The organism is Actinosynnema sp. NPDC050801 (assembly GCF_040673975.1).
Lineage (GTDB): Bacteria > Actinomycetota > Actinomycetes > Mycobacteriales > Pseudonocardiaceae > Actinosynnema.
In genome coordinates this window covers 57672-115342 of record NZ_JBFAQZ010000008.1, presented here as the reverse complement: position 1 = coordinate 115342, position 57671 = coordinate 57672, and the positions used below count along the sequence as shown (strand labels likewise).

At 72.8% G+C, this 57671-nt stretch carries 45 protein-coding genes (2 of these 45 cut by a window edge); 25 read left to right on the top strand and 20 right to left on the bottom strand.

Annotated elements, in window-relative coordinates; all coding sequences use genetic code 11:
• Together AB0K14_RS19805 and AB0K14_RS19800 are read left to right on the top strand one after the other, a co-directional pair.
• Positions 1-31 carry the final stretch of a beta-N-acetylhexosaminidase gene (locus AB0K14_RS19805; RefSeq protein ID WP_360459904.1) on the top strand. 1448 nt of this gene lie to the left of the window's left edge, so the window shows 31 of its 1479 coding nt (coding positions 1449-1479); its start codon lies beyond the left edge, outside the window; the stop codon is at positions 29-31.
• 18 nt (positions 32-49) lie between these two features.
• Positions 50-1432, top strand: coding sequence for a cellulose binding domain-containing protein (locus AB0K14_RS19800; protein ID WP_360459905.1), 1383 nt, complete (start codon positions 50-52; stop codon positions 1430-1432).
• A gap of 48 nt (positions 1433-1480) precedes the next feature.
• On the opposite strand, the gene AB0K14_RS19795 is transcribed toward AB0K14_RS19800, so the two are convergent.
• Positions 1481-2392 carry an NmrA family NAD(P)-binding protein gene (locus AB0K14_RS19795; protein WP_360459907.1) on the bottom strand — a complete coding sequence of 304 codons (912 nt, stop codon included), beginning with the start codon at positions 2390-2392 and terminating at the stop codon, positions 1481-1483.
• A 132-nt stretch (positions 2393-2524) separates the two neighbouring features.
• On the opposite strand from AB0K14_RS19795, the gene AB0K14_RS19790 reads away from it, so the two are divergent.
• From AB0K14_RS19790 to AB0K14_RS19780, 3 genes are all read left to right on the top strand, one after another.
• A complete protein-coding gene (locus tag AB0K14_RS19790) occupies positions 2525-3118 on the top strand; it encodes a TetR/AcrR family transcriptional regulator (RefSeq protein WP_360459909.1) in 594 nt (197 codons plus the stop codon).
• 62 nt (positions 3119-3180) lie between these two features.
• The gene (locus AB0K14_RS19785) at positions 3181-4443 is read left to right on the top strand and encodes an MFS transporter (RefSeq protein WP_360459911.1); all 1263 of its coding nucleotides are present in this window, start codon (positions 3181-3183) and stop codon (positions 4441-4443) included.
• Entirely contained in the window at positions 4440-5840 is a 1401-nt protein-coding gene (locus tag AB0K14_RS19780; protein WP_360459913.1) for an aminotransferase class V-fold PLP-dependent enzyme, read from the top strand. Before AB0K14_RS19785 ends, AB0K14_RS19780 begins: the two co-directional genes overlap by 4 nt.
• A 135-nt stretch (positions 5841-5975) precedes the next feature.
• On the opposite strand, the gene AB0K14_RS19775 is transcribed toward AB0K14_RS19780, so the two are convergent.
• Positions 5976-6521, bottom strand: a complete 546-nt coding sequence (locus tag AB0K14_RS19775; protein ID WP_360459915.1) for an EF-hand domain-containing protein — start codon at positions 6519-6521, stop codon at positions 5976-5978.
• A gap of 250 nt (positions 6522-6771) precedes the next feature.
• On the opposite strand from AB0K14_RS19775, the gene AB0K14_RS19770 reads away from it, so the two are divergent.
• On the top strand, positions 6772-7566 hold the full coding sequence (locus AB0K14_RS19770) for an SDR family oxidoreductase (RefSeq protein WP_360459917.1): 795 nt from the start codon (positions 6772-6774) through the stop codon (positions 7564-7566).
• 7 nt (positions 7567-7573) lie between these two features.
• Here AB0K14_RS19770 and AB0K14_RS19765 read toward each other — a convergent pair whose 3' ends face one another.
• From AB0K14_RS19765 to AB0K14_RS19755, 3 genes are all read right to left on the bottom strand, one after another.
• A complete protein-coding gene (locus AB0K14_RS19765; protein ID WP_360459919.1) occupies positions 7574-8140 on the bottom strand; it encodes a hypothetical protein in 567 nt (188 codons plus the stop codon).
• Between the two features lie 354 nt (positions 8141-8494).
• The gene (locus AB0K14_RS19760; protein WP_360459921.1) at positions 8495-9862 is read right to left on the bottom strand and encodes a glycoside hydrolase family 43 protein; all 1368 of its coding nucleotides are present in this window, start codon (positions 9860-9862) and stop codon (positions 8495-8497) included.
• Between the two features lie 64 nt (positions 9863-9926).
• Complete coding sequence (locus tag AB0K14_RS19755; RefSeq protein ID WP_360459923.1) at positions 9927-11399, bottom strand: family 43 glycosylhydrolase; 1473 nt, start codon at positions 11397-11399, stop codon at positions 9927-9929.
• 496 nt (positions 11400-11895) lie between these two features.
• Here AB0K14_RS19755 and AB0K14_RS19750 point away from each other — a divergent pair, with 496 nt between their 5' ends.
• The 11 genes from AB0K14_RS19750 (at position 11896) to AB0K14_RS19700 (ending at position 36781) form a co-directional block, all read left to right on the top strand.
• Positions 11896-12111: an MbtH family NRPS accessory protein gene (locus AB0K14_RS19750; RefSeq protein WP_360459925.1), complete on the top strand. Its 216-nt coding sequence runs from the start codon at positions 11896-11898 to the stop codon at positions 12109-12111.
• A gap of 141 nt (positions 12112-12252) precedes the next feature.
• On the top strand, positions 12253-18135 hold the full coding sequence (locus tag AB0K14_RS19745) for an amino acid adenylation domain-containing protein (RefSeq protein ID WP_360459927.1): 5883 nt from the start codon (positions 12253-12255) through the stop codon (positions 18133-18135).
• Positions 18132-21302, top strand: a complete 3171-nt coding sequence (locus tag AB0K14_RS19740) for an amino acid adenylation domain-containing protein (RefSeq protein ID WP_360459929.1) — start codon at positions 18132-18134, stop codon at positions 21300-21302. Before AB0K14_RS19745 ends, AB0K14_RS19740 begins: the two co-directional genes overlap by 4 nt.
• On the top strand, positions 21299-22636 hold the full coding sequence (locus AB0K14_RS19735) for an NAD(P)/FAD-dependent oxidoreductase (RefSeq protein WP_360459931.1): 1338 nt from the start codon (positions 21299-21301) through the stop codon (positions 22634-22636). The genes AB0K14_RS19740 and AB0K14_RS19735 overlap by 4 nt, the downstream gene beginning before the upstream one ends.
• Positions 22636-23313: a DUF6875 domain-containing protein gene (locus AB0K14_RS19730; protein WP_360459933.1), complete on the top strand. Its 678-nt coding sequence runs from the start codon at positions 22636-22638 to the stop codon at positions 23311-23313. Before AB0K14_RS19735 ends, AB0K14_RS19730 begins: the two co-directional genes overlap by 1 nt.
• Entirely contained in the window at positions 23310-26558 is a 3249-nt protein-coding gene (locus AB0K14_RS19725; RefSeq protein ID WP_360459935.1) for an amino acid adenylation domain-containing protein, read from the top strand. The genes AB0K14_RS19730 and AB0K14_RS19725 overlap by 4 nt, the downstream gene beginning before the upstream one ends.
• Positions 26555-27895: an MFS transporter gene (locus AB0K14_RS19720; protein ID WP_360459937.1), complete on the top strand. Its 1341-nt coding sequence runs from the start codon at positions 26555-26557 to the stop codon at positions 27893-27895. Before AB0K14_RS19725 ends, AB0K14_RS19720 begins: the two co-directional genes overlap by 4 nt.
• A complete protein-coding gene (locus tag AB0K14_RS19715) occupies positions 27892-32325 on the top strand; it encodes an amino acid adenylation domain-containing protein (protein ID WP_364338424.1) in 4434 nt (1477 codons plus the stop codon). Before AB0K14_RS19720 ends, AB0K14_RS19715 begins: the two co-directional genes overlap by 4 nt.
• A 2-nt stretch (positions 32326-32327) precedes the next feature.
• A complete protein-coding gene (locus tag AB0K14_RS19710) occupies positions 32328-33323 on the top strand; it encodes a class I SAM-dependent methyltransferase (protein WP_360466598.1) in 996 nt (331 codons plus the stop codon).
• Between the two features lie 109 nt (positions 33324-33432).
• The gene (locus AB0K14_RS19705; RefSeq protein ID WP_360466601.1) at positions 33433-34311 is read left to right on the top strand and encodes a bile acid:sodium symporter family protein; all 879 of its coding nucleotides are present in this window, start codon (positions 33433-33435) and stop codon (positions 34309-34311) included.
• A 229-nt stretch (positions 34312-34540) separates the two neighbouring features.
• Positions 34541-36781, top strand: a complete 2241-nt coding sequence (locus AB0K14_RS19700; protein WP_364338422.1) for a PQQ-dependent sugar dehydrogenase — start codon at positions 34541-34543, stop codon at positions 36779-36781.
• A 53-nt stretch (positions 36782-36834) separates the two neighbouring features.
• Here the strand turns inward: AB0K14_RS19700 and AB0K14_RS19695 are convergent, their stop codons facing one another.
• On the bottom strand, positions 36835-39105 hold the full coding sequence (locus tag AB0K14_RS19695; RefSeq protein WP_360459510.1) for a catalase: 2271 nt from the start codon (positions 39103-39105) through the stop codon (positions 36835-36837).
• Positions 39106-39175: 70 nt separating this feature from the next.
• Positions 39176-39568: a GNAT family N-acetyltransferase gene (locus tag AB0K14_RS19690; RefSeq protein WP_360459512.1), complete on the bottom strand. Its 393-nt coding sequence runs from the start codon at positions 39566-39568 to the stop codon at positions 39176-39178.
• Between the two features lie 148 nt (positions 39569-39716).
• Here AB0K14_RS19690 and AB0K14_RS19685 point away from each other — a divergent pair, with 148 nt between their 5' ends.
• Entirely contained in the window at positions 39717-40424 is a 708-nt protein-coding gene (locus AB0K14_RS19685) for a hypothetical protein (protein WP_360459514.1), read from the top strand.
• A 34-nt stretch (positions 40425-40458) separates the two neighbouring features.
• Here AB0K14_RS19685 and AB0K14_RS19680 read toward each other — a convergent pair whose 3' ends face one another.
• Both AB0K14_RS19680 and AB0K14_RS19675 read right to left on the bottom strand, forming a co-directional pair.
• Positions 40459-42732 (bottom strand): tetratricopeptide repeat protein, encoded by a 2274-nt coding sequence (locus AB0K14_RS19680; RefSeq protein ID WP_360459516.1) that lies wholly within the window; start codon positions 42730-42732, stop codon positions 40459-40461.
• Positions 42733-42917: 185 nt separating this feature from the next.
• On the bottom strand, positions 42918-43469 hold the full coding sequence (locus AB0K14_RS19675; RefSeq protein WP_360459518.1) for a TetR/AcrR family transcriptional regulator: 552 nt from the start codon (positions 43467-43469) through the stop codon (positions 42918-42920).
• A gap of 93 nt (positions 43470-43562) precedes the next feature.
• On the opposite strand from AB0K14_RS19675, the gene AB0K14_RS19670 reads away from it, so the two are divergent.
• Positions 43563-44057 (top strand): DoxX family protein, encoded by a 495-nt coding sequence (locus AB0K14_RS19670; protein ID WP_360459520.1) that lies wholly within the window; start codon positions 43563-43565, stop codon positions 44055-44057.
• An 8-nt stretch (positions 44058-44065) separates the two neighbouring features.
• Here AB0K14_RS19670 and AB0K14_RS19665 read toward each other — a convergent pair whose 3' ends face one another.
• Positions 44066-44437: an STAS domain-containing protein gene (locus AB0K14_RS19665; RefSeq protein ID WP_364338418.1), complete on the bottom strand. Its 372-nt coding sequence runs from the start codon at positions 44435-44437 to the stop codon at positions 44066-44068.
• Positions 44438-44579: 142 nt separating this feature from the next.
• A complete protein-coding gene (locus AB0K14_RS19660; RefSeq protein WP_360459524.1) occupies positions 44580-45146 on the bottom strand; it encodes a class I SAM-dependent methyltransferase in 567 nt (188 codons plus the stop codon).
• A gap of 54 nt (positions 45147-45200) precedes the next feature.
• On the opposite strand from AB0K14_RS19660, the gene AB0K14_RS19655 reads away from it, so the two are divergent.
• Both AB0K14_RS19655 and AB0K14_RS19650 read left to right on the top strand, forming a co-directional pair.
• The gene (locus AB0K14_RS19655; protein ID WP_360459526.1) at positions 45201-45602 is read left to right on the top strand and encodes a MerR family transcriptional regulator; all 402 of its coding nucleotides are present in this window, start codon (positions 45201-45203) and stop codon (positions 45600-45602) included.
• Between the two features lie 49 nt (positions 45603-45651).
• Positions 45652-45999: a VOC family protein gene (locus AB0K14_RS19650; protein WP_360459528.1), complete on the top strand. Its 348-nt coding sequence runs from the start codon at positions 45652-45654 to the stop codon at positions 45997-45999.
• A 4-nt stretch (positions 46000-46003) separates the two neighbouring features.
• Here AB0K14_RS19650 and AB0K14_RS19645 read toward each other — a convergent pair whose 3' ends face one another.
• The 4 genes from AB0K14_RS19645 to AB0K14_RS19630 are packed head-to-tail and all read right to left on the bottom strand — an operon-like array spanning position 46004 to position 49461.
• Positions 46004-46501, bottom strand: a complete 498-nt coding sequence (locus AB0K14_RS19645) for an SRPBCC family protein (RefSeq protein ID WP_360459530.1) — start codon at positions 46499-46501, stop codon at positions 46004-46006.
• The gene (locus AB0K14_RS19640; protein ID WP_360459532.1) at positions 46498-46851 is read right to left on the bottom strand and encodes a metalloregulator ArsR/SmtB family transcription factor; all 354 of its coding nucleotides are present in this window, start codon (positions 46849-46851) and stop codon (positions 46498-46500) included. Before AB0K14_RS19640 ends, AB0K14_RS19645 begins: the two co-directional genes overlap by 4 nt.
• A gap of 29 nt (positions 46852-46880) precedes the next feature.
• Positions 46881-47966 (bottom strand): M20/M25/M40 family metallo-hydrolase, encoded by a 1086-nt coding sequence (locus tag AB0K14_RS19635; RefSeq protein WP_360459534.1) that lies wholly within the window; start codon positions 47964-47966, stop codon positions 46881-46883.
• Between the two features lie 37 nt (positions 47967-48003).
• On the bottom strand, positions 48004-49461 hold the full coding sequence (locus AB0K14_RS19630) for an MFS transporter (protein ID WP_360459536.1): 1458 nt from the start codon (positions 49459-49461) through the stop codon (positions 48004-48006).
• A gap of 78 nt (positions 49462-49539) precedes the next feature.
• On the opposite strand from AB0K14_RS19630, the gene AB0K14_RS19625 reads away from it, so the two are divergent.
• Together AB0K14_RS19625 and AB0K14_RS19620 are read left to right on the top strand one after the other, a co-directional pair.
• Entirely contained in the window at positions 49540-49881 is a 342-nt protein-coding gene (locus tag AB0K14_RS19625) for a hypothetical protein (protein WP_360459538.1), read from the top strand.
• The gene (locus AB0K14_RS19620) at positions 49869-50114 is read left to right on the top strand and encodes a DUF6343 family protein (protein ID WP_360459540.1); all 246 of its coding nucleotides are present in this window, start codon (positions 49869-49871) and stop codon (positions 50112-50114) included. The genes AB0K14_RS19625 and AB0K14_RS19620 overlap by 13 nt, the downstream gene beginning before the upstream one ends.
• Positions 50115-50255: 141 nt before the next feature.
• On the opposite strand, the gene AB0K14_RS19615 is transcribed toward AB0K14_RS19620, so the two are convergent.
• From AB0K14_RS19615 to AB0K14_RS19605, 3 genes are all read right to left on the bottom strand, one after another.
• Positions 50256-51125 (bottom strand): isocitrate lyase/PEP mutase family protein, encoded by an 870-nt coding sequence (locus AB0K14_RS19615; protein ID WP_360459542.1) that lies wholly within the window; start codon positions 51123-51125, stop codon positions 50256-50258.
• A gap of 83 nt (positions 51126-51208) precedes the next feature.
• A complete protein-coding gene (locus AB0K14_RS19610) occupies positions 51209-52657 on the bottom strand; it encodes an NAD(P)/FAD-dependent oxidoreductase (protein WP_360459544.1) in 1449 nt (482 codons plus the stop codon).
• A 39-nt stretch (positions 52658-52696) separates the two neighbouring features.
• A complete protein-coding gene (locus AB0K14_RS19605) occupies positions 52697-53287 on the bottom strand; it encodes an isochorismatase family cysteine hydrolase (RefSeq protein ID WP_360459546.1) in 591 nt (196 codons plus the stop codon).
• Between the two features lie 127 nt (positions 53288-53414).
• Here AB0K14_RS19605 and AB0K14_RS19600 point away from each other — a divergent pair, with 127 nt between their 5' ends.
• A complete protein-coding gene (locus tag AB0K14_RS19600; protein ID WP_360459547.1) occupies positions 53415-54047 on the top strand; it encodes a hypothetical protein in 633 nt (210 codons plus the stop codon).
• On the top strand, positions 54040-55962 hold the full coding sequence (locus tag AB0K14_RS19595) for a site-specific integrase (RefSeq protein ID WP_360459549.1): 1923 nt from the start codon (positions 54040-54042) through the stop codon (positions 55960-55962). The genes AB0K14_RS19600 and AB0K14_RS19595 overlap by 8 nt, the downstream gene beginning before the upstream one ends.
• 446 nt (positions 55963-56408) lie before the next feature.
• Here the strand turns inward: AB0K14_RS19595 and AB0K14_RS19590 are convergent, their stop codons facing one another.
• Together AB0K14_RS19590 and AB0K14_RS19585 are read right to left on the bottom strand one after the other, a co-directional pair.
• The gene (locus AB0K14_RS19590; RefSeq protein WP_360459551.1) at positions 56409-57047 is read right to left on the bottom strand and encodes a hypothetical protein; all 639 of its coding nucleotides are present in this window, start codon (positions 57045-57047) and stop codon (positions 56409-56411) included.
• 180 nt (positions 57048-57227) lie between these two features.
• A protein-coding gene (locus tag AB0K14_RS19585) for a DNRLRE domain-containing protein (RefSeq protein WP_360459553.1) crosses the window boundary here: on the bottom strand, positions 57228-57671 show its 3' end. It continues 8163 nt past the right edge of the window; 444 of the gene's 8607 nt are visible here — the last part of the coding sequence; the start codon falls outside the window, past its right edge — the gene reads right to left on this strand; it ends in the stop codon at positions 57228-57230.

Sequence of the window (57671 nt, the reverse complement as noted above, 5' to 3'; positions counted from 1 at the left end):
CGACACCCGCTCCCCTGTCCCACCCTGCTGACTTGAGGAGAGAACCGAAGTGCACGCACGCATGATCGCCGCGATCGGGGCCGCCGCGGTGTCGGTCGCCGCGCTGGTGGCCGCACCGATGGCGTTGGCCGCCGACTCGGTCACCGCCCAGTACCGGACCAGCGCGTCCGGTGCGACGACCGACCAGGTCGAACCGTGGTTCAAGCTCGTCAACACCGGCGGCACGACCGTGCCGCTGCCGGAGTTGAAGGTCCGCTACTACTTCAAGAGCGAGGCGCCCGACGTCGGCTACCGCTTCGCGTGCTCGTGGGCGGTGCGCGGGTGCGGCAACGTGACCGGCACGTTCGGCACGCTGACCGGCGGCGCCGCCGACCGCTACCTGGAGGTCGGGTTCACCGCGGGCGCGGGCTCGCTCGGCCCGGGCGCCGACACCGGTGACCTGCAACTGCGGTTCTACCGGTCGAACTGGGGTCCGATCACCCAGTCCGACGACTACTCGTTCCGCGCGGCCGGTACCTACTCGGCGTGGTCCCGGGTGACCGTGCACCGGGGCGCCACCCTGTTGTGGGGCACCACGCCCGGCGGGACCGGCCCCACCACCACGACCACCTCGTCGTCCCCGCCGAACCCGAACGGCCCGGCGTTGTTCGACGACTTCGGCTACACCAGCTCCGGCGACTCCCGGATCGCGCAGCGCGGTTGGACGGTCCGCTCGGGTGGCGGAGGCCCGGGCGTGCCGGGCGCGGTGTGGGATCCGGCGCTGGTGACGTTCCCGACCGTGGACGGTCAGAAGTCGATGCGGTTGGAGGCGTCCAACAACGGGTCGTCGGCGCGCCAGACCGAGCTGTACCACCAGCGGAAGTTCTTCGAGGGCACGTACGCGGCGCGGGTGAAGTTCTCCGACGCGCCGGTCTTCGGGCCCGACGGCGACCACGTGGTGCAGACGTTCTTCACCATCACGCCGCTCAACAGCAACATGGACCCGGACTACGGCGAGATCGACTTCGAGTACCTGCCCAACGGCGGGTGGGGCGAGCCCGCCAACATCCTCTACGAGACCACCTGGGAGACCTACCAGAACGAGCCGTGGATCGCCGACAACATCCACACCGAGCAGCGGCGGAGCTACGCGGGGTGGCACGACCTGGTGATCCAGGTGTCCGGTGGCCGGGTGAAGTACTTCGTGGACGGCGCGCAGGTGGCCGACCACGGCGACAAGTACTACCCGGAGACCCCGATGTCGCTCAACTTCAACCTGTGGTTCATCTCCGGTGGCCTGGTCGGCACCCCCGGTGACCGCACCTACCAGCAGCACGTGGACTACGTGTACTTCGCCAAGGACCAGGTGCTGAGCCCGGCCCAGGTCCAGTCCCGCGTGAACGGCTACCGCTCCGCGGGCGTCGGGCACGTCGACACGGTGCCCGCGAGCTGAGCCGACCCGGGCCAGGCGGCGTCGTCGCCTGGCCCGGGTGCCCGCGGTTCAGGAGGCCGCCGGCTCGAAGTGCCTGCGGTGGCGCTCGACGAAGTCCCGCAGCGAGGTGCCCGGCCGGCCGGTGATCCGCTGGACCGTGTCGAACGTGGCCGCCGCCTCCGGCAACGAACCCTCCCCGGTCCGTTCGAAGACCGTGCGGACGCAGTCCATGTAGAGCGGGTCCGCTCCCGCCGCCGTCATCGCCGCGAAGAACTCCGCCGGCTCCCTCGGCTCGTACGCCCAGGCCCGTCCGGTGACGTCCGTGAGCAGGGCGGCGATCCCGCCGATGGTGGCGGTCTCCGTACCCAGCCCGTAGCTCTGCCCGTGGTGACCCGCAGGCGACCTGAGCACGGCCGCCGCGACAGCGGCGATGTCCTCGGTGTCGACCCAGCTGGTCGCGGCGTCGCCGACGTAGTGGGTGAGCACGGCCGACTTCGCGTCGCTCATCACCGGCATCAGGAGGTTCTGCATGAAGGCCGTCGGGTGGAGGTTCGTGTGCCCGAGCCCGGACCGCTCCAGGTAGGCCTCCACCACCTGGTGCCAGCCGAAGTGCACGACCGTGGTGTCCGGCTCGGCGTGCACGCCGAGGTGGACGACGTGCTCGACGCCCACCAGTCGCGCCGCGTCGACCACGGCCTTCGTCTGGCTCAGCATCCGCACGTCGTACCCGGACACCAGGAACACCCGCCGCACGTCCCGCAGCGCCGCGACGACCGGGGCCAACCCGTGCCGCGCGGCCGAGTCGAGGTCGACCTGCCGCACCTCGATCCCGCGCGCCTCGAACGCCGCGGCGGCCTCGGCGCGGCGGACCGCCGCGATCAGCCGCAGCTCACCGCCCCGGTGCGCGTCGAGCAGTCGGTTCACCACGGCTCCACCGGTCCTGCCGGTGGAGCCGAACACGAGCACGGCGGGTGGCGACATCCTGCGGATCCCCCTCGTCGAACGGATCGACCGGTTCCGGACCGATCGGTCCGCCAATCCTGTGCCCGGTCCGGCCGCCGCGTCAAGTAGACCGGACCGAACGGTCCGCTAAGCTCGGGCCGGGAGGTGGTGATGGCACGCCGACCGGCACCGGACACCCGCGACCGCATCCTCGACACCGCGGCCAGGCTCTTCACCTCGCACGGGGTGCGGGCGGTCGGCATGCAGCGGATCGTCGACGAGTGCGGCTGCGGGAAGAACCTGCTCTACCGCGAGTTCCCGAGCAAGGACGACCTGGTGGTCGCCCACCTCGCCGGGCTGCGCGCCACCTGGTTGGCGCAGGTCGAGGAGGCCACGGCGCCGTTGGCCGGCGACCCGAGGGCCCAACTGGTGGCGATCACGGAGCTGGCGGCCCGTCAGGTGCGGCAGCCCGACTACCGCGGCTGCGCCTTCCGCAACTGCTTCACCGAGTTCCCGGACCACCGGGTGGGCGGGTTCGCCGCCGACCACCTGGCGGACGTGCGCGGGCACATCGCCGACCTGGCCGAGCAGACGGGCGCCGCCCGGCCGGACCTGCTGGCGGACCGGATCTGGCTCGTGATCGAGGGCATGTACGCGAGCGCGGCGCACCCCGGCGGCGAGCGGGCGGGTGAGGTCGCGGTGGCGCTGGTCGCCGAGCTCACGGGTGCCGTGCCGCCCGCCGGCCGCGCGGCACGTCCGGTGTGACCGGGACACCCCCGAAGTCGCCCTCGCGCGGGCAGGGGGTCGAATGCGAAACTCTTCCGCCTATGCCGCAGATCACTCGTGGGACGCGGGCGGGGTACGCGACCGGGTCGTTCGTCACCGGCGCGTTCGGCACGGTGCCCGGCCTGCTGTTGCTGCCGTACCTGACCGACAGCCTCGCCGTGCCCGCCGCCGTCGCCGGTCTGCTGGTGCTCGTGCCGAAGGCGTGGGACGTGCTGTTCAACCCGGTGGCCGGTCGGATCAGCGACCGTGCCGGGGTGCGGCGGCCCTTCCTGCTGCGCGGCGGCGTCGTGACCGCGGTGTTGTTCGCGCTGCTGTTCGCCGGGCCGTTCACCGGGGCGGGCGCGGCGGTGTACGTGGCGCTGGTGTTCCTGGCTTGCGCGACGGCGTACGCGTTCTTCCAGGTCCCGTACGTGGCGATGGCCGCGGAGATCACCGAGGACTACGACGAGCGCACTCGGCTGATGGCGTGGCGGATGGCGTTCCTGGCGCTGGCGATCCTGGTCAGCGGCGCGGGCGCGCCCGCGGTGCGCGACGCGATCGGCTACCCGGGCATGGGCGTGGCGGTCGCGGCGCTGATGGTGGTCGGCACGCTGGCCACGTTCGCGGGCACGCGCGGTGTGCCGGTGTCGCGGCGGGTCTCGACGGCGGCCGGTGCGGGCGAGCTGGTGGCGGCGGTCCGCGGGTCGCGGCCGTTCCGGCTGCTGTTGGTCGTGTTCGTGGTGCAGGCCGTCGGCCTGGGCACGATGCTCGCCGGCGTCGACTACTTCGCCCGCCTGGTGCTGGGCGAGCAGGGCTTGCAGACCGCGCTGTTCGCCGGGTTCGTCGGGCCCGCGCTGCTGGTGATGCCGCTGTGGCAACGCGTCGGGCGGCGGTACGGCAAGCGGGTCGGGTTGGTCGCGGCGTCGGTGCTGTTCGCGGCCGCGGTGGCCGGGCTGACCGCCGCACGGGTGCTGCCGGTCGCGGCGGTGCTGGTGCTGATGGCCGTGATCGGCGTGGGCTACGCGGGCATGCAGGTGTTCCCGCTGGCCATGCTGCCGGACGTGATCACCGCCGAGGAACGGCGGACCGGCGCCACCCGGGCGGGCTTGTTCTCCGGGGTGTGGACGGCCGGTGAGACGTTGGGGCTGGCGCTCGGCCCCGGCGTGTACGGGCTGGTCCTCGCCGCCGGCGGGTACGTCGCGAGCACCGACGGCTCGGTCGTGCAGTCCTCCGGCGCGGTGACCGCCGCGCTGCTCGGTTTCACCGTCATCCCGGCCGTGCTGGCGTTGGCGGCCCTGCCCCTGCTGCGCGAGGAGACCGCGTGACCGACGACCTCTTGGCCGAGCTGCGCGCCCTGCGTGCCGGCGACCTGCCCACGCACGGCGGGCGGACGTTGGCCTACGTGTACGACAGCGCGTTGCCCGGCCTGGACGAGTTGGCGGCGTCCGCGCACGCCCTGGCGGCGTCGGTGAACGGGCTCGACCCGACCGCGTTCCCGAGCTTGCTGCGGCTGGAGAACGACGTGGTGCGCACGGCGGCCCGGTTGCTGGGCGGTGACGACGCGACCGTCGGCACGGTCACGTCCGGCGGCACCGAGTCGTGCCTGCTCGCGGTGGTCGCGGCACGGGACTCGCGGCCCGACGTCGCGCGGCCCTCGATGGTGGTGCCGGAGACCGTGCACGCGGCGTTCCACAAGGCCGGGCACTACTTCGGGGTGCGGGTGGTCGCGGTGCCGGTGGACCCGGAGACGTTCCGGGCGGACCCGGTGGCGATGGCGGCGGCGATCGACCCGTCCACGGTGCTCGTGGTGGCCAGCGCGCCGTCGTACGCGCACGGGGTGGTCGACCCGATCGCCGAGATCGCGGCCGCCGCCCGTGAACGCGGCGTGCGCTGCCACGTGGACGCGTGCATCGGCGGGTGGGTGCTGCCGCACGCGTCGGACGTGCCGCCGTTCGACTTCTCCGTACCGGGTGTCACCAGCATCTCGGTCGACCTGCACAAGTACGCGTACTGCCCGAAGGGCACGTCCGTGCTGCTGCACGCGTCGGCCGACCTGCGCCGGTCGCAGTACTTCGCGTCGGCGGCGTGGCCCGGTTACACGATGTTGAACTCGACCACGCAGTCCACCCGGTCCGGTGGTCCCCTGGCCGCCGCCTGGGCGGTGCTGCGGCACATCGGTGACGACGGGTACCGCTCGCTCGCGCGCCAGGCGTTGGAGAGCACCCGGCTGTTGCGTGAGGGCATCGCGCGGATCGACGGGCTGCGGGTGCTCGGCACGCCGTCGGCGACGCTGCTGGCGGTGGCGGCCGCGCGGGACGACTTCGACGTGTTCACCGTGGCCGACGAGATGAAGGCGCGGAACTGGTACGTGCAGCCGCAGTTCGCCTACCGCTCCTCCCCCGCGAACCTGCACCTCACCGTCACGGCGGCGAACGCCGGGCACGAGTCGGAACTGGTGGACGACCTGCGGGCGTCGGTGGAGGCCGCGATCGAGGCAGGACCGGTGCGGGTGGCTCCCGAGGTCGTGGCGTTCATCGGCGGGCTCCAGCCGGACTCGCTCACGCCCGAGGAGTTCGCCGGGCTGCTCGCCGCGGCCGGGATGGGCGGGGGCGAGAGCGTGCTGCCGGAGCGGATGGCGACGGTGAACGCCCTGCTCGCGGCGGCGAGTCCGGCGTTGCGGGAGCGGCTGTTGGTGGAGTTCCTGGGCGCGCTGTACTCGTGAACCCCCGGGTGTCCGCACCACTCGACCGACCGCCGTCCGATCGGGAGTGCGCCGGTCACGCGGACGGTTCGAGCAACGATCCGGGTCACGCGGGATCCGACTCCGTCCCGCGGTGGTGAGCCGGGACCGTCGCCGTCAGTCGCCGCTGACCATGTGGGTGCCCTTCGCGGACTCGTCGGTCGCCGTGAACAGGCCTCGCGCGTGCGCGGACAGCTCGTTCCAGTCGAGGCGGCCGTCGGCGTCGACGTCCATCGCCCCGAACGCCGTCTCGGCCACCTTCCGGTCCGGGATCCCCGCTCCCCGGTAGATGGCGGCGAAGGCTTCCAGGTCGATGTAACCGTCACCGTCGCGGTCGGCCACCTCGAAGTTCCCGTGCGTCGCGGACAGCCACCTCTCGACCAGCACCTCGGTGGTCACCCTCCCGGAGGTGTGGGCCTCCCGGAATTCCGCCGCACCCACCACGCCGTCGACGTCGAGGTCCGCGCCGCGGAGGTGGTCCCAGATCCCCTCGTACTTCGTGATCAGGCTCCGGGCCTGCGGCGCGTTCTCGTCGAACCCGAACTCCCTCGCCACCCCGGCCCCCATCGCGGTGAAGTCGCCCTTGCTGATCCCACCGTCGCCGTCGACGTCGAGAATCGCGAAAACCCGGTCGATGTTGTCGAGCAGAACCCGGTCCGACATGGGGATCCCCCTTCCGATCGATGACGCGGCTTGCCCCAGGAACCGCAGCCTACGGACGGATCACCACCATCAGGCAGCGGCGAATCGGGTTCGGCTCTCACTCGATGGGGTTTCCTTCCGGATCTCGACAATGACCGAGAGTGGAGATCACCGCACGAATCGCGTCGGCAGAGCTGTGGCCACCGGGGCAGCGTGGTCGGCGGTCGTCGGCGAACGGCGGCGTTACCCCGTTTGCGCGATCATGGTCGCCATGCACCTGGATCTGAGCGGGAAGACGGCGCTGGTCACCGGTTCGACGCAGGGCATCGGCGAGGCGATCGCGGCGGCGTTGGCGCGGGCGGGCGCGCGGACGGTGGTGAACGGGCGCAAGCCCGACGCGGTGGACGAGGCGGTGGCGCGGCTGCGCGCGGTGGTGCCGGGGGCGGACGTGCTGGGCGTGGCGGCGGACGTGTCGACCGCCGACGGCGCGGCCGCGCTGGCCTCGGCGCTGCCCGAGGTGGACGTGCTGGTGAACAACGTCGGCATCTTCGGCGCGCGGCCCGCGTTGGAGATCAGCGACGACGAGTGGCGGCGGTACTTCGAGGTGAACGTGCTGGCGGCGGTCCGGCTGACCCGCACCTACCTGCCGGGGATGCGGGAGCGCGGCTGGGGGCGCGTGCAGTACATCGCCAGCGACTCGGCCGTCGTGATCCCGGCCGAGATGATCCACTACGGGGTGTCGAAGACGGCGCTGCTGGGCGTGTCGCGGGGGTTCGCCAAGGAGGCGGCGGGCAGCGGGGTGACGGTGAACTGCGTGATCGCGGGTCCGACGCACACCGGGGGCGTGGAGGACTTCGTCTACCAACTGGTGGACCGCTCGCTGCCGTGGGAGCAGGCGCAGCGGGAGTTCATGCGCGTGCACCGGCCGCAGTCGCTGCTGGGGCGGTTGATCGAGCCCGAGGAGATCGGCAACCTGGTGGTGTACCTGGCCTCGCCGCAGGCGTCCGCGACGACCGGAGCTGCGGTGCGCGTGGACGGTGGTTACGTCGACTCGATCCTGCCGTGACCCCGGCTCACCGGCCGGGGATCACCGCTCCGGTCGCGTCGAACGCCTCGTGGGTGAGGTCCTGGTAGTCGTACTCGGGCGTGCCGGGCAGCTCGAAGACGAAGACGCCGTTGCGCACCCGCGCGGGGATCACCCGACCGTCCGGCGTGCGGAAGTTCACCGCAGCCACGTCGTCACCCGCGTACCCGACGACGGTCGCCCCGGGCCGACCCTCGTAGCCGGTCAGGGAGAGGCCGCCGAACGGCACCTTCCGGCCCGAATGGTCGTCCGCTTCCGCGGTGACGACCGTGATCCCCCGTTCACCGACGCCGCACTCCAGCAGCGTGTCGTCGGAGACGGCGCCGATCACGAGCCGGCCGTCGTCGCGCAGGTGGGCGGGCCCCATCGTGAACGCCTCGTCGGTGCCCGCCTGCTCGACGCACCGCTCGAACGCCGCCGCCACCTCGGCCGGTGCCACGCCGCCCGACCACGGCCGGGCCTGGCCGGCCACCGACGCCGGTTGCGCCAACACGATCCACGCCGTGGCGACGACCACCGCGAACCCGACCGCGGACCACCTGACCACTCGTGACATCACCCACCCCCGGCGTAGATCATGCCTGGTGGCGGCCGCTCCGGGGCGGAAATCGCGGCAGAGCCGGCGATGTCGTCTCCGCTCCGCTGTGGACGGCACCGGGTGCGTACGCCAACGGCAGGTATCGGACCGACGCCGGGTTCCGACCCACCACGACATCGGCATCGATTACTGGGTCGACGTCGTCCCCACCACGAGCTGAAACCTTCCGCCCCTGACGTCGGGACCGGCATCGCACAGTGGTGTCGCCGGCGCGGCCGACCCCGACACCGCTCGGCGGACAGGAGAGGGCTCTGCGGGCGCGGCACGCCGCCGAGGTGCCGCGCCCGCAGCCCGATCGGTCCGACCTGTGGGTCAGGAACCGACCTGGAACGTGGCGTCGGCCCGATCCGTCGAGGTGCTGATCGGGTCGATGCGCAGCACGTATCCGGCGTGCCGGAGGTGCCGGTCGGGGAAGTTGTGGGAGCGGAAGGAGGTCCAGGCGCCGTCGGCCAGGCCGGCGACGCGGTGGAACGTGGCGTCGGCGGCGAAGGTCGCGCTGCCGTCGTCGGCCGCCAACGCCAGCGCGTAGTTCACGTGGCGCAGGTAGCGGTCGGGGTGGTTGACCGAGCGGAACGACACCCCGGAGGAGGACGCGAGGCCGGGCACGAGCTGCCACATCGAGTCCTGGTAGGGGTCGAACGGGTAGGGGTCGATGCGGGCGACGTTGCCCGCGTGCCGGACCAGGTGGTCGGGGAAGTTGTAGGACTTGATCCGGTTCCACCTCGGCGCGCCCCACCGGGACAGCAGGTTGGCGTGCTCGGTGGCGGTGATGCCGCAGATGGTGGGGTGCTTGGCGTTGAGCGGCTGGGTGTACTGCGCCTTGGTCAGCGGTGTCCACGAGTTGGCGTTGATGTCGCCGCTGCGCCACGCGTACAGCTCGCCGTTGACCGGGGAGAACGAGTCACCCCACAGCCACCACTCGTTGCGGTTGTGCGCCTTGACCACGATCGGTGCTTCGATGCCGCCGTTGACGACACCGCTGGTGTAGGTGCCGCGGTCGAAGCTGCGCGGGTTGAGCGTGCTGGACCGGGCGCCGTAGAGGCGGCCGTCGGCGAAGCTCTTGTAGTACAGGTAGTTCGTGCCGTTGCCGACGTGCACCGTGGCGTCGAGGACGTTGAAGCCGGGGTCGAAGAACAGCTGCGGCGCGCTGACGGTGACGAAGTCGGTGGTGTAGTTGACGTAGAAGGCGTCACGACCGCCGCTGTTGGCCGAGTAGAGGATGCCGTACTGGCCTCGCGCGGCGTCCCAGAACGCCTCGGGCGCCCACGTGTGGGTCGGCATCGAGTGCATCTTCAACCGGCGGTACCCCGTGAACGACCGCAGGTCCGCCGAGTCCCAGGCGTGGATGTACTGGTTCTGGCGGGTGAAGTCGGTGCCGGTGAGGTCCGTGGCCAGCACGACGAACCCGCCGTTCTGCTTGCGCATGATGAACGGGTCGCGCAGGCCGCCGGTGCCCGCCGTGGGCGTGGCGACGGGGTTGTTCTGGTTGAGCGGGGTCCACGTGAGCCCGTCGGTGCTGACCGCCAGGTGCAGGGCGTAGCGGTCGGCGACCTTGTTCGGTGACTCGGTGAAGTACCCCATCACGTAGGCGGAGTCGCCGGGGGCCGCGGCGGCGGTCCCGGTCCGGGCCAGGGCCAGTGAGGCGAGTCCTCCGGCCAGCAGCGTGCGTCGTTGCAACATCAGCCGTGTGTGCCTTTCACGGGGAGCCCCGGGGCGGGCGGGAGACACCCGCCCCGGGGGAGGTTCATTCGCCGGACGGTGCGGTGAGCGTCGTGCCGAGCCGGACCGGGGTGCCGAAGTTGGGCGTGCCGTCGGCGTTCCAGGTGAACTTCTGCGCGCGGGTCGACCGGTTCATGTCGCAGCCGCCGCCCGCGGAGTCGTTGGCGTGGTAGACGATCCAGTCCTCGGTGCCGTCGGGCGACTTGAAGAACCCGTTGTGGCCGGGCGCGAACACGCCGTTGCCGTCGTTGCGCTGGAACACCGGGTTGGGCGACTTCGTCCAGTGGGCGCGGTTCAGCGGGTCGGAGCCGGTCAGGGTGAGCAGGCCGAGCTTGTAGTCCGGGCCCCAGCACGCGCTGGCCGAGTACACGATCATCGTGCGCCCGTTGTGGTACAGCGGCTCCGCGCCCTCGTTGACCGGTGCCGTCTGCCGTTCCCAGGACAACGTCGGCTGGCTGATCGTGCGCCGCGCGCCGCTGATCGTGTACGGGTTGGACAGCGGGGTGATGGTCAGCGACTGGGTGCCGTCCATCGCGCTGCCCATCAGGTACAGCCGCCCGTTGTGCTGCAGGATGCTTGGGTCGAGTTCCCACGTGTTGCCGAGGTCGGCCTTGAAGCTGTACGGGCCCATCGGGTCGGAGCCGGAGGACTCCAGCACGTGCAACCGCTGCGTCGGGTTGTAGTCCGACACGTTCTGCCCGGCCACGTAGTACAGGTACCAGCGGCCGTTCAGCAGGAAGAACTCCGGCGCCCACATGTTGCAGCACCCGTTGGGCCGGGTCAGGTTGAAGACCACCTGGTCGGCCGCCGTGGACAGCCCGGCCAGCGTGCGCGACCGGCGCATCGTGATCGTGGAGTTCCACGTCGTCGTGGCCAGGTAGTAGTACCCGTTGTGGTACTGCAGCCACGGGTCGGGGCCGTTGCGCTTGATCGGGTTGGTGAACGTGCCCGGCGCGGGCGTGCCGAGCTTCACCAGCTGCCACTGCTGGTTCGTGCCGCCGGTGTCGGGCCACTGGATGAGCTGCGCGCCGTCGGCGGTGGAGAAGTCCAGCACGTCGACCGCCTTGCCGCTGGCGCGGTTGAGCAACCGCACGTACCCGCCGGCGGAGTCGGCGAGGCGGAACTGCTGGCCGGTGCGGTTGGCGTCGGTGTTCTGCACCAGGCCGGCGCGGTCGGCGGTGGAGGGGAAGTCCAGGACCTTGCCGCTGTGCCGCGACTTCAGCCGGTAGTAACCGCCGCCGGAGTCCACGAACTGCCACTGCTGCCAGGCGCCGTCGTTGCGGGTGTACTGCGAGATCCTGGCACCGTCGGCGGTGGCGAGGTCGTAGACGTCCAGCGCCTTGCCGCTGTTGCGGTTGACCAGCACGTACGAGGCGTTGGTGTCGACCACCGCCGCCGACGCGGCGGTCGGCACGGCCACCGTGACCGCACCGAGCAACGTGGTGACGGTGGCCAGAGCGAGGCCGCCGCGGCGCGCGCTCCGATAAGTCGATCTCATGGTTGCTCTCCCTGCGACGCTGCATGGACGAACGGTGGCCCGCGGGCGTCGAGCCTGGTGCGGGCCGGTGGGACGGCGTGGCGGCGGATCGCGGTGCGGGCGGACGGGGTCGCCGTCTACTCGGGTCGCGCCTGTTAACGCTAACAGCACGATCGGCGACGGTTCAATAGCCGCGTCACTTCGCCCGCCGGTCAACCCTCTGTAGTCGAAGATGTTCGACAGATTAGGCCGATCGGCCGCACCGCGCCGCTCTGTTAGCGATAACAGGTGCCCGGATTCCACGTCCGCCGGGAATTGACCCCGACCGGGCCGGGGAAAGCCTTCGGTGACCGGTCGGACACGCCGCGCAACGCGCCATAGGGAGATTCAATAAGTCACGCCACCCATAACCAATGGATGGTTCGACCATTCAGTGGATTCCACATTACGAGACGCGGCGCGTAACGTTGCGCGAACGGCAACCCGCCCGCATCCGCCCAGGGCTGGAGAACACTGCATGAGTGACGAGAACGCAGATAACAATGAATTCCTGGTCGTGGTGAACGACGAGGAGCAGTACTCGGTCTGGTTCGCCGACCGGGACCTCCCGCTGGGATGGCGGGCCGAGGGGACACGCGGCACCAGGGAAGACTGCCTGGCCCACATCGGCCGGGTGTGGACGGACATGCGCCCGCGCAGCGTCCGCGAGCACATCGCCGCGCACCGCGGCTGACGCTCCACCCGGATCCACCCTCGCGCATTACGCACACCTGCCCCAAAAGGGCGGTCAAGGCTGTCCGGAATTGGTCTCCGGGAATTCCCGGCGGCCGGTTCGGTCGTGCGCGCCCGAAACACATTCATCGGGGAGGCTTTGGTGCACACCGATTCGGTGCCGAGACTCGTGCCCGCGCTGCCGTTGCAGAGCGGAATGATCGCGGCCGGGTTGCGGGACCCGTCGGCCGGGACGGACGTCATCCAGTGCGTGCAACACTGGCCGCACGGCCTGGACGCGGGGGTCTACCTGGCGGCATGGCGGGCGGCCGTCGGACGGCACCCGGTGCTGCGGACCCGGTTCACCTGGCGCGCGGACGGCGGCATGGAGCAGTGGCCGGGACCGGTCGACGACGTCCCGCTGCTGGTGGACGACTCGGTGGCGGACCTGGACGCGTTCCTGGCGGCCGACCGGCGGGCGGGGGTCGACCCGGTGTCCGCGCCGCCGCTGCGGGTCGTGGCGCTGCCCGGGAACGTGGTGGCGCTGCCGGGTGACGTGGTGGTGGCGACGTTCCACCACGCGATCCTCGACGGCCGGTCGCTGGCCATGCTGCTGGCCGAGATCGACGACGACTACGCGGCCCGGCTCGCGGACGGCCCGCTGGAGTTCGTCCCGCGCCCGGACTTCACCGACTACGCCCGGTGGTACGACGCCCGTACCGCGCCCGAGCACCCCCGGTACCTGGCCGACGAGCGGTTCTGGGCGGCGGAACTGGCCGGGTCGGCCGAACCCGGTCCCCTGCCGCTGGAGCACGCCGGGCCGGACACGCCGGTCATGGCCACCGCCGCGCTCGCCCTGTCCGATGCCGAGACCGAGTCGGTGCGGGCGTTGGCGACGCAGACGGGCGTCACGGTGAACACGCTGGTGCTGGCCGCGTGGGGCTTGGTGCTGACCACGCACGCCCACGCCGACGAGGCCGTGTTCGGGGTGACCAGGGCGGCGCGGCACGACACCGTCGACGGCGCGGCGGACATGCTCGGACTGCTGCTGGCGACCGTGCCGCTGCGGCTGCCGGTGGACCGCACCGCGTCGGTGGCCGACTGGCTGCGGTCGGTGCGGGAGCGGTCGGTGCGTGCGCGCGACCACCAGTTGTGCCCGCTGCCGGTGATCCAGCGCGCGGCCGGGCACGACGTGCCGCTGATGCGGAGCCTGGTGTTGTTCGAGCACCGGGAGCTCGGCACGGTGCTGGCTGCGCGACCGTCCGCACCGCCCGGCAGGAGCGTGCGCATCCTGCGCACCCCCGGCTACGCCATGACGTTGTACGCCTTCGCCGAACCGCGCCTGAGCTTCCAGCTGATCCACGACACCGGCCGGTTCCCCCGGTGGGCCGCGGACGCGGTGCTGGCGCAGGTGCGGGACCTGCTCGCGGACATGGCCGGGGCGCCGGACCGCCCGGTGGGCGAGCTGGGCGGTCCGCGCGACCGGGCCGAGGTGTTGCGGCGGTGGAACGACACCGCGGTCGACTACCCGGCGGACGCGACCGTGCCGGACCTGTTCGCCGAGCAGGTGCGGCTGCGGCCGGAGGCGGACGCGGTCTTCGACGGCGACCGGTGGATCGGCTACGCCGAGCTGGACGAGCGGTCGAACCGGTTGGCGCACGTGCTGGTGGCGCGGGGCGCGCGGGTCGACCGGCCGGTGGCGCTGTCGCTGCCGCGCGGTGCGGACTTCGTGGTCGCGGTGCTGGCCGTGCTGAAGACCGGCGCGGCGTACCTGCCGCTGGACCCGGCGAACCCGGCGGCACGCGACGCGGTGGCGTTGCGCGAGTCCGGCACGCCGCTGGTGGTGTCCGACCGGCCGCGCGCGCTGCCCGGGGGCGTCGCGTCGGTGGTCTTGTCCGAAGTGGACCTGGCGGCGCAGTCACCGGTGTTCCCGGTGGTCGCCGCGCACCCGTTGGGCGTGGCGTACGTGAACTACACGTCCGGGTCGACCGGCAGGCCGAAGGGTGTCGCCGTGCCGCACCGGGGTGTGGTGCGGCTGGTGACGCGGCCGACGTTCGGGCGGTTCGGACCGGGGCGGACGTTCCTGCACCTGTCCGCGACCGCGTTCGACCTGACCACGCTGGAGGTGTGGGGGGCGCTGCTGACCGGCGGCCGGGTCGTGCCCGCGCCGCCGGGCCCACCGGACCCCGCAGTGCTGGCCCGGCTGCTACGCACGCACCGGGTGGACGTGCTGTGGCTGACCGCCGGGTTGTTCCACCAGCTCGACCCGTCGGTGGTGGCCGAGGTGGAGCAGTTGCTGGCCGGTGGTGACGTGCTGGCCCCGGACGCGGTGCGCGCGGCGTTGGCGGTGCGCGGCGGCAAGCCGGTGGTCAACGGGTACGGGCCGACCGAGAACACCACGTTCACCACCTGCCACGTGGTGCGGTCGGCCGCGGACGTGGGCGCCACCGTGCCGATCGGCACGCCGATCCAGCGGACCACGGCGTACGTGCTGGACGAGGCGATGCGGCCGGTGGCGGTGGGTGTGCCCGGCGAGCTGTACACCGGTGGCGACGGGTTGGCGCGCGGGTACTGGGACGCGCCGGCGTTGACGGCGGCGAAGTTCGTGCCGGACCCGTTCGGCTCGCCCGGCGGGCGGCTGTACCGGACCGGCGACCTGGCGCGGTGGCGGCCGGACGGGGTGCTGGAATTCCTGGGGCGCGCGGACCGCCAGGTCAAGGTGCGCGGGTTCCTGGTGGAGCCGGCCGAGGTCGAGGCCGTGTTGCGGGTCCACCCGGCGGTCGCCGCGGCGGCCGTGCTGCCCATCGGCGACGACGACGCGCGGCACCTGGTGGCCTACGTCGTGCCGAGCGGTGACCTGGACGTCGAAGACGTGCGTGCGCACGTCGCGGAACGGCTGCCCGCCTTCCTCTGCCCGGCGCGGTACGTGCCGCTGGCGGAACTGCCGCTGAACCGCAGCGGCAAGGTGGACCGGGCGGCGCTGCGGTCGGTCCGTGCCCCGGGCGCGCGGGGCACGGACCGAACCCTCCCGTCGACCGCCACGCAACGGCGGTTGGCCGGGTTGTGGCAGGACCTGCTCGGCGGGTCGGAGGTGTGCGCGGAGGACGACTTCTTCGCGGTGGGCGGCAACTCGCTGCTCGCGGTGCGGCTGGCGTTCCGGGTGCGCGAGGAGTTCGGGGTCGAGGTCCCGGTCGCCGTCCTGCACCGGACCCGGACGCTGGCGGCGTGCGCGGCGGCCGTGGACGCCGCGGCGGGCGCGGCCGTCGTCCTGCCCGCGGGGATCACCCGGCGCGACCGGTCGGCGTACGTGGTGCTCGAGCCGCGGACGCCCGCGCCGGTCGAGCCGGTGGCGGACCACCTGGTGCTGCCCGGCGGTGCCGGTGACTGGGCGGCGTGGCGGTGGGTCGAGCTGCGCGGCACGGGGTTCGGCATCGAGCCGCTGCTGGCCGTGGCGAGCCCGGACGCGGCCCGTGCGGCGGAGGCGGTGACGGCGGCCGAGGACGCGGTGGGCGAGGCCCGGTGGGCGGCGTTCCGGGTGCTGCGGGACGCCGAGGACCGCGCTCACGGTGAGCGGCGGTCGGCGTTGCGGCGGATCGGCAGGCTGGTGCGCAAGGGGCGGTTCGCCGAGGCGCGCGCCGCCGTGGCCGCGCTGCCGATCGCGGATCCGGTCGCCGTGGCCGGTGCGGACGCGGTCGCCGTGGCCGGTCCGGAGGCGGTCGACGCCGCGTTGGTCGCGGCGGAGGAGGCCGCCGCACGGCAGGAGACCCTGCTCGCCGAGTACACGACCCGGTTCGAGGCGGGCCGCGCGGCGGCCGCCGGGGTCCTGCGCGTGGTCAGCGGTGACCCCAGGTTCCGCGAGGCGGTGGCGTGGCAGAACCCGCGCGCCCTGCGGACCGCCGTCGACGCGTTGCACGCGGCGCTGTCCGGTGACCGGTCCGCGTCGCGCAACGTCGACTACCGCCGCTGGGAGCACACGGTCGTCAGCTACCTCCAGCGCTACTGCGCCAAGAACGACACCATCGGCTTCTTCGGGCCGGTCGGCTGGGCCAGGGTCTCCGACGACGCACCCGCCGCGATCACCGCGAGACCCGGGCCGAACCTCGTCGACTCGCGCACCACGTACCTGGAGAACTGGGCCGTCCAGCAGCTGGCCGAGGCGTTGACCACCGACGCCGTGCGGCCGTGGGCGGTGCCGCGGCGGATGCCGTTCGTGGACGTGGAGGGCGACACGCTGCACGTCCCGATGACCGGTCCGGTCCGGCTGCCCGCGTTGGACGCGGCGGTGCTGGCCGCCTGCGACGGGCTGCGCCGGGCGCCCGAGCTCGCGCACGACCTCGACCGGCCGGTGGAGGACGTGCTGGCGACCCTGGAAGGGCTGCGGCAGGCCAAGCGGATCGCGTGGACGTTGGAGGTGCCGCCGGAGGCGTTGGTGCCGGAAACGGCCCTGCGCGACCAGATCGAGGCCATCGGCGACCCCGAGGTCCGGGCCGGGGCCGAGCGCGCGCTCGGCGAGGTCGAGCAGGCGCGGGACGAGGTGGCCGCGGCCGTCGGCGACCCAGACCGGCTGGTGCGGGCGATCGACGAGCTGCACGAGAAGTTCACCGCGATCACCGGCACGGCCGCCGTGCGGCGACCCGGCCTGTTCTACGCCGGTCGCACGGTGGTGCACGAGGAGTGCCGACGCGACCTCGACGTCACCCTCTCCCCCGCCTTGGTGGACACGCTGTGGACGCCGTTGTCGCTGGTGCTGGAAGCCGCACGGTGGTTCACCTCCGCCGGCGCGGCCCTGTACGGGCGGGCGCTGCGCGAGGTGTACCGGGAACGGGTCGCGGCCACCGGCTCGGACCGGGTGCGGCTGGCCGACTTCTGGTTGTGGGCCAACGACACGATCTTCCGGCTCGACGAGCGGCTGATCGACCGGCTCGTCCGCAGCCTCCAGGACCGCTGGGCCAAGGCCCTGGGACCGGCCGCGTCGGACGGGCGCGAGGTCCACTACCGGGTGGGGGACGTGCGGGACGCCGTGCTCAAGGCGTTCGCCACGCCCCGACCGGGGTGGCGCGGCGCGGTCCAGCACAGCCCGGACGTCCTGATCGCGGCACGGGACGAGGACGCGATCCGGGCCGGTGACTACCGGTGGGTGCTGGGCGAGGTGCACCCCGGCGTGAACACCATGCGCTCGGCCTTGTTCGTCTCCCAGCACCCCGATCCGGCTCAGCTGCGCGCGGCGATGAAGCACGACATGGCGGGACCGCGGATCGTCCTGGCGACCACCCGCGAGGAGGGCGGCACGCCGCAGCGGCTCGCCGACGCGCTGGTCTCGCCGGACGACCTGAAGATCGTGTTCGGGCACGACGCGTGCGGGCCCGGGTTGCGCGACGCGGTGCCGGTCGGCGCGTGCGAGGTGACCGAGACCGGCGGACGGCTGGTAGCGCGCAGCCGTGACGGCCGGGTGTGCCACGACCTGGTGGAGCTGCTCAACGAACAGGTGATGGCGCAGCTGGTGCAGCACTTCCGGCTGGTGCCCGCGGGCGAGCACACACCCAGGACCAGCCTGGACCGGTTGGTGGTGGCCCGGGAGGGCTGGCGGTTGCCCGCCGCGCGGTCGGCGTTCGCGTTCGCCCCGGACGAGGCGACCCGCTTCCTGCGGGCGCAGGCCTGGCGGCGTGAGCACGGCGTGCCGAGGTTCGTGTTCGTGAAGAGCCCGGTGGAGCACAAGCCGTTCTACGTGGACCTGGAGAGCCAGCCGTCGGTCGAGTTGTTCGCGCACGCGGTGCGCGCGCTGGACCGCGAGAGACCGGACGCGCCGCTGGGCGTGGGCGAGATGCTGCCCGGCCCGGACCAGCTGTGGTTGACCGACGCCGCGGGCTCCCGGCACACGGCGGAGTTCCGGGTCGTGGCGGTCGACCGCCGGGGTTGGCCCGAGGGCGCCGGTTCGCGGGACGCCAGTGCACGACAAGCCAGTGCACGAGATGCCGGTGCACGAGCTGCCGGTTCGCGGGACACCGGTTCGACGGGTGTCGATCTGAGGGGGGAGGGATCGCGATGAGCGCGGTGATACCGGAAGGTCGGGCGGACGAGGTGTTCCGCTTCCCGGCTTCGTCCGGGCAGCGCAGGTTGTGGCTGGTCGACCAGCTGCTGCCCGAGAGCCCGGTCTACAACATCGGCTGGCGCGTCGGCATCGACGGGCCGTTGGACGCCGAGGCGTTGGGGACGGCGCTGGACGCGCTGGTCGCCCGGCACGAGGCGTTGCGGACGCGGTTCGCGGCCGAGGACGGCGTGCCGGTGCAGGTGGTGTCCGCGGCGGTGACCGTGCCGTTGGTGCGGCTGCCGTCCGGTGACGTGGACGCGGTGGTGCGCGAGGAGGTCTGCCGTCCGTTCGCGTTGCACGGCGGGCCGTTGCTGCGCGCGGGCCTCGTGCGGGTCGGACCGGACGAGCACGTGCTGGTCCTGGTGCTGCACCACACGATCGCGGACGGCTGGTCGTGCGCGGTGCTGTTCGACGAGCTGGCCCTGCTCTACGCGGCCGAGGTCGCCGGCGAGCCGCACGACCTGCCGGACCTGCCGGTGCAGTACCCCGACTACGCGGTGTGGCAACGGGAGCAGGTGGAGGCGGGCGCGTTCGCCGCCGACGCGGAGTTCTGGCGCGAGGCACTGCACGGCGTGCCGACCGTGCTGCCGCTGCCGACCGACCGGGCACGACCGTCGACGCCCACCGGGCGCGGCGCGGAGCTGCGGGCGGAGCTGACCGTGCCGGACGGGTCGTTCGCCCGGCTGCTGGCGGTGTTCCAGTGCGTGCTGCACCGCGTGACCGGGCAGGCGGACTTCCTGGTCGCCACGCCCGTCGCGGCACGCACCCTGCCGGAGACCGAGGGCCTGGTCGGGTTCGTGGCCAACACCCTGCCGCTGCGGGCCGGGTTCGACGCCGACACGACGTTCGGCGAGGTGGTCGCGGCGGCCGAGGAGGCGACCGTGGCCGCGCTGGCCCACCAGGACCTGCCGTTCGAGCAGCTGGTGGACATCGTCGCGCCGCAGCGGACGCTCGCCCACGCGCCGCTGGTGCAGGTGATGTTCGCGGTCGAGCCGGTGCCACCGGCGCGTGCGGCCGGTCCGATCACGTTGCGCCCCGAGGCGGTCGCGAACGGCGGGGCGAAGTTCGACCTGTCGTTGACCGTCGAACGGGCGGACGGGCGGTGGTTCGCCCGCTGGCAGTACGACACCGAGCTGTTCACGCCGGAGACGGTCGCCGCGCTGCACGCGGTGTTCGCCGCCGCCGTGCACGCCTCGCCCGCCGACCGGGTCGCCGAACTGCCGCTCGGCGACGACGCGCCGCAGGAACCCGCCGTCGACGTGCCCGCGGAGACCGCGGCCGACCTGGTGTTCGCCGCGCTGGCCGAGCACCCGGACGCGGTCGCCGTCGAGGGCGCGCTGACGTGCGGCGAGTTGGACCGCGCGGCGAACCGCCTGGCGCACGTGCTGCTCGCGGCGGGCGCGCGGCCCGACCAGCCGGTGGCGCTGTGCCTGGACCGCGGTGCGCCCATGGTGGTCGGCATCCTCGCCGCGTGGCGGGCCGGTGCGGGCTACCTGCCGCTGGACCCGTCGTGGCCGCCAGCGCGGCTGACCGCCATGGTCGCGGGCTCCGACGTGCCGGTGCTCGTCACCGACGGCGCGTCCCGTGCGACCACCGGACCGCTGACCGGCCCGTGGACCGAGGTGGACCTGGACACCGCCGACCTCGACGCCCGACCGGACACGCCGCCGCCCGCGGTGGCGCAGCACCCTGGGATGCTGGCCTACGTCATCCACACGTCCGGGTCCACCGGCAAGCCCAAGGGCGTGCGGTGCACCCAGGGCGGCCTGGCCGCGTTGCTGCGCGCGATGGGCGATATGACGCGGCTGACGCCCGACGACCGGCTCGCGTCCATCACCACGCCCGCCTTCGACGTCTCCACCGTGGAGATGCTCGCTCCGCTCATCGGCGGCGCGACGCTCGTGGTGATCCCGGCGGACGACGTGGCCGACGGCGGGCTGCTGCGCGCACGCATCGCCGAGACCGGTGCGACGGTCGTGCAGGGCGGCCCGGCGAGCTGGCGGATGGTCGTCGCGGCCGGTGGCGTGCCCGCGGGCGTGCGGCTGCGGATCAGCGGTGGCGAGGCGATGACCCGCGACCTCGCCGACGACCTCCAGACCGACGGCGCGATCCTGATCGACGGTTACGGCCCCACCGAGACCACGGTGTACTCGGCGGCCGGTGTGGTGTCGCACGCGCCGGACCCCGTTCGGCTCGGCCCGGCGGTGCGGGGCACCTCGCTGCACGTGCTGGACCCGCTGATGCGCCCGGTGCCGCCGGGCGTGATCGGCGAGCTGCACATCGGGGGCGCCGGCGTGGCCCGCGGCTACCACGGGCTGCCCGGCCTGACGGCGGACCGGTTCCGCCCCGACCCGTTCGGCGCCACGCCCGGCGGGCGGCTCTACGCCTCCGGCGACCTGGTCCGCCGGCACTCCGACGGGAGGCTGGAGTTCCTCGGCCGCGCGGACCGGCAGCTCAAGGTGCGCGGCTACCGCATCGAGCCGGGCGAGGTCGAGGCCGTGCTCCGCGCCCACCGGGACGTCGCGCACGCGGTCGTCGTGGCCTGGTCCGCGCACGCCGCCGACGTCCGGTTGGTCGCCTACGCGGTGCCCGCCGACCCGGGCGTGGACGAGGACGAGCTGCGTCGGCGGGTGCGCCCGCACCTGGCCGCGAGCCTGCCCGACTACATGCTCCCGGCCGCCGTCGTCGTGCTGCCCGCGCTGCCGCGCACCGGCACCGGCAAGATCGACCGCGACGCGCTGCCCGATCCGGTGTGGACGACCGAGGACGTCGAACGGGTCGAACCGCGCGACGACGACGAACGGCGGCTGGCGCAGATCTGGCGCGAGGTGCTGAGCATGCCCGCGGACGCGCCGCTCGGCGTGCACGACAACTTCTTCGCCCTGGGCGGCCACTCGTTGACCGCCACCCAGATGCTGGCCCGCGTGCGCGTCGCGCTGGACGTGGACCTGCCGTTGGCCACGCTGTTCGCCGCGCCCACCATCGCCGAGCTGCGCGCGAACCTCGGCGGCGCCACCGGTGCGGCGGCCCGGGGACCGCTGCCGTTGCTCGACCAGCTCGACGAGCTGTCCGACGCGGAGATCGACCGCCTGCTCGGCGCCCTGGCCGACGAGGACGAGGCATGACCGGGGACGCGCTGGTCGTCGGCGCGGGGCTCGCCGGGTCGCTCACGGCCGTCTACCTGGCCCGACGGGGGTTCGGCGTGCGGGTGCTGGAACGGCGGGGCGACCCGAGGTCGCCGGGTGTGCGGGAGGAGGGCCGGTCGATCAACCTCGGCCTGTCCCAACGCGGCATCGTCGCGTTGCGGGAGGTCGGTCTGCTGGAGCGGTTGGCGCCGCTGACCGTGCCCATGCGCGGCCGGGCCGTGCACCTGCCGGACGGCACGCTGCGGTTCCAGCCGTACGGGTTGGCCGAGGACCAGATCCTGCACTCCGTGCTGCGGCACGACCTGAACGTGGCGTTGGTGGACGAGGCCGAGCGGCTCGGCGTCGAGTTCTCCTGGGGCCGCCGGGTGACCGCCGTCGACCGGGTGAAACCCGCGGTCACCTCGGACGACGGGACCGTGCACACGGCCGACCTGGTCGTCGGCGCGGACGGCGCGTTCTCCGCCGTGCGCGCACAGCTGGGACGCGGTCTGCGGATGGACCTGCACCAGGAGTTCCTGGAGTGGGGCTACAAGGAGCTGCTGATCCCGGTCGGTGACGACGGCGAGCCGCGCACCGAACTGCGGGCGCTGCACGTGTGGCCGGGTGACGACGGCCTGATCGTGGCGCACCCCAACGCCGACGGCTCGCTCACCGCGACCGTGTTCCTGCCGTTCGAGGGCGAGCACGGGTTCGCCGGCCTCACCGAACCGGAGCGGGTGCGGTCGTTCTTCGCCCGCCGGTTCCCGGACACGCCGACCCTGATCCCGGACGTGGTGGAGCAGTTCCTGGCGCACCCGCCGGCCGGCCTGGTCAGCGTGCGGACCGCGCCCTGGCACGTCACCACGGACGAGGGACGGGGTGTGGTGCTGATCGGGGACGCCGCGCACGCCGTGTACCCGTTCTTCGGACAGGGCATGAACGCCGCGTTCGAGGACTGCTCGGTGCTCGACCGGTGCCTGGCCGCGCACCCCGGCGACCTGCCGAAGGCGTTGGCCGAGTTCGAGAGCGCCCGGCGGCCCCACACCGACGTGCTGGCGGAGCTGTCCAAGCGCAACTTCGTGGAGCTGCGCGACAAGCTGCGCTCGCCGCTGTTCACCCTGCGCAAGAGGGTGGACCTGGCGCTGAACCGGCTCTTCCCGAGCGCGTGGGTGCCGCTCTACACCTTGATCGCGCACACCACGGTCCCCTACGGCGAGGCGTTGGCGCGGGCCAGGCGGCAGGACCGCCTGCTCGGCGGCGTCACGGCCGCGCTGACCGGTGCGGCACTCGCGGGCCTGGCCCGCCGGTCCCGGAAGAAAAGGCAGGTGAGTTGATGCTGATCCATCCGACCCACCAGGCCCACCCCCTGGTCGAGCCCGCGGACTTCGCCGCGCCTCGGCTTCCCGACGCGGTCGCGGCGCACGAACTGCCGCTGCGGACCGTGTTCGAGTGGGCCGGTGAGTACCTGTGCGGACCGCACCCGGACCTGGGGCGGCGAGGCGCGGTGTGCCCGTTCACCGACACGTCCCTGCAACGGGGGCTGTTCTACCTGTCCGTGCACACCGGCACGCCCCAGCGGCCCGACGAGCTGGCCTCGCTGCTCCTGCACTACCGCGACTGGTTCGCCGAGCTGGAACCCAGGAGGGGGCCGGGCGCGCAGTTCAAGACCATCCTGGTGCTGTTCCCGGACCTGACCGAGTTCGACGTGGTGGACCGGGCGCAGGAACTGCTCAAGCCGCAGTACACCCGGGACGGGTTGATGCTGGGCGAGTTCCACCCCGGGCCGCCGCAGAAGGCGGGCCTGTGGAACCCCGTCTTCCGGCCGCTGCACAGCCCGGTGCCGCTGCTGGCGATCCGGCACATGGTGCCCACCGACTTCCCGTTCCTGCGGGACGACGACACCACCGTGGCCGCCTACCTCGAACGGTTCGGCGACCGGGTGCCGACGCACCTGCGCGACCACGTGCGCGCCGCCGCCGACCGGCTGACCAGGTCCGGGAGCACCTCATGACCGAGCTGTCGGACACCGACCGCACGACCGCGTCGGCGCGCAAGCGCGAGCTGGTGGCGCAACGGCTGCGCGCCCGTGCCGCCGCGCCCACCGCGTACCCGCTGTCGTTCGGGCAGCAACGCCTGTGGTTCCTGGACAAGTTCTCCCCCGGCAGCGCCGTCTACAACGTGCCGGTCGCGCTGCGGCTGCGCGGTCGGCTCGACCCGGTCGCGCTGCGCCGCGCGCTGGACGTGCTGGTCGACCGGCACGCGTCGCTGCGCACCACGTTCCCCGACTCCGGCGGTGAGCCGGTGCAGCTCGTCGCGCCCACCGGCACCGCCGCCCTCACCACCCACGACCTGCCGGTGCGCGACTCCACCGGCGGGGACCGGGACGAGCGGGCGCAGCGGTTCGCCGACGAACGCGGCGGCATCGGGTTCGACCTGCACCGGGGACCGCTGTTCACGGCGAGCCTGGGCCGGTTCGCCGACGATGACCACGTCCTGGTGCTCAACCTGCACCACATCATCTCCGACGCGTGGTCGCTGTCGGTGCTGCTCGGCGAGCTGGGGCAGGCCTACGACGCGGCGCTGGACGGCCGCCGGCCGGACCTGCCCGCACTGCGGTTGCAGTACCCGGACTTCGCGGTGTGGCAGCGCGACCGGATGGCCGACGACGTCGTCGCCGGGCACCTGGACCACTGGGCGCGGCACCTCGCGGGCGCCCCGGAGCTGCTGACCCTGCCGACCGACCGGCCACGACCACCGGTCGTCACCTACCGCGGCGCGCTGCACTACGGCCACCTGCCCGTCGGCCCGCTCGAAGAGCTGGCCCGCGCGCACGGCGTCACGCTGTACATGGTGCTGCTGGCCGGGTTCGCGGCCCGGCTCGGCCGGTTGGCCGGTCAGGACGACGTGGTGGTCGGCACGCCGGTCGCCGGGCGCGCGCACCCCGACCTGGAAGGCCTGATCGGGTTCTTCGTCAACACGCTCGCGTTGCGCGCGCACGTGGGCGGCGATCCGACGTTCACCGAGCTGCTGGCCCGCACCCGCCAGGTCGTCACGGACGGTCTCGCGCACGCCGACCTGCCGTTCGAGCGCCTGGTGGAGCACCTGAGCCCGCAGCGCAGCACCGGCCACGCGCCGATCTACCAGGCCCAGCTGATCCTGACCAACACACCGCCGATGGCCATCGCGATGGCCGGGCTGCACGTCACGCCGCTGGTGCCCGACCCGAAGGTGGCGAAGTTCGACCTGACCGTGGCCGCCGACCAGCAGGGCGACCTGTTGGCGCTGGGCGTGGAGTACAGCACCGACCTGTTCGATGAGTCGACCGTCGCCGAGTTCACCGACCGGCTGATCGCGCTGCTCACCGCCGCCGCCGAGCACCCGGAACGGCGGATCAGCGCACTGGACGGGCTGACCGGCCTGCGCCGGTGGCAGGTCCTGCGGGGCGACAACGCCACCGACCTGGAGCTGCCGCCCGCCCGCACCGCGCTGGACCTGATCGCGGGACGGGGCACCGCGGTGTCCGGTGTGGACTCGCACCTGACCTACGCGCAGCTGGACGCACGCGCCGAACAGGTCGCCGCACTGCTCCGAGCGCACGGCGTGGGCCTCGGGTCGGCGGTCGCGCTGTGCCTGCCGCGCTCCCCCGACCTGGTCGCCGCCGTGCTGGGCGTGTGGAAGGCGGGGGCCGCGTACGTGCCGCTCGACCCGGGCTGGCCGGACGACCGGTTGGCGTCGATGCTCGCCGACTCGGGCGCGGCCGTACTGGTCACGGGCCGCGAGCTGCCGTTCGGCGGCACGGTGCTGAGCCTCGCCGACGCGGACCGGTTCGAGCCGGGACCCGTGCCGTCGCCCGCGTCCGGCGAGGACCTGGCGTACGTGATCTACACGTCCGGCTCGACGGGCACGCCCAAGGGTGTGGAGGTGCCGCACCGGGCGGTGGTGAACCTGCTCGTGTCGTTCCAACGGCTGCTGGCCCTGACCGCCGAGGACCGGCTGGCCGCGGTGACCACGTTGTCGTTCGACATCTCCGTGCTGGAACTGCTGCTGCCGTTGACGGCCGGCGCGGAGGTGCTGGTCGTGCCGCCGGACGTGGCCGCCGACGGCAGCGCGCTGCGCGAGCTGCTGAGCCACCGCGAGGTCACCGCCCTGCAGGCCACGCCGGCGACGTGGCGGCTGCTGCACGCGGCAGGCGGGGTGCCCGCCGGGGTCGTGACGCGGATCTGCGGCGGCGAGGCGCTGCCGCGCGACCTGGCCGACGACCTGCTGACCGACAACGCGTTGCTGTGGAACGCCTACGGGCCGACCGAGACCGCGGTGTGGTCGTCCGCCGGTCTGGTCGAACCCTCCCCCGCACCGGTGGTCCTCGGGCCGCCGATCGGCAACACCCGGCTGTACGTGCTCGGCCCGGGGCTGGAGCCGGTGCCGCCGGGCGTGGTCGGCGAGCTGCACATCGGCGGCGCGGGCGTGGCCCGCGGCTACCACGACCGGCCGGGGTTGACCGCGAGCCGGTTCGTGCCCGACCCGTTCGCCGAGGAGCCCGGACGGCGGCTGTACGCGACCGGCGACCTGGTGCGGCACCGGTCGGACGGCACGCTGGAGTTCCTGGGCCGCGCCGACCACCAGGTGAAGGTGCGCGGGTTCCGGATCGAGCTCGGCGAGGTCGAGGCCGCCCTGCTGGCGTCCGGCGAGGTGCGGGAGGCGGTCGTGCTGGCCTCCGACGACCGCCTCGTCGCGTACGTGGTGCCGGGTGCCGGGGTGGCGCGGGACGGGCTGTGGCCCCGGTTGCGGGCGCGGTTGGCCGAACGGCTGCCGGACTACATGCTGCCCGCGGCGGCGGTGGTGCTGGACGCGTTCCCGTTGACGCCCAACGGCAAGACCGACCGCAAGGCGCTGCCCGCACCGGCGTGGGACGTCTCGGGCGAGCGGGTGCCGCCGCGCGACGCGGTGGAGGAGGTGCTGGCGGACATCTGGGTCGAGGTGCTCGGCGTGCCGGACGTGGGCGTGCACGACGACTTCTTCCTACTCGGCGGCCATTCGCTGCTCGCGGCGAAGGTGCTGGCCAGGGTGCAGGCCGCGTTCGCCGTGACGGTGCCGATCGGCCGGATGTTCGCCGCGCCGACCGTCGCCGGGATCGCCGCCGCGCTGGTGGCGTTGGACGACCCGCCGGGACGGGTGGCCGCGGTGGCCGAGCTGCGGCTGCAACTGGCCGGGATGTCGGCCGAGGAGGTCGAGTCGATGCTCGGTGAGGCGAGGTGAGCGCGGCGGGTGCCGCCGGCGGCCAGGCCGGCTTGCGCCGCTTCGCCGTGGTGTGGGCCGGTCAGCTGGTGTCGGTGATCGGCTCCGCGCTGACCGCCTTCGTGCTCGGCGTGTGGGTGTACCTGGGCACGGGGTCGGTGACGACGTTCGTGCTGATCCAGTTCTGCGCGGTGGTGCCCGGCATCCTGCTCGCCCCCTACGCGGGCGTGGTGGCCGACCGGTACGACCGCAGGCGGATCATGCTCCTCGCGGACTGCGGCGCGGGCGTGGTGACGGCCCTGCTGCTGGTCGCGGTGTCGACCGACGCGTTGGCGCTGTGGCAGGTGTACGCGGCCACCGCGCTGACCGCGACGCTGAACTCGTTCCACATCATCGCCTACACGGCGCTGGTGCCCGCGTTGGTACCCAAGGAGCACCTGGGCCGGATCAACGGGCTGATGCAGATCACGCAGGGCGTGCAGATCGCCGCGCCGCTGGTCGCGGGCGCGTTGCTCGGCCTGGTGGGGCTGCGGGGCGTGCTGCTGATCGACTTCGTGTCGATGGTGTTCGCGGTGGTCGCGTTGGTGCTGGCCCGCCTGCCCGACGACGCCGTGCGGCCGGCGGGCTCGTCGGAGGAGGAGCGCGAGGGCATCGGCGCGGGCCTGAGGTGGTTGCGCGGCGCGCCCGGCTTGTTCGCGCTGTGCGCGGTGTTCGGGGTGTGGAACTTCCTGTTCGCCATTGCGGGCGGGTTGGTGCAGCCGTTGATCCTGTCGTTCTCCGGTCCCGCCACGCTGGGCGTGCTGATGGCCGCGGGCGGCAGCGGGCTGTTCATCGGCGGGCTGGTGATGGGCGTGTGGGGCGGGCCGAAGCGCCGGGTCCACGGCATCTACCTCGGGGTGGCGCTGGGCGGGGTGTTCCTGGTGCTGCACTCGCTCGCGCCGTCGCCGTGGCTGATCGGCGTGGCCGCGCCCGCGTTCCTGTTCACCCTGCCGTTGATCAACACGTGTTGCGTGACGTTGTTGCAGACCAAGGTCGACCCGGCCGTGCTGGGCCGGGTGCTGGCCGTGGTGCGGGTGCTCAGCACCGCCGCGATGCCCGTCGCGTTCCTCATGATCGGCCCGCTGACCGACGGCGTGGCCGAACCCCTGATGGCCGCCGACGGTCCGCTGGCCGGTGGCGTCGGCGCGCTGATCGGCGTCGGCGAGGGCCGCGGCATCGCCCTGATCTTCCTGGTCGTCGGCGTGCTGATGCTGGCGCTGGCGGCCTACGCCTGGTCCAGGCCCCGACTTCGGGCCGTGGACGACCTGCCCGACGCGGTGCCCGACGAGACGCCGTCGCCTGAGAGGACACTGGGATGACCGAGCTCTCCGACCACCGCGAACGCCTGCTGGCGAAGCTGCTCGCGGAACGCGGCCTGGCCGCCGCGCCCCGCGAGGCGGTGCCGCGTCGGCCCGAGGGCGCGGTCGTGCCGCTGTCGGGCAACCAGCGCGGCCTGTGGCTGACCGGGCGGCTCGGCCTGGACGCGGGCGCGTACGTCATGTTCACCGTGCTGCGGATCGCCGGTGAGGTCGACGAGGACCGGTTGCGCGCGGCCGTGCGGACCGTGATGGACCGGCACGAGGCGTTGCGCACCCGGGTCGTGGACACCGACGGGGTGCCCGAGCAGCAGGTGCTGGACGACGTGCCGGCGGACGTGACCTTCTCGACGGTCTCCGGCGAGGACGAGCTCGACGCCGTCCTCGTGGCCGAGGTGGACACGCCGTTCGACCTGGCCGTCGCGCCGTTGCTGCGGGTGCGGGTGGTGCGGGTCGGGCCGGGTGACACGACGATCGTGTTCAGCGCGCACCACATCGTGTGCGACGACCTGTCGCTCGGCGTGGTGGCGGGCGAGGTCGGCGACGTCTACGCGGGCGTGACACCGGAGCCGGTCGGTGCGCAGTTCCCCGACTACGCGCACTGGCAGGCGGACCGGCTCGCCGACGGCGAACGGCAACGGCAGCTGGACCACTGGCACGACCGGTTGTCCGGCGCACCGGACGTGCTGGACCTGGCGCTGGACCGGCCGCGGACGACGAGCCGCACCACCGCGGGCGGCAGCCACCGGTTCACCGTGCCCGCCGCGCTGGCCCGGAAGCTGGCCGAGGTGACCCGCGCGCACGGCTGCACCACGTTCGCCGGTCTGCTGGCCGCGTTCGGCGTGCTGCTGTCACGCCGGTCGGGCGCGGACGACCTGGTGATCGGCTCGCCGACCACGCACCGGCCGTTCCCCGAGTTGGAGCACTCGGTCGGCATGTTCGTCACGACCACCGCGCTGCGGCTGGACCTGTCCGGCGACCCGACCGTGGCCGACCTGCTCGGTCGGGCCCGGGCCACCGCGATCGACGCGCTCGACCACGCCGAGGTGAGCTTCGACGAGGTCGCCGCACGGGTCGCGCCGCGCCGCGACCTCTCGCACCACCCGCTGTTCCAGGTGATGCTGGTGCTCAACCGGGGCGGTCGCATGGATACCTGGGCCGGCATGAGCGCGACGGAGCTGCCCGTCGACCGCGCGACCAGCCGGTTCGACCTGACCCTGCACGTGCGCGAGACGGACGGCGACTGGCCCGCGAACCTGGACTACAGCACGGACGTGTTCGACGCGGACACCGTGGCACGGCTGGCCGACCACCTGGTGGCGGTGCTCGCCGCGCTGGTGGCCGACCCGTCCGCCCGGCTGTCCGCGGTGGACACGACGGCGAAGGCCGACCGCCTGGCCGCCGGGCGGCTCAACGGCGAACCGCAGGACGGCCTCGACCCCGGGCTGTCGATCCGCCCGCCCGCCGTGCTCGACCGGATCGCCGAGCAGGTCGCCGCCCACCCCGGCACCACCGCCGTGCTGGACCTGGCCGACGGCACGGAGTTGTCGTTCGCGCAGCTCGACCGGCGGGCCAACCGGGTGGCGCACCTGCTGGCCGGGTGGGGCGTCGGCCCGGAGACGCCGGTGGGCCTGGCGGTGAAGGCGGGGCCGCACGCGCTGGTGGCGCTGCTGGCCGTGCTCAAGGCCGGTGGCGCGTACGTGCCGCTCGACCCGGCGCACCCGCCGGCCCGGCTGGCCGGGCTGCTCGCCGACTGCGGCGCGCCCGTGGTGATCACCGCGCCGGGTGACCGTGACCGGTTCGGCGGGTTCCGCGGTGCGCTGCTGGACACCGGCGACGACGCGTTCACCGGCGAGGCCGACGCGCCGCCGGCCGCGGTCGTGCCCGTCGACGGGTTGGCGTACGTCGTCTACACCTCGGGTTCGACCGGCGTGCCCAAGGGTGTGCAGGTGCAGCACGACACGCTGGCCAACCTGACCGGGGCGTTCATAGACCTGCACGGGTTCGGGCCGGGGCAGCGGATCCTGATGGTCCCGCCGTTGAGCTTCGACGCGTCGGTGGGCGACGTGTTCCCGGCGTGGTGCGCGGGCGCGGCGGTCGTCCTGCACCCGGAACCGGCGGCGATCGGCGGCACGGACCTGATCGGGCTCTGCGCCGACCACGCCATCACCGCGGTCGACTCCCCCGCCGCCCTGTTCAAGCGCTGGGTCGCGGACCTGGCGGGCCTCGACGTCGACCCCGGTCCGCTGTCGGTGATGATGATCGGCGGCGAGGCGGTGCCGACGGCCGCGGTCGCCGACTGGGCCGCGTCGACCGGCGGGAAGGTGGCGCTGGTCAACCACTACGGACCCACCGAGACCACGGTCTGCGCCACGGCCTACCGCACGGTCGACGCGAGCGAGGTCGACCCGCGTGCGGCGACGTTGCCGATCGGGCGACCGCTACCCGGCGTGCGGGCGTACGTGCTGGACGCGAACCTGCGCACGGCGCCCGTCGGCGTGCCGGGCCAGTTGCACATCGGCGGCATCGCACCCGCGCGCGGCTACCGGGGCGATCCCGTGCGCACCGCGTCGGCGTACCTGGCGGACCCGACGGTCGTCGGCGGCCGGATGTACGCCACCGGCGACCTGGTGCGCCTGCTGCCCGACGGCACCCTGGAGTTCCTGGGCCGGGTGGACGACCAGGTCAAGCTGCGCGGCCACCGGATCGAGCCGGGCGAGGTGCGGGCGGCGCTGCTGGCGCACCCGGCGGTCGCCGAGGCGGCGGTGGCGGTGCGCGGCGACACCCTCGTGGCCTACCTCGTGCCGCGGGCACGGGCGGCCGCGCCGGGACTGGACGACGTGCGCGCGTTCTGCGCCGGACGGCTGCCGGACGCGATGCTGCCCGGCGCCGTCGTGGCGCTGGAGGAGTTGCCGCTCACCCGGCACGGCAAGGTCGACCTGGCGGCACTGCCCGAGCCCGACCCGGCGGCCCGGCAGACGCCGTACGAACCGGCGCGCACACCGGTGGAGCGGACGCTGGCCGAGATCTGGTCCGAGGTGCTGGACGTGCCGATGGTCGGCCGCCGGGACAGCTTCTTCGGCCTGGGCGGGCACTCGCTGATCGCCGCCGCGGTGCTGGCCAGGGTCCGCTCGCTGCTCGGCGTGACCGTGCCGCTGCGCGCCCTGTTCGCGACCGCCGACCTCGCCGAACTGGCCGAGGTGGTGGAGCAGGCGGCCGCGTCGGACCACACGTTCGCCAAGCGCTACAAGTCCGGCCTGCCGTCCGTGCCGGAGATGCGGGTCGACGCGGTACCGCCGGACGACATCGAGGTGCGGCACCCGGTGCGGACGGGGCCCGCGCAACGGGTGCTGCTGACCGGCGCGACCGGGTTCCTCGGCGCGCACCTGCTGGGTGAGCTGCTGTCCCGCACGGACGCCCAGGTGCACTGCCTGATCCGGGCGGAGACGCCGGCCGTCGCCCTGGCGCGCGTCCGGGCGAACCTGCGGCGCGCGCACCTCGACGTGTCGGAGGAGCAGTTGGCCAGGGTCGTGCCGGTGGTCGGCGACATGTCCCAGCCGCTGCTGGGCCTGGCGGAGAAGGACTTCGACGCGCTGGCCGAGAGCATGGACGCGATCTACCACAACGGCGCGGTGATGAACTTCGTCCTCACCTACCAGTGGATGATGCCGCCGCACGTGGGCAGCACGGTGGACGTGCTGCGGCTGGCCACCCGGTACGCGACCAAGCCGTTGCACCTGATGTCGACGCTCGGCGTGTTCCTCGGCGCGAACTACGACCGGCAACTGATCACCGAGGCCGACCGGCCCGAGGACCCGACCGGCCTGGACACCGGGTACCACACCACCAAGTGGGTGGCCGACATGATGGGCGTGCTCGCGCGGGACCGGGGCGTGCCGGTGTCGATCCACCGCATCGCCGCGATCGTGGGCGATGTGCGCACCGGGACGGCGAAGACGGAGTCGTACCTGAGCAGGCAGATCACGACCTGCGCGCACGCGGGCGCGGTGCCGAGGACGCCGGACGTGATCGACATGCTGCCCGTCGACCGGCTCGCGGGCGCGATCGCGGGCATCTCCACCCAGCCGTCGCCGCACGGTGCGCACTCCCCCGGCAGGGACTTCCACTACTACCGGGCCGACGGGTTCAGCTACGCCGACCTGGGCGAGGTGCTCACCGAGAAGGGCTACCCGACCCGGCTGCTGGAGTACGCGGACTGGCGCTCGTTGATGCTGGAGAGCCCGGACAGCGCGTTCGGGCCGCTGGCGTTCGGCCTGACCACCACGCACCGGGCGCACCCGGTGTTCGACTGCTCGGCCACGTGGGCCGCCGCGGCGTCGTGCGGGGTGGAGTTCCCGCCCGCCGACGCCGAGATGATCTCCCGCCACGTGGACTTCCTCGCCGCCGCGGGCGTGCTGCCGGAAAGGGGCTGACCGTGCCACTGCACCTGGGACCGGACGACGCGCCGTCGTCGTTCCAAGACCTGCTCGCCACCGCGGGCTACCGGGCCGTCGCGGCGGGCCTGCGGCTCGGCGTGTTCGCCGCGCTGGCCGAAGGCCCGCGCCCGGTCGCCTCGCTGGCCGCCGCGCTGGGCACGGACCCGCGTGGCACCGGGCTGCTGGTCGACGCGCTGGTGTCGTTCGGCTACCTGACCGCGGGGCCGGACGGGTGCGCCAACACCGACGAGACCGCGAAGTGGTTGGCCGGCGGGTACTCCGACGTGGACGCGTTCTGGTCGGTGGTGCTGTTCGAGTCGTGGGAGGGGTTGGAGGAGTCGGTGCGCACCGGCCGGCCCGCGCTCGACTTCTACGCGTGGTTGGCGCAGCGGCCGGACCTGCTGCGCCGGTTCCAGGGCATGCTGTCCGGGCACGCCGACGCGATCGCGCCCGAGGTGGCGTCGATCGTGCCGGTCGGGGCCACGTTGTTGGACATCGGCGGCGGGCACGCCACGCACGCGATCCGGCTGTGCGTCACGCACCCCGGGCTCGCCGCGACCGTGATCGACCTGCCCGACGCGTTGGCGGTGGGCGCGGCGGCGGTCACCGACGCGGGGCTGAGCCGGCGGATCACCTTGCGCTCCGGTGACTACGACCGGCTCGACCTCGGCCGGGACTACGACACCGCGCTGCTGTTCAACGTGGTGCACGGGCGGACGGCGGCGGCCAACGAGTCGTTGCTCGAGCGCGTCGCGGCGGCCCTGCGGCCGGGCGGCGCGGTCGTGCTGCTGGAGCACGACGAGCACTCGCCCGACCGCGCGTCCGACGCCTTCGCCCGGGTGTTCAGCCTCAACCTGTTCCACGGCCAGGGCGGTCAGGTCTACGGCGCGGACGTGATCGCCGGGTGGCTGGCGGGCGCGGGTTTCGACGAGCCGGTCACCCACCCGTTGACCACGTCGCCGGGCCAGTCGTTGGTGGTCGCGCGCAAGGCGTGACGGCCCTCCCGGACGTCCGGGAGGGGCGACCCCCTCCCGGTTCGCCCGGTTCTGGGGGAAGATGCGCTCCTCCCGCTCCGGGTTCGACGCAGAAACGCAGGTGATCGCCGTGGACTCCGCACTGACGAGCGTCGGCCTCCCGGTCGCGCTGGCCGTGGTCATGTTCGGGCTCGGGCTGTCGCTGACGGTCGCCGACTTCGCCCGGATCGCACGGGAGCCGCGTGCCGTCGCCGTCGCGCTGGCCACCCAGCTGGTCCTGCTGCCGGCGGTGTGCTTCGGGCTGGTGGTGGTGCTGGGCCTGGACCCGGTGCTCGCGGTCGGCATGATGCTGCTCGCCGCGTCACCCGGCGGCACGACGGCGAACCTGTTCAGCCACCTGTTCCGCGGCGACGTCGCGCTGAACATCACGCTGACGGCGGTGAACTCGGTGCTCGCGGTGATCACCCTGCCGCTGGTGGTGAACTTCGCCCTGGACCACTTCGAGCCCGCGACCGGGGGCGCGGTGGGGCTGGAGTTCGGCAAGGTCGCCCAGGTGTTCGCGATCGTGCTGGTGCCGGTGGTGCTGGGCATGCTGGTGCGCCGTTGGTCGGCGGCGTTCGCCGACCGCGCGGACAAGCCGGTGCGGATCTTCTCGGCGGTGGTGCTGGTGGCCGTGATCGCGGGCACGATCGTCGCCGAACGGGAGAACGTCGGCGGCTACCTGGCCGACATCGGGCTGGTGACGGTGCTGTTCTGCGCGTGCAGCCTCGCCGCGGGCTACCTGCTCCCCCGGCTGGCGAGGGTCGGCAGGCGGCAGGCGATCGCGTCGGCGTTCGAGGTCGGGGTGCACAACAGCACGTTGGCGATCACGGTCGCGGTGACCGTGCTGGGCAGCGAGCAGCTCGCCGTGCCGGCTGCCGTCTACGGGGTGGTGATGTTCCCGCTCGCCGCCGCGGCCGGGTTCCTGCTGACCAGGGCGAAATCGGACCGCGACACCGTCGTGGGCTGAACGCCGCCCGCGCAAGGACCGGACGGACCAGCCGTCAGCCGATTTTTCGGGGTAACCGATACTCCACTCAAATGAGACCGGGTAGCACTCCGCTCCCCACCTGCCAAAGCAGTGCGTAACCGGCAACCCGCATGTCACCCTTCCGTGCTCACCCAAAAGTGTCACGAAGGGAACGAACCGGACCATGCGTTTACTCCGCCGCACGCCATTCCCGACACGTTCCAGACGCGTGACCGCCGCGGTCGCCGCGACCCTCGTGGTCGCCGCCACCACGGTGGCACTCCCGCCCACCGCGACCGCCGCCGTGCCGGCCGGCTTCACCGACACCCTGGCCATCGGCGGCCTCACCAGCCCCACCGCCGTCTCCTTCGCGCCGGACGGCCGCGTGTTCATCGCCGAGAAGAGCGGCCTGATCAAGGTCTTCGACTCGCTCGCCGACACCACCGCGACCGTGTTCGCCGACCTCCGCCCGCAGACGCACGACTTCTGGGACCGCGGCATGCTCGGCCTGGCCGTCGACCCGCAGTTCCCCACCCGCCCGTACGTCTACGTCGCCTACGCCTACGACGCGGTGCCCGGTGGCACCCACCCGCGCTGGGGCGACCAGTGCCCGACCCCACCCGGCGCCACCGACCAGGGCTGCGTCGTCACCGGCCGGGTGTCCAAGCTGACCGTGGGCTCCGGCGGCACGATGACCGCCGAGCAACCGCTGGTCACCGACTGGTGCCAGCAGTACCCGAGCCACTCCATCGGCACCGTCGTCTTCGGCCCCGACGGCGGCCTCTACGTCGGCGGCGGTGACGGCGCGAGCTTCAACTTCACCGACTACGGCCAGGTCGGCAACCCGTGCGCCGACCCGCCGTCGCCCGCGGGCACCAACCTCACCTCGCCGACCGCGCGCGGCGGCGCGTTGCGCTCCCAGTCGATCCGCCGACCGGCGGGCGAGCCGGTGAGCCTCGACGGCACGATCATCCGCATCGACCCCGACACGGGCGCGGGCCTGGCCGGCAACCCGTTCGCGGGCAACGCCGACGCCAACGCCAAGCGGGTCGTCGCCTACGGCCTGCGCAACCAGTTCCGCTTCGCCTTCCGCCCGGGCACCGACGAGCTGTGGGCGGGCGACGTCGGCTGGAACGTGTGGGAGGAGATCAACCGGATCGCGGACGTCAACGACGCGACCGCGGAGAACTTCGGCTGGCCGTGCTACGAGGGCTCGGCGCGCCAGGGCGGCTACGACGGCGCGAACCTGACGCTGTGCGAGTCGCTGTACACCGGCGCCGGCCAGACCGCGCCCTACTACGCCTACAACCACTCGGCCAAGGTCGTGGCGACCGACCCGTGCCCGACCGGTGGTTCGTCGATCTCGGGCATCGCGTTCGAGTCGACCAGCAACTACCCGCCCGCCTACGACGGCGCGTTGTTCTTCGCCGACAGCTCCCGCGGCTGCATCTGGGCCATGCAGACCACCGCCGGACAACCGGACCCGGCGAAGCTGGTGCCGTTCGTGACCGGCGTCAACGTCCCGGTGCAGGTCACCACCGGCCCCGGCGGCGACCTGTTCTACATCGCGCTGGGCGCGGGCCAGTTGCGCCGCGTCAGCTACCCGACCGGCAACCGGGCGCCGACCGCGGTCGCCACGGCCACCCCGCAGTCCGGCCCCGCGCCGCTGGCCGTGCAGTTCAGCGGCACCGGCTCGACCGACCCGGACGCCGGCGACACGCTGAGCTACGCGTGGGACCTCGACGGTGACGGCCAGTACGACGACTCCACCTCCGCCACCCCGACCCGCACCTACACCGCACAGGGCGCGGTCACGGTCCGGCTCAGGGTGACCGACCAGGCCGGCGCGTCCGGCACCACCGCGATCACCGTCACGGTCGGCACACCGGTCGCGGAGGATCCCGTGCCGGTGATCGACACGCCGACCGCGCCGCTGAACTGGTCGGTGGGTCAGAACGTGCCGTTCTCCGGGCACGCGACCGACCCGCAGGACGGCGCGCTGGCCGCGTCCGCGTTGAGCTGGAAGCTGAGCATCCAGCACTGCGCGACCAGCGGCTCGTGCCACGAGCACGTGGTGCAGACCTGGTCGGGCGTGGCCTCGGGCTCGTTCGTCGCGCCCGACCACGAGTACCCGTCCTACCTCGACCTGACGCTGACCGCCACGGACTCGTCGGGACGCACCAAGAGCACCACGACCAAGCTCGACCCGCGGACGGTGGCGCTGACCTTCACGTCGAGCCCGAGCGGCTTGCGGCTCAGCGTCGGCGGCACGGCGCAGACCACGCCGTTCACCCGCACGGTGATCGCCGGGTCGAACAACTCGATCAGCGCGCCGAGCCCGCAGAGCGGACCGCTCGGACTGCGCTACCGGTACGGCAGCTGGTCCGACGGCGGCGCGCAGACGCACAACATCGTCGCGCCGGCCAGTGCCGCCACCTACCGGGCGAACTACTCGTTGTGCCTGTGCTGAGGTGACCGGACCGGCCGCGGACACCCGTCCGCGGCCGGTCCCCCACCCTCGGGTCAGGCGATGGACGCGGGGAACCTGTCCCACACCCGGTGCGCGCCGAGGAGGGTCTGCACCTCGGCGAACACTCCTGCCGGGTCGTCACCGACGACGATGCCCAGGTCGCCCGCCGAGCAACCGGCCTCCACCAGGGCGGCCTCGCCGTTGCCCCAGACGCCGATCGCCTTGGCGTGCCGGTAGCACTCCTGGACCATCAGCACCACGCGCGGGTCCACGGTGACGCCGGGCGCCCCGGCCTTGGCGTCACGGCTGGGCAGCGCGTCCGGGCCCGGCGGCGGTGCGGCGGCCAGCAGCAGGGCGTCGAACTCGACCGAGCGGGCGGTGAGGAACGTCCGCTGCGCCACCAGCCCGTCCTCCAGCACCCCGCCGCGCGCCGCGATGACCAGCGGCACCATGCCGCCCGCGCTGATCGTCTGGCGCAGGGTGTGCAGACCGTCCAGGCTCGCCGGGTCGTTCACGTCCACCACGATGCCGATCAGCCGACCGTCCGGCGGCCACACCTGCCCGACCTGCGACAGCGCCGGACTGGGCACGACCTCGCCGACGGGCTCGGTGGGCTCCGGCGCGGGCAGGCCGAGACCGGCCGCCACCAGGGCGCACAGCTCGGCGTCCACGTTGGCGAGCACGCGCAGCTCACGTTCCTTGATGGCCTGCTCGTAGCACTTGCCCAGCTCGAACGTGAACGCCCGCACCAGGTGCTCCTTCTCCACCGGGCTCAGGCTCCGGTAGAACAGCCGGGGCTGGGTGTAGTGGTCGGAGAACGAGGCGGGCGCGCGACGCTCCTTCACCGACTCGGCGACCGGCTGCGGGAACTCCACGAACGCGCCGGTCTGCACACCCGCCATGAACGGGCAGCCGCCGTCCAGCGTGTTCGGCTTGTACGGCGCCACACCGCTGTGCACGGCGTGCTGGTGGAACCCGTCGCGCAGCATGTCGTTGACCGGCGCGTGCGGCCGGTTGATCGGGATCTGGTTGAAGTTGGGCCCGCCCAGCCTGCTGAGCTGCGTGTCGATGTAGGAGAACAGGCGCGCGTGCAGCAGCGGGTCGTCGGTCACGTCGATGCCCGGCGGCAGGTGCCCGACGTGGAAGGCCACCTGTTCGGTCTCGGCGAAGTAGTTGGTCGTGTTGCGGTTGAGCGTGAGCATGCCGATCGGCTGCACCGGCGCCAGTTCCTCGGGCACGATCTTGGTCGAGTCGAGCAGGTCGATGCCCTCGAACGTCTGCTCCGGGGTGTCCGGGAAGACCTGGACGCCCAGCTCCCACTGCGGGAACGCGCCGGACTCGATCGCGTCGAACAGGTCGCGCCGGTGGAAGTCCGGGTCGACGCCGGCGATCATCTGCGCCTCCTCCCACAGCAGGGAGTGCACGCCGAGCTTCGGCTTCCAGTGGAACTTGGCCAGCGACGTCCGCCCCTCGGCGTCGACCAGCCGGAACGTGTGGACGCCGAAGCCCTCCATGGTCCGGTAGGAGCGCGGCACGGCCCGGTCCGACATCTGCCACATCACGTGGTGGGTGGCCTCGGTGTGCGTGGACACGAAGTCCCAGAACGTGTCGTGGGCGCTCTGCGCCTGCGGGATCTCGCGGTCCGGGTGGGGCTTGGCGGCGTGGATGATGTCGGGGAACTTGATGCCGTCCTGGATGAAGAACACCGGGATGTTGTTGGCCACCAGGTCGAACGTGCCCTCGTCGGTGTAGAACTTCGTGGCGAAGCCACGCGTGTCACGCACCGTGTCCGCCGAGCCGCGTGAACCCACGACCGTGGAGAACCGGGTGAACACGGGCGTGGTCACGCCCTCCTTGAGGAAACCGGCCTTGCACACCTGCTCCGCGGTGCCGTAGCCGACGAAGACGCCGTGCACGGCGGCGCCTCTCGCGTGCACCACCCGTTCGGGGATGCGTTCGTGGTCGAAGTGGGTGATCTTCTCCCGCAGGTGGTGGTCCTGCAGCAGTGTCGGGCCACGCGCGCCGGCCTTGAGCGAGTGGTCGGTGTCGTACAGGCGCGTGCCCGTCGACGTGGTCAGGTACTCGCCCTGCTGCTCCCTGGTGTCGGCCGCGGCGCCGGTCTCCGCGCCGGTCGCGGTCCGCGTCTGCGGGGACGCCTGGTCCGGCTTGCGCGGCAGCGGCCCCCGGGGCTCGTTCGGCGGGTCCAGGGGCGGTGGAGCGCTGCCGGGCGTGCCCGGGATCGGCGGTGTGACCAGGTCGGCGACCTTCTCCACCGCCTTCTCCAGGGCTTCCTTCACGACTTTGGCGGGCTTGCTCGCGTCCACGTGCTCCTCCTCGTCGGCAGTCCTTCGCCGACTACCCGCGTCGGAGCGACCTACACGCCGCGACGTCCGATCAGAGTGCGATGAGGCCCGCGTTTGTCGGCTGGAACCCGCAGCTGTCGAAGTAGAACGGCTTGAGGTGGTCGTCGAAGTCGACGTGGAGCCACTCGCACCCGGCGGCCCGGGCGCCGTCCACGGCCGCGGCGACGAGGTCGCGTCCGACGCCGTGCCGCCGTTCGGGTGCGGTGACGAGGGTGTCGAGGATGAACGCGTGGATCGCGCCGTCCCAGGCCACGTTGACGAACCCGATCAGGTGACCGTCGCGGCGTGCGGTGACCCAGCCGAGGCTGTGCCGGGTGACCTGACCCCACCAGTCGTCGTCCAGCGGCGGGTGGTCGAACCCTTCCGCGTGCAGGGCGTCGACCTTTGGGTTGTGGAACCGGCCGCGCCATTCGTAGCTGATCATCGAGCCAGGGTACGGAGGCGGGCGTGGCGGGCGCCCGCGCTTTTCCGACTCAGGCTCGGGTCGTGCGGCGTATCGGACCGTGGTCTGATCACCAAGTCCGGACCTCGGACCGATCCGCGCCCCGGCCCCCGCCGGCACCTTTAGCCCCATGACGACGCACTACACATTCCCCGGCCGGTGGGTCGCCGCCGGCACCATGGTCCTGGGTCCGGTCCTGCTGCTCGTCGGCACGCTGCTGCGGTGGCCGTTCCACTACTTCTTCCCGCAGCAGCTGGCCGCCGTGGCCGAGCGGCCGGGCGTGATGACCGCCGCGCACACCGCGGTCGTGGCCGGGACCGTGCTGCTCGCACCCGCCGTGATCGCGTTGGCCCACCAGATCGGGCGGACGCGACCGGCCCTGGCGACCTGGGGCGCGGCGCTCGTGCTGGTGGGCCTGTTCGAACGCACCTTCCACGCGGGCATCGACCAAGCCGCCCACGGCCTCGTACGACGTGAGGGCGCGGAGGCAGCGACGGTGCTGGTCGGACAGTCCTACCAGGACTTGCACCTGTTCAGCTTCCTGTCGTTCACCATCCTGTTCGGCTGGCTGGTGCTGGCCTTCGCCGCCTACCGCAGCGGCGCGCTGGGCCCGTTCCGCGCACTGGCCCTGGCCGCGATGTGCCTGCTGCCGTTAGGCGTGCTGAAGGGCACCGAGATCACGTCCGTCATCGCCGTGGTCGGCCTGTGCGCCGCCTTCATCCCCGGCGGCGTGCGACTGGCGTTCGCCGGCCCGAGGCCGAACCGCCGATCGGTCCTGCTCACCCTCGCCACCGCGCCCGCTCTCGGCGCACTGGCCTACGTCAGCACTCTGGGCTGACCCCGTGCCGACGCCTTGCCCCGAACCGGTGATCTCAGACGCTGTCCAGGTCGGTGGCGGTGAGGGCGTCGAGCTCGTCGAGCCGCAGTTGCACCCGTTGGGCGTCGGCGTCGCGGCCTTGCTCCCGGTACAGCTCCAGTGCCTCCTGCCAGGCCGCACGGGCCTGGTCGTGTTCTCCAAGGGCGACGTGGGGATGGCCGACGCGGTGGAGCGTTTCTGCGGCCTCATAGGTGTTTCCCTGGATGCGGAACAGGGTGAGGGCTTGGTGGTAGCGCTCGACGGACTCCCAGTGGTCGCCGGTGCGATGGGCGATGAAGCCGAGGCTGTCCAGGGTGGCCGCCTCACCGTCGAGGTTGTGGTGGTGTCGGTGCAGGGTGAGAGCGGCGTGGCAGTGGTCGCGGGCGGCCTCGAGGTCGTCCAAGCGCGCGGCGTGCCAACCTACCTGGTTAAGGCTATCGGCTTCCCACACTGGCTGGCCGAGGACGCGGTAGAGGTCGAGGGCCTTTCGGGCCTGTTCCAGTGCCCGCTGATCGTCTCCCCGCTGTCCCCAGGCGAACCCGAGCACCGTGCGGGTATGTGCCTGTTCGGCAAGGTCGTGGTGGTGCACGGCTATTCGGAGGGCGCGGTACAGGTGCCCGGTAGCCTCCTCGTGTAGGCCCAGGCGGGAACAAGCGCGGCCAAGAAGCCGGTGGGCACGGCTGCGGCTGGCGGGGTTGGGCAGGTGGACGGCGGCGTCCAGCGCAGCCCGCCACGAGGCGAGTGAGTCGCGCCGGTGCCCCCGCCAGCGGTGGAAGGCGGTCAGTGTCCAGGCGAGGTGCCACACGACCTGGTGACGGCCGAGGGCGACGGCAATGCCCTGGGTGGCCAACAGGATGGCGTGCTCGGTCTCCAGCCAGGTGGCGGCGGCGGCAGCGTCGGCCAGCAGGAGCGGGTGGACACCGGGCGTGGGCGGGGCGGGTTGCAGGACCGGGCGGTGAGGTTCCAAGAGGCGGTCGGCGGCGAAAGCGGTGTGCAGGTGGAAGTCCATGACCCGTGTCAGGGCAGCCTTCCGCACGTCGTCGGGCAGGTAGTGGGCGGTAGTAGCGGCGTAGTCGCGGACCAGGTCGTGCATGGCGTACCGGCCGCCCGGTCGTCGTTCGACCAGCGACGCCTCCTCCAGCGCCGATAACGCCTTGCGCGCGCGGACCCTGGGCAGGCCGGTCAGGGAGACCACGGCGGGCAGGGTGGTGTCAGGGCCGGGCGCGATGCCCAGCAGGCCGAACACGGTGCGTTGTTCGTCGGTGAGCCGGCGCAGGGACCAGGACAGCACAGCGGGCAGGCTCGCGGCCGGGTCGGTGTCGTGGTCGAGCACCTCCAGGCGCAGTTCGCGCAGTTCGGCGGCGATCTCGGCCAGGGGGACGCCGGGACGGGTGGCGGCGTTGCGGGCGGTGATCGACAGGGCCAGCGGGTAGCCCCCGCACAGGTCGACCAGTTCGTCGACGGCGTCGGGCTCGGCGGCGGCACGGTCCGCGCCCACGCGTACGGCCAGCAAGACGCGGGCCTCGGCACGGGTGAGGACGCCCAGGGTCAGGTGGCGGACGGCGTGCCGGTCGATCAGGGAGGCGAGCCGGTGACGGCCGGTGACCAGCACGGTGCAGGTCGGGCTGCCCGGCAACAACGGGATGACCTGCTCGCTCGTCGCGGCGTTGTCCAGCACGACCAGCATCCGCCGCCCCGCGACCAGGCTCCGGTACAGCGCCGCCTGCGCCTCCAGGTCGGCCGGGATCCGGCCGGGATCGACGCCCAGCGCGTCGAGGAATCCGCGTACCGCCACGGCCGGGTCCATCGGCTCTCCCGCGGGGCTGAACCCGTGCAGGTCCACGAACAGCTGTCCGTCGGGGAACCGGTGCAGGTGCCGGTGCGCCCACGCGAGCGCCAGCCAGGTCTTGCCCATCCCGCCGGCACCACCGAGCGCCGAGACCACCACCGTCGCACCCCCGACAGGCAGGTCGGCGCAGTCCTGTCCCCGCACGGCCCTGTCCGGCCCGGCCGGGACGACGTCGGTCAGGCCGGCGTCGGTCAGGGCACGGTCCAACCCGGCCAGCTCGGCCACCCGCCCCGCGATTAACTCGGGCGCCGCGGGCAGCTGACGTGGCACCACCGGCGTGGGCGGAAGCGGTGCCGCGTGCAGATGCACGCCACCGTGCACGACACCGGCCTGCACCACCCCGCCCACGACACCGAACGCCGTGTTGCGCACACCCAGAGCACCCGCGCCGGCGGGCCCGGAGGCAGGGTCGTCGGGTCGTTCCGGCTCGGGTGACACCACCGCAGTACACCTCCCTGACCCGGTCCACGGCCGGGCAACCCAGCGTTCCACCGCGCCACCGTCACACGGACCGGCATCGGTGGAGTTCACCCGACCGCATCGACCCCCACTGCGCACCAGACCGCCGGAGCCGCGGCGAGCGGAGGATCAGCGTCACCGGGGTGAACGGCGCTGGGTGGGTTCGGCTAAGTCCGCGACAGGTAGCCGGCGACGGCCCGGCCCAGCTCCACCGGGTCCTGGCCCGGCCGGGTCAGGGCGCCGGCGTTCCAGAGGGTCGCGAAGCCGTGCACGATCGACCAGGCGGCGGCCGAGGCGAGGCCGGGGTCCGACCGGTCCGCGACACCGCCCGCCAGGACCGCTCCCGCTCGGTCACGGGCGAGCGTCACCGCCGGGTCGTCCGCGTGGTAGAGGTCGGGACGGAACATCACCTCGAAATGGGCGCGGTGCTCGATCGCGAAGCGCACGTAGGCCGTGCCGACCTCGACGAAGTCGCCGCCCGCCGTCCGGGTCGCCTCCAGGTCCTCCGCCAGGAGCGTGAAGCCCTCGGTGGCGAGCGCGGTCAGCACACCCGCCTTGTCCTTGAAGTGGTGCACGGGCCCGGCGTGCGACACCCCGACCCGACGAGCCAGGTCGCGCAGACCGAGGCCGCTGACACCGTGCTCGGTGATCACCTCGACGGCGGCGTCCAGGACGGCGCGGCGCAGGCCGCCGTGGTGGTACGGGCGTTCGGCTGTCACGGGCACAGCCTAGCCGCGATCTAGTCATTGACAACATTACGGGCGCGAGGCAATCTTGCCACTGTAAAGTTCGCGATCCCGGAGGAGTCCGCCGTGGCACCGCTCGTCATCCTCGTGCTCGTCACGCTCGCCCTGACCGGCCTGCGCGCCCTCGGCGTCACCCGCATCCCGGCCTGGCCGTTCGCCGTGCAGGGCGGGGTCGCGGCGATGTTCACCGCGACCGGCCTGGCCCACTTCATCGGCATGCGCGAGCAGCTGATCGCGATGGTGCCGCCAGTGGTGCCGGCGCCCGAACTGGTGGTCACCGTGACGGGTGTGCTCGAACTCGCGGGTGCCGTGGGCGTGCTGTGGCGACCGACCGCGCCGTGGGCGGCGGCCGGGTTGACCGCGATGCTGGTCGGCATGTTCCCGGCGAACGTCCACGCCGCGATGGAGGGCATCTCCCCGTCGTTCGGAGACGCCCTGCTGCCGCGCACGCTGATGCAGATCGTCTTCCTGGCGGCCACCGTGACCGTCCTGGTCCACCACCTGCGCCTGCGCCGGCAGCCGCTCGACCACACCCCGGTGCGAGGAACGGCCCGGGTATGAGGCCCGGGTCAGGTAGTGGGCAGGGCGAAGCGCCGCACGCCCTTCGGGGCGTGCACGACCAGGGCTTCCGCCAGCGTCGAGCACGGCGGGATCTCGCGGTCCAGCCCGCTGATCTGGAACGGCCGCAGGACGTGGCGACGGCTGGCCACCACGCGCAGCTGCACGCCCGCCGCCTTGGCCGCCACGAGGGCGCGGTAGAGCTCGTTCAGGCCCGCGGCGGCGAAGAACTCGACGTCGCTGAGGTCCACCACCACCGGGGCGGGCGGGGTGGCCAGCGCCAGTCCGACCGCGATCTCGTGCTTGAGCTCGCGCACGGTCAACGCGTCCACCTCGCCGGCGACGCGCACCACGACGGCATATCCGTGCACTTGGCGCTCCACCCTGAACGGGTGAATGAACGGTTCTGTAATCACGGCCGCAGCCTCCTCGGAGGTCGAAGAAGGCAGTGGCTGCTGGCTCAACCCGCTGCGCCATCCGACGGTACCCCCTCCCGGTAAAACCCGCAGATCAGGGCCGTACCGGTCAGCTCGCCGAAGCGGCCACGCGGGAGAACACCGCCACCGGCCACCACCGCGGCCGCACGGGCACCCGCCGCACGTCGGCGAAACCCGAGAAAACCTCGGGTTCGACCTGGGTGAACCGGAAGTCGTACACCAGCAGCACGCCACCGGGACGCAGCACGCGCCCCAGCTCGGCCACCGCATCACGCCGGTCCGGCCACTCGTGCATGCTCAACGTCGAGACGACCACGTCCACGCTGTCGTCGGGGTGCGGCAGCGAGACCACGTCCGCGACCTGGAACGTGATGCGCGACGCCCAGGGGCCGACCGCGGCCCTGGCCACGTCGACCATGTCGGCGGACAGGTCGACACCTCCCAGCACGAGGTCCGCTCGGCGGGCCGCGACCTCGTGCAGGAGCCGGCCGGGCCCGGTGCCGACGTCGAGCACCACGCCGTCCGGTGGCGCGAGCGCGGCCACGTCGGCGGCGACCCGCCGGTAGAGGCTGACCAGCAGCGGGCGGGCCCGCCGGTCGTAGGACGCACTGCGCCGGCGGTCGAAGTAGCCGGGGGCGGACGGGCGGTCGGGCACGGTGCTCTCCTCGGGTGGTTGACAACACCACCGACTGTGCAACTTCATGTCGACGTGAAGTCAAGCGAGGAGATGTCGATCGGCACGCTGGCCGACCGCTTCGGGCTGGCCACCCACGTGCTGCGGCACTGGGAGGACGTGGGCCTGCTGACCCCGCGCCGGCAGGCGAACGGCCGGCGGCGTTACGGGCGCGCGGACGAGGCGCGGATCGCGATGATCCTGCTCGCCAAGGACGCCGGGCTCGGCCTGGACCGGATCCGGCTGCTGTTCGCCGCCACCGACGACCGGTCGGCCCGTCGCGCGCTCTACCGCGAGCACCACGACCGGCTGGCCGAGCGGATCGCGTCGCTCCGGACGTCGCTCGCGGTGCTCGAACACGCGATGGGCTGCGAAGCCGAGGACATCAGCGCGTGCCCCGACTTCCAGGCCGCGGTCGCCGCCCGCATCCCGAAGTGACCACACGGCCACCGCGACGTGGCCGGGCGGCGTGGTCGACAATGGACCGATGGCACACATCGGCAGCGTGGTCCTCAAAGTCGGCGACCTCCACCGGGCGGCGGAGTTCTGGACCGGGGCCCTCGGCTACGAGTTGCGCGGCGGCCCGATCGGTGAGGACAGCCCGGTCCTGGTGCCCAAGCACGGCGCCGGCTCCGCGATCACGCTGGACGAGTCCGATCGGACGCACTTCGACCTGCACGTGGCCGACGAGGCCGAGCTGGCCGCGGAGGTCGAAAGGCTGGTCTCCCTCGGCGCCGAACGCGTCCCGTGGGACTACCCGCCGGACGCCACGTTCGTCGTCCTCGCCGACACCGAGGGCAACCTGTTCTGCGTGGTGAACACGGGCCGGGGTTGACCGGTCAGTCGACGGCCAGGGCCTCGAAGTACGGCTTCTGCGACGGGTAGTAGTCGTCGAAGGCCGGCAGCGGCGCGCCGGTGCGGGAGGCGACCAGCATGTCCAGGTAGTACTCCCACCCGGGCCCGACCTCACCCATGCCCTCCTCGGTCGAGAGGTGGTGCACCAGGCGCAGCTCGGTCACACCGTCCACTTCGGACAGCAGCAGTTCCAGCCGCCAGGTGCCCGCCTCGTCCACCATCGACAGCGCCAGCCGCCGGGGTGGGTCGCAGGCGTCGATGCGCACCTCCGCCCACGGTTCCTGCTCCTCGAACACCAACTGCACCTTCACCGTGCGCCCCGGCCCGGCCTCGCCCTCCCACGGACCGAACCACCGGGCGGTGCGCTCCGGCTCGGTCAGGCTCGCCCACACGTCGTCGGCGAGCGCGCGGAACGTGCGGGTGAGCACCAGGTCGCTGCCCGCCTCGGTGCGGAACAGGCGGCCGGTGGGGGTGGGGGTCATGCGGTGTTCTCCTTCGGTTCGTCGGTACGGCGTTCCCGCCGGGTGCGGTAGACCTCGGTGTCCAGCGCGTCGAGGTGGTGCGCCCAACCCGAGGGCCGGTCGAAGCCCGCGAGCCAGCGCGCCAGCGGCGTCAACCGGGAGGCGTCGAGCACGTAGAACCGCTGCCTGCCCACCAGTTCGTCGCGCACCAGCCCGCTCTCGCGCAGCACCCGCAGGTGTCGGCTCACCGCGGGACGGCTGATCGCGAACCGCTCGGCGATCTGCCCGGCCGACAGCCGCGCGTCCCCACGCAGCATCTCCAGGATCTCCCGCCGCACCGGGTCGGCGATCGCACCGGCCACCTCGTCCACACCCGGAAGCGTAACCACTGGGTTACACGTTAGGCAATGCCCTCCAGGAACGCGGTCAACGCCCGCCGGTAGGGCTCGACCGTGGTCAGGTCGGCGTGCTCGTCCGGCCCGTGCTGCCCGTCCCCGCCCACGCCGAAGATCACCGCGTCGATCCCCCGCTGGAAGTAGAACCGGGCGTCGGCCGCGCCGTGCTTGCGCAGCAGGTCGCCCGAGTAGCCCTCGGCACGGGCCGCGCGCTGCAACGCCCGCAGGTCAGGGCCGTCCGGGTCGGCCCGGTGCGGCGGCTCGACGTGGTCGACGGCGGCCGTGACACCGGGCGGGCACAGGGCGGTGAAGTGGGCCGCGATCTCCTGCGGCGACCGGCCGACGAGGTCGGCGTCCTCCGGCGGGAACCGGACGTCCAGCCACGCGGTCGCGTCCGCGGGCACCTGGTTGAGCGCCTGGTTCCCGGACGAGATCCGGGCGACGTTCACCGTGGTCCGCCACTCCTCCCCCGTCGCCACCGGGTACGCGGCCAGCACGCCGTCCACCGCCCGCATCACCTTCAGCAGCGCGTTGTCGCCGAGCCACTGGTACGCGCTGTGCGCGGCCCGTCCCACCGCGTGCAGCCGCACGGTGACCAGGCCCTTCGACTCGGCCACCACGCGCAGCGCGCTGTGCTCCCCGATCACCACGAACGACGCCGTCACGCCCTGCTCCAGCTGGTGCAGCGTGCCGTGGCGCCCGCCCACCTCCTCGTCGGTCACCAGTTGCAACCCGATCGGGTAAGGCAGCCGGGCGGCCGTGTCCCGGAACACCGAGGCCAGCACCAGCGCGGACAGCTTCATGTCCTGCGCGCCGCGGGCGACGAGCCGGTCGCCGTCCCGCCGGGGCCGGAACTGCTCGTCCGCGCCCGGCACCACGTCCAGGTGAGCGTTGAAGATCACCCGGAAGTGCGGGCGGTGTTCGCCCCGGTAGACGAGCGCGCTCGGCTTGCCGGCCGCCTCGAACCGCTCCGCGGTGAAACCCGGGCCCACGACCTCCAGCACGAAGTCCAACGCCCGGCGCAGGTCGTCCGGCCGGTCGGCGGTGGAGCGGATGCCGAGCAACTGCTCGGTCAGCGGCAGCAGGTCCATCCCGCCATCGTGCCCGCACCGCACCGGTCGGCACAGCTCACGGCGCGTCCGCGATCGCCTCCGGCACACCGTCCACAGCGGACGGACAACGCGGCCGGGCGCGCAGTTCCACGACCGCCACCACCAGGGCCGCCGCCACCGCCACCGTCGCGCCGCCCACGGCGACCGCCACCGCCACCGGGAAGTTCTGCTCGGACGCGGCCAGCACCGTGTAGAAGACGCCGGTCAACGCCGCCGTGCCGATCGCCGAGCCGATGCGCTGCCCGGTCTGCAACGCCCCGCCGGCCGCGCCCGCCATCGAGACCGGCACGTACCGCAGGGTCAACGTGGTGTTCGGCGAGATCACCCACCCGCCGCCGACGCCCGCCAGCAGCAACGCGGGCGCGACCGCCCACCCGGCCACCTGCGGCGGCACCACCAGCAGCACCAGCGCGGTCACCGCGAGCCCCACCACCACCATGCCCAACCCGGTGACGGTCAGCTTGCGGCCCCACTTCTCGACCATCCGCCCGCCGGCCACCGCGGACGCCGCCGAACCCACCGCGAACGGCGTCACGGCCAGCCCGGACTCCAGCGGCGAGTAGCCCAACCCGTTCTGGAAGAACAGCGCGAACACCAGCCAGATGCCGGCGAACCCGACGAAGTACACCATCCCGACCAGCGCGCCCGTGCCGTAACCGGGCGTGCCGGTGAACAGGGCGATGTCCAGCATCGGGCTGCGGCCACGCGCGGCGACCTGCCGTTCCCACCGCACGAACAGCACCAGCAACGCCGCACCGAGCCCGAACAGCCACCACAACCGCGCCAACCCGCCCGCCTCGGCCAGCACCAGCGGCAGCATCACGGCCAGCACCCCGGTGCCGAGCAGGGCCGCGCCGACGAGGTCGAGGTGCCCGCGCGGGCCACCGCGCCCCCGGGGCAGCAGGCGGGCCGCCAGCACCAGCGCGACCACGCCGATCGGCACGTTGACGTAGAAGATCCACCGCCAGCCGTCGTCCTCGCCGGCCACGGCCAGGATGACGCCGCCGATCACCGGCCCGATCGCGGTGGACACGCCGACCGTGGAGCCGAAGACCCCGAACGCCCGGCCGCGTTCCGCGCCCCGGAACAGCTGCTGGATCAGCGCCGAGTTCTGCGGCGCCAACGCGCCGGCCGAGATGCCCTGCGCCAGGCGTGCCACGATCAGCACCTCCGTCGTCGGCGCGAGCCCCGCCAACGCGCTGAACAGCACGAACCCGCCCAACGCGACCAGGAACATGGTCCGTCGCCCGATCGCGTCACCGAGCCGCCCGGCGGGCACCAGGGCAAGGCCGAACGCCAGCGCGTACCCCGAGACGACCCACTGCGCACCGGCCGGCGTGGTGCCGAGGCCGTGCTGGATCGACGGCAGCGCCACGGACACGATGCTCACGTCGAGCAGGCTCATGAACCCGGCCACGAGCGTGACCGTGAACGCCTTCCACCGTCGGGGGTCCGGCTCGTAGGCGCTGGTCACCACCCATTCCTACCCGGCGGCGCGATCAACCGCACGCCCACGACGTGTGGTCGTGGGCGGAGTGGTTACCCCTTGGCCATGGACGTGGAGGCGAACGGACTGTCGGATGAGGACCTGCGCCGGTTCGTGCTGGACCGGCTCGCCGAGGACGAGGAGCGGCTCGCCAGGGAAGAGCTGCCGCTGCTCGACGAGGCCGAACGCCGCGGACGGCTGCGGATCCTGCGGTCCGACGACGGCCGGGAGCTGGTGCTCGTGCCCCACGAGGCACAGGCCCAGGACGAGCGCGCGCCCGTGCCGTTCGAGGAGAAGGCGCGGTGGCTGCGCAAGGAGGTCGAGGGCCGGCTCGACCGGTCGGTGCTCGAACTGCTCGCCGCGGCCTACGACACCCCCCACGGCTGGCAGGAGGAATGGCGGACGTGACCGGCTCCGGTCACCCGGACGACGACCTGCCGCCACCAGCACCGCCGCGCAGCGCGTTGACCCTGCGGTTGTGGCTGGCCGGGTTCGGCATCGTCTTCAACGGCGTGGCCGCGGTGCTGTGCGTGCGGGCGGGTCTGACGTGGTTGGCGGTGCTGCTCACGGTGCTCGCGGTCGGCCTGGTCGTCGACTTCGGCTGGGTCGTGCACCGCAAGCGCCGCGGCGACCCCGGCTGACCCCCGCCCGTTTCCGACCCTGGCCTCGCTTGACCCGGCCCTGCCCGACCTGACCCTGCCCGACCTGACCCCGGCCGAACCTGACCCCGGCCCGGTCCTGACTCGGCCGGTTCCGGTTCGGCCGGTGCCGACCCGCCTCGGTCAGCGGGTCATGGCCGGCTGGGACGCACGCGGGGCCGGCACGTCGTGGTGGCGGCTGACGTTCCGTTCGAGCAGGGCCTGCGACTCGGCGACCTCGATCGAGTCGTCCGGCAGCACGCCGTCAGCCTCCTTCAGCCGGACCATCGCGTCCTCGATGGCCGCGTGGGCGGCGAACAGGCACGGCGTGCTGTAGATCGCCACGTCGACACCCAGCTCCGCCAGCTCGCCGAGCGACAGCTTCGGCGACCGGCCGCCCGCGATCTGGTTGAACAGCAGCGGCTTGTCCCCCACCGCCTGCCGGACCCGCCGGATCACGTCGACCGACGGCATGCCCTCCACCAGAACCACGTCGGCGTCGGTCTCGGCGAACGCGGCCGCACGGCGCAGCATCTCCTCCTCGTCGGTGGCGTCGGTCCGCGCCACCACGACCAGGTCGGTCCTGGTCCCCAGCACGAGGTCCAGCTTCTCCAGGTACTGCTCCAGCGGCAGCACCCGCTTGCCGCCGACGTGCCCGCACCGGCGTGGCCGCTGCTGGTCCTCCAGCACCACGCCGGACGCGCCGACCTGCTCCAGCGCGCGCACGACCTGGCAGGCCACCTCGGGGTCGGTGTACCCGTCGTCGATGTCGACCAGCAGGTGCTGCCGGGGCAGCGCCAACCGCAGCCGCTGCACGAACCCGACCACGTCGGGCCAGGCGATGAAACCGACGTCGGGCAGGCCGTAGTGCGAGGCGGAGAAGCCGAAGCCGGACACGAACAGCCCGTCGTAGTGCCGGGCCGCGATCGACGCGGACAGCATGTCGAACACGCCGATCAGCGGCGTCGTCCCGGGTGCCGCGACGGCCTCGCGCAGAGCCTTGCCGTAAGCCATGGGACGAACGTAGGCGGCCGTGCCGAAGGTGGTCGAGATATCGGAAGGATGAGATCCACTCACCCACCGGCCCGCGGCGGCGCTCAGCCCGAACCCGCCAGATCCCGGTAGCGGCGGGCGACGCCGCCCGGGAGGAGGTACTCGGCCAGCACGTTCCCGGCGCGCCGGGACGGCAGGCCCATGTCGTGCATCAGCTCGTCCGCGCAGTGGATGTCGTAGGGACCGAAGTCGTAGCCGCCGGTACCCGGGAGCGCCTGTTCCTGCCAGGCCAGGCGCGCGTCGACGGCCTCCCGCATCCCCCGCTCGTCCGGGGTCGCGCGCAACGTCCCGAGGAAGTGGCGCACCAGCCAGTGCGCGGTGAGCTCCACACCCATGAGGTTGTTGAAGACCTGCCGGAACCCGACGAACCCCAACCGCTCCACGCCCGGCGGCACGATGCCCCGGTACAGCCGCAGCCGACCGGCGTCGTCGTGCACCGGCAGGTCGAGGAACGGGAAGACCCGCCGGTGACCGGTGGCGAGCACGACCACGTCGGCCACCACCTCCCGACCGTTCGCCAGGCGCAGCCCGTCCTCGGTGTACGACTCGACCGCGGCGACCTCGACGTCGAGCCGGCCCTGCCGCACGGCACGCACGTAACCGCGGGGCATCACACCCGCGTGGGCCAGGTGGAAGGGCAGCGGTCGAGCCGGGCGCAGCCGCGCCGGCAGCCGGTGGAACCCCGCGGAGACCAGCATGTCGCGGGTGATCAACCACCACAGCACCCGCTTGACCCGATCGTGTAAGCGGTCGATCGGGCGCACGCAGGCCGGGTCGTGGTAGCGGGGCAGGAGCGCCTCGCCGAGCCGGGTGAACAGGATCCACTTGTAACCGACCGTGCCGAGCAGCACCCGTTCGGGGATCATCCAGTTGACCTTGCGCTGCACCAACGTCGCCGAGGACGCCTCCCGTGCCGCCCGCGTCGCCAGGTCCAACGCGGACTTCCCGCCGCCCACGACGACCACGCGCTTGCCGGTGAACGCGCCGGCCCGCACGTCGTTCGCGTGCAGCACGGTGCCGCGGAACGCCTCGCGGCCGGTCCACTCGGGCACCTGGACGTGGTGGTGCGCGCCGCTGGCGACGACGACGTGGTCGAACGCCTCGCGACGGACCGGCGCACCCCCGCCCCCGGTCGGCCGGGACTCCACCAGCCAGCCCGAGGCGCCGACCCGCCCCGGCCCGTCGACCGGCCGGACCGAGATCACCTCGGTCGCCGGCCGGAGACGGGCGAGCACGCCGAACGCCCCGGCATAGTCCTCCAGGTAGCGCTGGCAGTCCACCGCACTGGCGAAGTGCAGCCGGTTGGGCAGGTCGGCGAACTCGAACAGGGGAAGCGCCGCCTGGTTGGCGAGGCCGTCGTAGCAACCGCCCGGCGACCAGATCCCACCCACCCGCTCGTACTTGTCGAGCACCGTGACGTCGAACCCGTTCTCCAACAGCACCTTGGCCGCGACGATCCCCGCCGGTCCCGCTCCGACGACACACGCTCTCACAGCCGCCACTCCCCCCGGTTGATCGGCACGGTCGACGCCCTAGCCCCGCGTCACCGACAGCGCCCCGATCACGTCGTCCGCCGAGACCGGCAGCGAGAACATCGGGAAGTCGAAGCGCAACGCGTTGTCGTGCTCCTCCTGCGAGGTCGCCGCGACGCAGTCGGTCAGCGTGACGACCTTGTAGCCGTTCTCGTAGCCGGTGCGCATGGTCGACTCGACGCAGCAGTTCGTCAGGAACCCGCCGAGCACGATCGTGGTGATGCCCTTGCTGCGCAGGATGAAGTCGAGGTTCGTGCTGGCGAACGTGTCCAGCCCGCGCTTGCCCTCGACCACGATGTCCCCGTCACGGGGCGCGAGGTCGTCCACGATCGCCGCACCCCAACTGCCCTTGACGAACGCCTTGCCGTCCACGACACCCTTCAGGATGCCGTACGGGTGAGCGGAGATCTCGTGGTAACCCTCCGCGAACGTGATCGGCGCGTGCATCACGACCACCCCCGCCGCCCGTGCCGCCTCCACCAGCGCCACGGTCTTGGGCAACATGCCGGTGCTGCTCATCACCTCGCTGACAGCGCCGTGCAACACGCCGCCCTCACTGGTGAAGTCGTTCTGGTACTCGATATCCGACACGCAGATGTGGGACACCTCCCACCGCGGCCGGCGGCACGACCGGCCCGTCGACACCCGTCCCGGTGTACACCCCGCACTCCCCCGACATGGGACGGATCCCCGGGGGGCGGTCACCGTGGGTGAGCACATGGTGCCGAGCCTAGCGTTCGCCGGCCGCTCCGACGAGACCCCCGCGACGCCCCACCGCAGCCCCTCCGACCCGCACGGCGACACCGGGGCCCCGGCACACGACGGCCGTACACGGTCGGGCCGGACACTGGACCTGCGGCGCACCGAGGCCCCGGACCCCGGCGTGCTGACGGCGCCCCGCACGCCGCACCGCGGTCGTCACTCGATGCGCGCCTTCGACGACAGGGGCCGGCTGGGCGACCGGTCGCTGTTCGCGGCCCTGGGCTGGTATGCCCGGATGCCCGTGTCGATCGGGGTGCACGACGGCGGCACGCTGGTGGTCCGTCGCGATCCGTCCGGCGGGTCGGCGTTGACCGGGCGCGCCATGATCGCGGTCCCGGCGCCGATCCGACACTGGTGCGGGTTCGAGGCGGGCGAGACGGTGCTGTTGGTAGCGGTGCCGTCGCTGTCGGCGCTGGTGATCCACGGTCAGGAGGTGCTGGAACGCCTGCTGCCGGATCCGGAGCGGTGGGTGAACGGTGCCGTGCCGGCCGGTGGGCAGGCGGCGGTGTCCGGGACGTCGCCGACGGGGGTCTCCCCTGTGGCGGCTCCGGTGTGGGTCGGGTACGGCGTGGAGGTGGCCGGTGGGTGAGGGGGACGTCTCCGACGACATCGTGCCGGTGCGTCGCGCCGATCGGGACGACGTGGCGACCGCGTTGCACCTGCTGGAGCGTCTGAGGTTGACGCCGCAGGATCTGCTGGAGGGTCTGGCCGCGCGTACGGTTCCCACGTTCGAGGAGTTGGTGCCGACGGTGGTCGAGGCGATCCCGGAAGGGTCGCGTGCCGGGTATCGTGGCTATCTGCGGCGATTCGTCGCGGTGCACGGTTCGCGTCGTCTCGACGAGGTGGACGCCGAGGACGTGGTCGGGTTCCTGGCGTTGGTCCGGGAGACCGCCGAGGTGCGGGTGTCGAGTACGGGTGGCAACGCGGCGGCCCGCGGTGCGCATTGTGCGTTGTCATGGCTGTTCCGGTACGCGGTGGATCACGGGTTGATCGGTGCGCGGCAGAACGTGATGGCGCAGGTGCGCAGGCCGAGGGCGGGCCAGGGCAAGCGCCACGGTCTGGATCCGTCGTTGGTGGCGGAGATCCTCGCCGTCGCCCGGAGCACGGGGCATGATCCGTCGCTGGACGCGTTGATCCTGCGGTTGCATCTCGAGACGGCGGCGCGGACCGGTGGCGCGCTGGCGTTGCGGCTCTGCGACCTCGATGCCGATCGGTCCCTAGTCCGGCTGCGGCAGAAGGGGGCGTCGCTGCGGTGGCAACCGGTGACGCCGACGTTGATGAGACATTTGTCGGCTCACGCACGCGAGAGGGGTGCTCGGGAGCCCGGTGATCGTGTGCTGCGGCGCCGCGACGGCACCCCGCTGCATCGGCAGCACTACTACAACCTCTGGGCGCGGATCGGGACACGTGTGGAGACGGTGAAGGTGAGGGGTATCAGCACCCACTGGTTGCGGCACACGACGTTGACCTGGGTGGAACGCAATTTCGGCTACGCGGTGGCGCGTGCCTATGCCGGCCATGTCGTGCCGGCATCGTCCACCCACGGGATCACCCAGGTCTATGTGAAGGCGGGCGTCCCGGAGATCGCCACGGCGTTGCAGGCCATGACCGGTGAGGCGCATCCGCTGGCGTTGACGCCCCTGCTGGAGCCCGCACCGCCCGCCGCGGATGCCGTCGCGGGTGCGGCGGTCGGCACGCCGGATCCGGCGGACCCGGGTGGGTTCGGGACGTCCGCGGCGACGGGAAGGGCCGCTACGGCGGGTGTGGTGGGGCGTGCCGGGGACGAGGTCCTGGTCGAGCGGATCCGGCGGCTTCTCGATGAGGCTGCGCTGGCCGGGCGGCGGCGGCCGGGGTGGGCCGTGTTGGCGAGGGCGACCGGTGTGTCGCAGGTCCGGGTGAAGGTCGCCTTGGCGCGGATCGCGGGCGGTGGTCCTTCCGAGGAGTTGGTCGGGAGGGTTCGCGGGTTGCTGGAGGACGCGGCACGGGCCGGCCGCCGCCGGCCGGGTTCCGCGTCCATCGCCGACGCGATCGGTGTGTCGAAGTTCCAGGTCGATCTGGCGCTCGCGGAGATCCGTGGAGTGGCCGAGCCGGTATCCGTCGGTGACCGTGACGAGCTGGTCGAGCAGGTGCGGCGGTTGCGCGACGAGGCCGGTCGGATGGGGTCGGGGCGTCGACCCGGGGTGGTGTCCTTGGCACGGGCGACGGGGGCACCACCGTGGCGGATCACGCTGGCGCTCGCGGAGGTGCGCGGGATGGGTCCGGACGCTGCAGATCAGGACGGCGACGCCGGCGTGAATCGTGGACGGGAAGAGCTTCGCGACAGGGTCCGCGGGTTGCTGGAGCAGGCCGGTCGTGCCGGGCGGCGGCCTCCCGGTGTGATCACCCTGGCGAGTGCGACCGGCGTGTCGAGGTGGCGAGTGGAGATGGCGCTCGCGGAACTGCGCGGCATCGCCAAGCGCCCCGCCGGAACGGGTGCACAAGGCCGGGTGGCGATGGCCGACTGATGGCGGTACGAGGGGCACAGGGCACCGAGGTCGCCGTCTTCGAGGTGGTGATCGGCGGAGTCCCGGCGGGCACGACGCGGCGCGGCCAGCCGATGGTGAACCACCGTCGGCGTCGGCGTCCGCAGGCCTGGCGTGGCCGCGGTGAGCCGGTCTCGGACCGTGTGCCTCATCGGGCCACGGTGGGTGCCGCGGCCGCCGTGCCGGTCGACAGGATGCGGACTCGCTGCTCTGGCCGTGGCGGCCGGCCGGGCGGTCACACGTGCCTCGTCCGCCTCAGGGAACTACTGGGTCGCTGCCCCACGGCGGCTCATGTCCTACGCCGGCGCTTCCCCACCGTCGGCGCATTTATCGCCGCCGGATGATCATTGGCGCTTTGTCTTGGCGGTCAGGCGTGCAGGGGGTAGATGCAGTTCAACTCCGAGTACCTTGCTGACCCTCAGCTGGTCTCACTCGACCACACGGGTCCATGAATAGCCCGGGACGGGCTCCCCCGGGCTGTTCACCCACGCCCACATGGCATCCGCCACCTGCTCTTGGGTCACCGAAGCGGCGCGATAGTGCTGCTCCGGCGACCCCTCGCGGTACTCCAAGACCATGTGGTCACCACTGAACGCGGATTGCACGTACCTGTCCTGCTCACCCAAGTCCAGAGTGAGGAAGCCATGCCGTTCGATCGCATCGACGGCCGCTCTGATTGATGAAGGGGTCGCCGCGAGGAAGGTCTTGCCCCTGTCGGTCTCGGCCGCCACGAACGCCGGCCCGCGAGCGATCCCCGCCACAGCCGCCGCGATCGCCGTCGCCCGCCCCAGCGGATGATGGGTCCTGCGCTTCGCCATCGTGGCCGCTGCAAGATCCACCGCCGCTACCAGTGCACGTGCGACGAAGTCCCGCAGTTCATCGGCGGCCATCACGGGGACTGCCACCTGGACGATCTGGGAACGTTCCTTCGCCGACCACGCCCCGGTGCGAATACCGGTGTAGTCGATCCCCACGACCGGCCCCGGCACGTCGAATATTACGTTGACCGACGCCTCGAGCTCTGCGTCACCGATCGGATAGCTGTCCTCCTGGCGAGTGACGGCCACTGACAGCCAGCGTGTCTGCTCGGCTGCCGCCCTGGAGGTTTCACTCAGGCCGCCAACCCTGGTACCGACGGTCAGCGACCGCCTGCGGTCACCGAGGGACGGTGCCCGTTCACTTTCGGACATGTCGCGGCTCGCCTTTCCCGACAAAGGGCTCGTCCCGCAGGGCCGGCCTCTGAAACCTCACCCTCTCCTCGTCCCGGCATAGGACTCATGGTTGCGGGGCCCGGGATACCGCTGGACGAGCGCCCGTTCCAAGGCTGCCATCCTAGCCCGCGTGCCGCTCTTCCGGACCACCATCGAGATGCCCTGCAACTCCTTCTTGGTATAGCGGTTGAGCGGGTTCGCCTCACTGGTTATACCCCACTTGAGCCGCTGCCCGGTCGCATCGTCGACCAGCTCGTAGAGATAAGTGAGGCGATTACTGCCCAGCGAGTTGCCGTGGCCGCTGTTCGTGGCAGAGACAGGCGGCTTGTTCGGGTTCGGGACGAACCGGCCGCTGCTCGGGTCGCGCATCGCGTTGTTCGGACCGGGAACAGTGCTTCCACAGTTGTGGACCAAGACGTCGACGTCACCAGCAGCCACGTAGTAGGTGTGGATGCCGTCGACGGTGAGGTTGTGCACCCG

Excerpts from the sequence above, each read along its gene's own strand:
- AB0K14_RS19795 (WP_360459907.1), bottom strand. The coding sequence starts at position 2,392 with ATGTCGCCACCCGCCGTGCTCGTGTTCGGCTCCACCGGCAGGACCGGT.
- AB0K14_RS19790 (WP_360459909.1), top strand. The coding sequence starts at position 2,525 with ATGGCACGCCGACCGGCACCGGACACCCGCGACCGCATCCTCGACACC.
- AB0K14_RS19785 (WP_360459911.1), top strand. The coding sequence starts at position 3,181 with ATGCCGCAGATCACTCGTGGGACGCGGGCGGGGTACGCGACCGGGTCG.
- AB0K14_RS19775 (WP_360459915.1), bottom strand. The coding sequence starts at position 6,521 with ATGTCGGACCGGGTTCTGCTCGACAACATCGACCGGGTTTTCGCGATT.
- AB0K14_RS19770 (WP_360459917.1), top strand. The coding sequence starts at position 6,772 with ATGCACCTGGATCTGAGCGGGAAGACGGCGCTGGTCACCGGTTCGACG.
- AB0K14_RS19765 (WP_360459919.1), bottom strand. The coding sequence starts at position 8,140 with ATGTCACGAGTGGTCAGGTGGTCCGCGGTCGGGTTCGCGGTGGTCGTC.
- AB0K14_RS19760 (WP_360459921.1), bottom strand. The coding sequence starts at position 9,862 with ATGTTGCAACGACGCACGCTGCTGGCCGGAGGACTCGCCTCACTGGCC.
- AB0K14_RS19755 (WP_360459923.1), bottom strand. The coding sequence starts at position 11,399 with ATGAGATCGACTTATCGGAGCGCGCGCCGCGGCGGCCTCGCTCTGGCC.
- AB0K14_RS19750 (WP_360459925.1), top strand. The coding sequence starts at position 11,896 with ATGAGTGACGAGAACGCAGATAACAATGAATTCCTGGTCGTGGTGAAC.
- AB0K14_RS19740 (WP_360459929.1), top strand. The coding sequence starts at position 18,132 with ATGAGCGCGGTGATACCGGAAGGTCGGGCGGACGAGGTGTTCCGCTTC.
- AB0K14_RS19735 (WP_360459931.1), top strand. The coding sequence starts at position 21,299 with ATGACCGGGGACGCGCTGGTCGTCGGCGCGGGGCTCGCCGGGTCGCTC.
- AB0K14_RS19730 (WP_360459933.1), top strand. The coding sequence starts at position 22,636 with ATGCTGATCCATCCGACCCACCAGGCCCACCCCCTGGTCGAGCCCGCG.
- AB0K14_RS19725 (WP_360459935.1), top strand. The coding sequence starts at position 23,310 with ATGACCGAGCTGTCGGACACCGACCGCACGACCGCGTCGGCGCGCAAG.
- AB0K14_RS19715 (WP_364338424.1), top strand. The coding sequence starts at position 27,892 with ATGACCGAGCTCTCCGACCACCGCGAACGCCTGCTGGCGAAGCTGCTC.
- AB0K14_RS19690 (WP_360459512.1), bottom strand. The coding sequence starts at position 39,568 with ATGATCAGCTACGAATGGCGCGGCCGGTTCCACAACCCAAAGGTCGAC.
- AB0K14_RS19685 (WP_360459514.1), top strand. The coding sequence starts at position 39,717 with ATGACGACGCACTACACATTCCCCGGCCGGTGGGTCGCCGCCGGCACC.
- AB0K14_RS19650 (WP_360459528.1), top strand. The coding sequence starts at position 45,652 with ATGGCACACATCGGCAGCGTGGTCCTCAAAGTCGGCGACCTCCACCGG.
- AB0K14_RS19645 (WP_360459530.1), bottom strand. The coding sequence starts at position 46,501 with ATGACCCCCACCCCCACCGGCCGCCTGTTCCGCACCGAGGCGGGCAGC.
- AB0K14_RS19635 (WP_360459534.1), bottom strand. The coding sequence starts at position 47,966 with ATGGACCTGCTGCCGCTGACCGAGCAGTTGCTCGGCATCCGCTCCACC.
- AB0K14_RS19625 (WP_360459538.1), top strand. The coding sequence starts at position 49,540 with ATGGACGTGGAGGCGAACGGACTGTCGGATGAGGACCTGCGCCGGTTC.
- AB0K14_RS19620 (WP_360459540.1), top strand. The coding sequence starts at position 49,869 with ATGGCGGACGTGACCGGCTCCGGTCACCCGGACGACGACCTGCCGCCA.
- AB0K14_RS19615 (WP_360459542.1), bottom strand. The coding sequence starts at position 51,125 with ATGGCTTACGGCAAGGCTCTGCGCGAGGCCGTCGCGGCACCCGGGACG.
- AB0K14_RS19600 (WP_360459547.1), top strand. The coding sequence starts at position 53,415 with ATGGTGCCGAGCCTAGCGTTCGCCGGCCGCTCCGACGAGACCCCCGCG.